Source organism: Nocardioides exalbidus, from assembly GCF_900105585.1.
GTDB classification, from domain to species: domain Bacteria; phylum Actinomycetota; class Actinomycetes; order Propionibacteriales; family Nocardioidaceae; genus Nocardioides; species Nocardioides exalbidus.
The window spans coordinates 3329577-3386810 of sequence record NZ_FNRT01000002.1 but is presented as its reverse complement, the minus strand read 5'-3'; the positions used below and the strand labels follow the sequence as shown (position 1 = coordinate 3386810).

General features: G+C 71.0%; 51 protein-coding genes, 1 pseudogene and 1 riboswitch (2 of these 53 running past the window's edge). Of the genes and pseudogenes, 34 read left to right on the top strand and 18 right to left on the bottom strand.

Going from position 1 to position 57234, the window contains the following annotated elements:
* The 4 genes in view from BLV76_RS16620 to gcvT are tightly spaced (at most 52 nt apart) and all read right to left on the bottom strand, a layout consistent with a single transcriptional unit that may run on beyond the window.
* Positions 1 to 567, bottom strand: the 5' portion of a protein-coding gene (locus BLV76_RS16620) for a thymidylate synthase (RefSeq protein ID WP_090970405.1). The gene continues 228 nt to the left of window position 1, outside the view; only the first 567 of its 795 coding nucleotides appear in the window; its start codon is at positions 565 to 567; its stop codon lies off the left edge, out of view.
* 22 nt (positions 568 to 589) lie between these two features.
* Positions 590 to 1477, bottom strand: coding sequence for a hypothetical protein (locus BLV76_RS16615; protein WP_090970403.1), 888 nt, complete (start codon positions 1475 to 1477; stop codon positions 590 to 592).
* Between the two features lie 52 nt (positions 1478 to 1529).
* The gene (locus BLV76_RS16610; RefSeq protein ID WP_090970401.1) at positions 1530 to 1778 is read right to left on the bottom strand and encodes a hypothetical protein; all 249 of its coding nucleotides are present in this window, start codon (positions 1776 to 1778) and stop codon (positions 1530 to 1532) included.
* 1 nt (position 1779) lies between these two features.
* Positions 1780 to 2889, bottom strand: a complete 1110-nt coding sequence (gcvT, locus tag BLV76_RS16605) for a glycine cleavage system aminomethyltransferase GcvT (protein ID WP_090970399.1) — start codon at positions 2887 to 2889, stop codon at positions 1780 to 1782.
* Between the two features lie 44 nt (positions 2890 to 2933).
* On the opposite strand from gcvT, the gene BLV76_RS16600 reads away from it, so the two are divergent.
* On the top strand, positions 2934 to 4442 hold the full coding sequence (locus BLV76_RS16600) for a leucyl aminopeptidase (protein ID WP_090970397.1): 1509 nt from the start codon (positions 2934 to 2936) through the stop codon (positions 4440 to 4442).
* Positions 4443 to 4445: 3 nt separating this feature from the next.
* Here the strand turns inward: BLV76_RS16600 and BLV76_RS16595 are convergent, their stop codons facing one another.
* Positions 4446 to 4805, bottom strand: a complete 360-nt coding sequence (locus BLV76_RS16595) for a hypothetical protein (RefSeq protein ID WP_245734711.1) — start codon at positions 4803 to 4805, stop codon at positions 4446 to 4448.
* 146 nt (positions 4806 to 4951) lie between these two features.
* On the opposite strand from BLV76_RS16595, the gene lpdA reads away from it, so the two are divergent.
* The 4 genes from lpdA (at position 4952) to BLV76_RS16575 (ending at position 12903) form a co-directional block, all read left to right on the top strand.
* Complete coding sequence (lpdA, locus tag BLV76_RS16590) at positions 4952 to 6328, top strand: dihydrolipoyl dehydrogenase (protein WP_090970393.1); 1377 nt, start codon at positions 4952 to 4954, stop codon at positions 6326 to 6328.
* Positions 6329 to 6387: 59 nt separating this feature from the next.
* A complete protein-coding gene (gene sucB / locus BLV76_RS16585) occupies positions 6388 to 8304 on the top strand; it encodes a 2-oxoglutarate dehydrogenase, E2 component, dihydrolipoamide succinyltransferase (protein ID WP_090970391.1) in 1917 nt (638 codons plus the stop codon).
* A gap of 150 nt (positions 8305 to 8454) precedes the next feature.
* Positions 8455 to 11964, top strand: a complete 3510-nt coding sequence (locus BLV76_RS16580; RefSeq protein WP_090970389.1) for an ATP-binding cassette domain-containing protein — start codon at positions 8455 to 8457, stop codon at positions 11962 to 11964.
* Positions 11965 to 12012: 48 nt separating this feature from the next.
* The gene (locus BLV76_RS16575) at positions 12013 to 12903 is read left to right on the top strand and encodes a TIGR01777 family oxidoreductase (protein WP_090970387.1); all 891 of its coding nucleotides are present in this window, start codon (positions 12013 to 12015) and stop codon (positions 12901 to 12903) included.
* Here BLV76_RS16575 and BLV76_RS16570 read toward each other — a convergent pair.
* A complete protein-coding gene (locus BLV76_RS16570; RefSeq protein ID WP_090970385.1) occupies positions 12849 to 13418 on the bottom strand; it encodes a hypothetical protein in 570 nt (189 codons plus the stop codon). The genes BLV76_RS16575 and BLV76_RS16570 overlap by 55 nt on opposite strands.
* 92 nt (positions 13419 to 13510) lie before the next feature.
* Between BLV76_RS16570 and lipB the strand changes: the two genes are divergently transcribed.
* The 6 genes from lipB (at position 13511) to BLV76_RS16540 (ending at position 19731) form a co-directional block, all read left to right on the top strand.
* Positions 13511 to 14281, top strand: coding sequence for a lipoyl(octanoyl) transferase LipB (lipB, locus tag BLV76_RS16565; RefSeq protein WP_090970383.1), 771 nt, complete (start codon positions 13511 to 13513; stop codon positions 14279 to 14281).
* 34 nt (positions 14282 to 14315) lie between these two features.
* Entirely contained in the window at positions 14316 to 14789 is a 474-nt protein-coding gene (locus tag BLV76_RS16560; RefSeq protein WP_090970381.1) for a (2Fe-2S)-binding protein, read from the top strand.
* A 1-nt stretch (position 14790) separates the two neighbouring features.
* Positions 14791 to 15798 carry an FAD binding domain-containing protein gene (locus BLV76_RS16555; RefSeq protein WP_090970379.1) on the top strand — a complete coding sequence of 336 codons (1008 nt, stop codon included), beginning with the start codon at positions 14791 to 14793 and terminating at the stop codon, positions 15796 to 15798.
* Complete coding sequence (locus tag BLV76_RS16550) at positions 15795 to 17957, top strand: xanthine dehydrogenase family protein molybdopterin-binding subunit (protein ID WP_090970376.1); 2163 nt, start codon at positions 15795 to 15797, stop codon at positions 17955 to 17957. The genes BLV76_RS16555 and BLV76_RS16550 overlap by 4 nt, the downstream gene beginning before the upstream one ends.
* 76 nt (positions 17958 to 18033) lie before the next feature.
* Positions 18034 to 18984: a lipoyl synthase gene (gene lipA / locus BLV76_RS16545; RefSeq protein ID WP_090970374.1), complete on the top strand. Its 951-nt coding sequence runs from the start codon at positions 18034 to 18036 to the stop codon at positions 18982 to 18984.
* Positions 18985 to 19020: 36 nt separating this feature from the next.
* The gene (locus BLV76_RS16540) at positions 19021 to 19731 is read left to right on the top strand and encodes a DUF4191 domain-containing protein (RefSeq protein ID WP_090970372.1); all 711 of its coding nucleotides are present in this window, start codon (positions 19021 to 19023) and stop codon (positions 19729 to 19731) included.
* A 26-nt stretch (positions 19732 to 19757) separates the two neighbouring features.
* On the opposite strand, the gene BLV76_RS16535 is transcribed toward BLV76_RS16540, so the two are convergent.
* Positions 19758 to 20141 (bottom strand): RDD family protein, encoded by a 384-nt coding sequence (locus BLV76_RS16535; RefSeq protein WP_090970370.1) that lies wholly within the window; start codon positions 20139 to 20141, stop codon positions 19758 to 19760.
* 179 nt (positions 20142 to 20320) lie between these two features.
* On the opposite strand from BLV76_RS16535, the gene glnA reads away from it, so the two are divergent.
* The 3 genes from glnA to BLV76_RS16520 all read left to right on the top strand — a co-directional run bounded on the left by glnA (position 20321) and on the right by BLV76_RS16520 (position 24100).
* Positions 20321 to 21742, top strand: a complete 1422-nt coding sequence (gene glnA, locus BLV76_RS16530) for a type I glutamate--ammonia ligase (protein WP_090970368.1) — start codon at positions 20321 to 20323, stop codon at positions 21740 to 21742.
* Positions 21743 to 22876: 1134 nt separating this feature from the next.
* Positions 22877 to 23473 (top strand): hypothetical protein, encoded by a 597-nt coding sequence (locus tag BLV76_RS22645; protein ID WP_175539710.1) that lies wholly within the window; start codon positions 22877 to 22879, stop codon positions 23471 to 23473.
* Positions 23474 to 23647: 174 nt separating this feature from the next.
* Positions 23648 to 24100 carry a hypothetical protein gene (locus tag BLV76_RS16520; RefSeq protein ID WP_090970364.1) on the top strand — a complete coding sequence of 151 codons (453 nt, stop codon included), beginning with the start codon at positions 23648 to 23650 and terminating at the stop codon, positions 24098 to 24100.
* A gap of 536 nt (positions 24101 to 24636) precedes the next feature.
* On the opposite strand, the gene BLV76_RS16515 is transcribed toward BLV76_RS16520, so the two are convergent.
* The 3 genes from BLV76_RS16515 to BLV76_RS16505 all read right to left on the bottom strand — a co-directional run bounded on the left by BLV76_RS16515 (position 24637) and on the right by BLV76_RS16505 (position 27175).
* On the bottom strand, positions 24637 to 25251 hold the full coding sequence (locus BLV76_RS16515) for a hypothetical protein (RefSeq protein ID WP_139306605.1): 615 nt from the start codon (positions 25249 to 25251) through the stop codon (positions 24637 to 24639).
* A gap of 230 nt (positions 25252 to 25481) precedes the next feature.
* Positions 25482 to 26192 carry an HNH endonuclease gene (locus BLV76_RS16510; protein ID WP_090970360.1) on the bottom strand — a complete coding sequence of 237 codons (711 nt, stop codon included), beginning with the start codon at positions 26190 to 26192 and terminating at the stop codon, positions 25482 to 25484.
* Between the two features lie 32 nt (positions 26193 to 26224).
* Entirely contained in the window at positions 26225 to 27175 is a 951-nt protein-coding gene (locus tag BLV76_RS16505) for a DNA adenine methylase (RefSeq protein ID WP_175539709.1), read from the bottom strand.
* 1028 nt (positions 27176 to 28203) lie between these two features.
* Between BLV76_RS16505 and BLV76_RS16500 the strand changes: the two genes are divergently transcribed.
* The 10 genes from BLV76_RS16500 to BLV76_RS16455 all read left to right on the top strand — a co-directional run bounded on the left by BLV76_RS16500 (position 28204) and on the right by BLV76_RS16455 (position 41534).
* Positions 28204 to 29310: a tyrosine-type recombinase/integrase gene (locus tag BLV76_RS16500; RefSeq protein ID WP_175539708.1), complete on the top strand. Its 1107-nt coding sequence runs from the start codon at positions 28204 to 28206 to the stop codon at positions 29308 to 29310.
* Positions 29311 to 29434: 124 nt separating this feature from the next.
* Complete coding sequence (locus BLV76_RS16495) at positions 29435 to 30475, top strand: tyrosine-type recombinase/integrase (RefSeq protein WP_090970354.1); 1041 nt, start codon at positions 29435 to 29437, stop codon at positions 30473 to 30475.
* A 181-nt stretch (positions 30476 to 30656) separates the two neighbouring features.
* Positions 30657 to 31061 (top strand): hypothetical protein, encoded by a 405-nt coding sequence (locus BLV76_RS16490; RefSeq protein WP_090970352.1) that lies wholly within the window; start codon positions 30657 to 30659, stop codon positions 31059 to 31061.
* 131 nt (positions 31062 to 31192) lie between these two features.
* On the top strand, positions 31193 to 32182 hold the full coding sequence (locus tag BLV76_RS16485) for a hypothetical protein (RefSeq protein ID WP_090970351.1): 990 nt from the start codon (positions 31193 to 31195) through the stop codon (positions 32180 to 32182).
* A gap of 310 nt (positions 32183 to 32492) precedes the next feature.
* Positions 32493 to 34271: an ATP-binding protein gene (locus BLV76_RS16480; RefSeq protein WP_090970349.1), complete on the top strand. Its 1779-nt coding sequence runs from the start codon at positions 32493 to 32495 to the stop codon at positions 34269 to 34271.
* 82 nt (positions 34272 to 34353) lie between these two features.
* Positions 34354 to 35523, top strand: coding sequence for an exonuclease SbcCD subunit D (locus BLV76_RS16475; protein ID WP_090970347.1), 1170 nt, complete (start codon positions 34354 to 34356; stop codon positions 35521 to 35523).
* 12 nt (positions 35524 to 35535) lie between these two features.
* Positions 35536 to 38970: an AAA family ATPase gene (locus BLV76_RS16470; protein ID WP_090970345.1), complete on the top strand. Its 3435-nt coding sequence runs from the start codon at positions 35536 to 35538 to the stop codon at positions 38968 to 38970.
* Between the two features lie 2 nt (positions 38971 to 38972).
* Positions 38973 to 39968, top strand: a complete 996-nt coding sequence (locus BLV76_RS16465; RefSeq protein WP_245734710.1) for a hypothetical protein — start codon at positions 38973 to 38975, stop codon at positions 39966 to 39968.
* 92 nt (positions 39969 to 40060) lie between these two features.
* Positions 40061 to 41059, top strand: coding sequence for a hypothetical protein (locus BLV76_RS16460; protein ID WP_090970341.1), 999 nt, complete (start codon positions 40061 to 40063; stop codon positions 41057 to 41059).
* Between the two features lie 139 nt (positions 41060 to 41198).
* A complete protein-coding gene (locus BLV76_RS16455; RefSeq protein ID WP_139306604.1) occupies positions 41199 to 41534 on the top strand; it encodes a hypothetical protein in 336 nt (111 codons plus the stop codon).
* A 351-nt stretch (positions 41535 to 41885) separates the two neighbouring features.
* Here the strand turns inward: BLV76_RS16455 and BLV76_RS16450 are convergent, their stop codons facing one another.
* From BLV76_RS16450 to BLV76_RS16440, 3 genes are read right to left on the bottom strand one after another with little or no spacing between them, the layout of a single operon-like run.
* Positions 41886 to 42986 carry an ABC transporter substrate-binding protein gene (locus BLV76_RS16450; RefSeq protein ID WP_090970337.1) on the bottom strand — a complete coding sequence of 367 codons (1101 nt, stop codon included), beginning with the start codon at positions 42984 to 42986 and terminating at the stop codon, positions 41886 to 41888.
* Complete coding sequence (locus tag BLV76_RS16445; protein ID WP_217630368.1) at positions 42983 to 43801, bottom strand: ABC transporter ATP-binding protein; 819 nt, start codon at positions 43799 to 43801, stop codon at positions 42983 to 42985. Before BLV76_RS16445 ends, BLV76_RS16450 begins: the two co-directional genes overlap by 4 nt.
* A 26-nt stretch (positions 43802 to 43827) precedes the next feature.
* The gene (locus tag BLV76_RS16440; protein WP_090972836.1) at positions 43828 to 44790 is read right to left on the bottom strand and encodes a FecCD family ABC transporter permease; all 963 of its coding nucleotides are present in this window, start codon (positions 44788 to 44790) and stop codon (positions 43828 to 43830) included.
* 198 nt (positions 44791 to 44988) lie between these two features.
* Positions 44989 to 45169, bottom strand: a riboswitch (cobalamin riboswitch).
* 150 nt (positions 45170 to 45319) lie between these two features.
* On the opposite strand from BLV76_RS16440, the pseudogene BLV76_RS16435 reads away from it, so the two are divergent.
* Positions 45320 to 46443 (top strand): annotated as a pseudogene (locus BLV76_RS16435) (MFS transporter).
* Positions 46444 to 46462: 19 nt separating this feature from the next.
* Here BLV76_RS16435 and BLV76_RS16430 read toward each other — a convergent pair.
* Positions 46463 to 47071 carry a DUF1684 domain-containing protein gene (locus tag BLV76_RS16430; RefSeq protein ID WP_090970333.1) on the bottom strand — a complete coding sequence of 203 codons (609 nt, stop codon included), beginning with the start codon at positions 47069 to 47071 and terminating at the stop codon, positions 46463 to 46465.
* A 145-nt stretch (positions 47072 to 47216) separates the two neighbouring features.
* On the opposite strand from BLV76_RS16430, the gene msrB reads away from it, so the two are divergent.
* The 9 genes from msrB to BLV76_RS16385 all read left to right on the top strand — a co-directional run bounded on the left by msrB (position 47217) and on the right by BLV76_RS16385 (position 54695).
* Positions 47217 to 47645: a peptide-methionine (R)-S-oxide reductase MsrB gene (gene msrB / locus BLV76_RS16425; protein WP_090970332.1), complete on the top strand. Its 429-nt coding sequence runs from the start codon at positions 47217 to 47219 to the stop codon at positions 47643 to 47645.
* Positions 47635 to 48315, top strand: coding sequence for a molybdopterin-dependent oxidoreductase (locus BLV76_RS16420; RefSeq protein ID WP_090970329.1), 681 nt, complete (start codon positions 47635 to 47637; stop codon positions 48313 to 48315). Before msrB ends, BLV76_RS16420 begins: the two co-directional genes overlap by 11 nt.
* A complete protein-coding gene (locus BLV76_RS16415; RefSeq protein WP_090970327.1) occupies positions 48308 to 48949 on the top strand; it encodes a formate dehydrogenase in 642 nt (213 codons plus the stop codon). Before BLV76_RS16420 ends, BLV76_RS16415 begins: the two co-directional genes overlap by 8 nt.
* Before the next feature lie 91 nt (positions 48950 to 49040).
* A complete protein-coding gene (locus BLV76_RS16410) occupies positions 49041 to 50084 on the top strand; it encodes a polyprenyl synthetase family protein (protein WP_090970325.1) in 1044 nt (347 codons plus the stop codon).
* A complete protein-coding gene (locus BLV76_RS16405; protein WP_090970323.1) occupies positions 50081 to 50875 on the top strand; it encodes a UbiA family prenyltransferase in 795 nt (264 codons plus the stop codon). The genes BLV76_RS16410 and BLV76_RS16405 overlap by 4 nt, the downstream gene beginning before the upstream one ends.
* Complete coding sequence (locus BLV76_RS16400) at positions 50872 to 52068, top strand: geranylgeranyl reductase family protein (protein WP_090970321.1); 1197 nt, start codon at positions 50872 to 50874, stop codon at positions 52066 to 52068. The genes BLV76_RS16405 and BLV76_RS16400 overlap by 4 nt, the downstream gene beginning before the upstream one ends.
* Positions 52065 to 53120 carry a type III polyketide synthase gene (locus BLV76_RS16395; protein WP_090970319.1) on the top strand — a complete coding sequence of 352 codons (1056 nt, stop codon included), beginning with the start codon at positions 52065 to 52067 and terminating at the stop codon, positions 53118 to 53120. The genes BLV76_RS16400 and BLV76_RS16395 overlap by 4 nt, the downstream gene beginning before the upstream one ends.
* Positions 53117 to 53659: an isoprenylcysteine carboxyl methyltransferase family protein gene (locus BLV76_RS16390; protein WP_090970316.1), complete on the top strand. Its 543-nt coding sequence runs from the start codon at positions 53117 to 53119 to the stop codon at positions 53657 to 53659. Before BLV76_RS16395 ends, BLV76_RS16390 begins: the two co-directional genes overlap by 4 nt.
* The gene (locus BLV76_RS16385; protein WP_090970315.1) at positions 53652 to 54695 is read left to right on the top strand and encodes an NAD(P)/FAD-dependent oxidoreductase; all 1044 of its coding nucleotides are present in this window, start codon (positions 53652 to 53654) and stop codon (positions 54693 to 54695) included. The genes BLV76_RS16390 and BLV76_RS16385 overlap by 8 nt, the downstream gene beginning before the upstream one ends.
* Positions 54696 to 54704: 9 nt before the next feature.
* On the opposite strand, the gene BLV76_RS16380 is transcribed toward BLV76_RS16385, so the two are convergent.
* The 4 genes from BLV76_RS16380 to BLV76_RS16365 all read right to left on the bottom strand — a co-directional run.
* Complete coding sequence (locus BLV76_RS16380) at positions 54705 to 55376, bottom strand: helix-turn-helix transcriptional regulator (RefSeq protein WP_090970313.1); 672 nt, start codon at positions 55374 to 55376, stop codon at positions 54705 to 54707.
* A 73-nt stretch (positions 55377 to 55449) separates the two neighbouring features.
* Positions 55450 to 56253 carry a carbohydrate ABC transporter permease gene (locus BLV76_RS16375; RefSeq protein WP_090970312.1) on the bottom strand — a complete coding sequence of 268 codons (804 nt, stop codon included), beginning with the start codon at positions 56251 to 56253 and terminating at the stop codon, positions 55450 to 55452.
* Positions 56253 to 57128: a carbohydrate ABC transporter permease gene (locus BLV76_RS16370; RefSeq protein WP_090970310.1), complete on the bottom strand. Its 876-nt coding sequence runs from the start codon at positions 57126 to 57128 to the stop codon at positions 56253 to 56255. The genes BLV76_RS16375 and BLV76_RS16370 overlap by 1 nt, the downstream gene beginning before the upstream one ends.
* Positions 57125 to 57234, bottom strand: partial view of an ABC transporter substrate-binding protein gene (locus tag BLV76_RS16365; protein WP_090970307.1) — the 3' portion only. 1183 nt of this gene lie beyond the right edge of the window; 110 of the gene's 1293 nt are visible here — the last part of the coding sequence; its start codon lies off the right edge, out of view — the gene reads right to left on this strand; its stop codon occupies positions 57125 to 57127. Before BLV76_RS16365 ends, BLV76_RS16370 begins: the two co-directional genes overlap by 4 nt.

Here is a 57234-nt window from a genome sequence, read left to right as displayed (position 1 = left end):
GGCGACCATGTGGGTGAGCAGGGCGTAGGACGCGATGTTGAAGGGCACACCGAGGAAGGTGTCGGCCGAGCGCTGGTAGAGCTGGCAGGAGAGCCTCCCGTCAGCGACGTAGAACTGGAAGAGCGTGTGGCACGGCGGCAGCGCCATGTCGTCGACGTCGGCGACGTTCCACGCCGAGACGATGTGGCGGCGCGAGTCGGGGTTGGTGCGGATGCCCTCGACGAGCCGGCTGATCTGGTCGACGTGGCGGCCGTCGGGGGTGGGCCACGAGCGCCACTGGTAGCCGTAGACCGGCCCGAGGTCCCCGTTGTCGTCGGCCCACTCGTCCCAGATCGTGATGCCGCGGTCCTGCAGCCACTTCACGTTGGTGTCGCCGCGCAGGAACCACAGCAGCTCGCCGAAGACCGACCGGGTGTGCACCTTCTTGGTGGTCACGAGGGGGAAGCCCTCGGACAGGTCGAAGCGCATCTGGTGGCCGAAGACGCTCAGCGTCCCGGTGCCGGTGCGGTCGGTCTTCTCGACGCCCTCGTCGAGGATCCGCTGGAGGAGGTCGAGGTAGGCGCGCACGACCCGACTCTACGACTCGGGGTCACCGCAGCCGGATCGCCCCGCCGGACTCGATGATCGTGCGCGGAGCCTCGCAGGACAGGTCCGCGTCGCAGAGCACGAGCGCACGGCGCCCCGACTCCGACTGGCGCAGGGCGTCCTGCTGGGCGGCCGCCTCGCGCCGTGACGAGTCGAGCAGGTAGGCCCAGCCGCCGCCGGGCAGCGGCGCGCTCTGCAGCACGACGTCGTACTGCGTGATGGCGATGAAGGTCGGCGCCTCCGGAGGGTCGTCCAGCGCGTCGGTCGGGCCACCCGACGAGACCTTCCCGTCGGCGGAGACCTGCACCACCCGGCCGGACTCCAGGCGCGCGACGACCGCGTCGCCGGACGGTGCGAACTCCGCGATCCCCGGCAGCGTGACGACCACGTCGGCGAGGTGGAGCTCGCTCGCGGAGTACCAGACGACCGGCAGCGCGTTGACCTCCTCGCGCACCTCGGCCGGAGGCGGACGCGACGCCCACCACTGCCAGCCGGCCGCGAGCACCGCGAGGGCCGCGACGGCGACCGCTCCCCGGCGCACACCACGTCGCCGGCGCACCGTCCGCAGTGCCCGGGCCCGGTCCAGCCAGTCCTCCGGCCCGTCGCCGGGATCGGGACTGCGTCCGCCGTGGGGCACGGGCTCGCCCGATCGCTGCGGGAGCCCGGCGCGCTCGCGCACGTCGGCCCAGACCGTCACGTCGACCTGCTCGTCGCGCACCCGTCGTGACCACCCGCGCCGGCTGGCGAGCAGGACCTCCGCCACGGCCAGCCGGGCCTCCCCGGGCGCGACGCCCTCGGCCTCGAGCCCGGCGACCAGGTCGTCCCAGCGCGCAGCGAGGTAGCGATCGAAGTCCGTGTCACCCGCCATGCCCACCTCGCCCGCCTCGCCCACGTCGCCCGCTCCTGGTGCGTCTTCGGAGCGGGCCGGGGTCCCGGATGGACTGCTAGGCGCTCAGCGACATCGGTCCGTAGACCTGCCGCTCGTGCTCGAAGAGGGTCACCGCGGCGACCCCGTGCTCGGCCAGGTCGGCCCAGATCTCGCCGACCCACGACTCGGCGTCGCCCTGGTTGCTGAACCGGTCGGAGAAGTCGGCGAGCTCGATGGCCTCACCGGAGGCGTCCTCCAGGCGCCACCACCACGGGCGCTCGGAGGCCGACGGCGGGCGGAAGGTCGGGGGCTGTCCGGGAAGCACGTCAGGACTCCTTCACCGAGGGGTCGACGAAGGGCGGCTTGACCAGCTGGAAGATCTCGCGACGTCCGCGCACGTCGACGCCGACCTCGGCGTCCTCGTTGACCATCACCGGGATCAGCGCGAGCCCGATCCCCTTCCTCAGCGTGGGCGAGAAGGTGCCGGAGGTGATGTCGGCGAGGGGGATGTCCTGGGTGAGCGTGATGCCCATGCCGGGGCGCGGGATGCCGCGCCCGACCGCGACCAGCCCGCGGAGGCGTCGCTTCGGGCCCTCCTCCTTCACCCTCGTCACCGCGTCGCGGCCGAAGAAGGCGTCCTTCTTCCAGCCGACCGCCCACGAGAGACCGGCCTCGACCGGGTTGGTGTCGAGGCTGATGTCCTGGCCGTGCAGCGGGTAGCCCATCTCGGTGCGGAGCGTGTCGCGGGCACCGAGCCCGCACGCGGTGATGCCCCACTCCTCGCCGGCGGCCATGAGGGCGTCCCAGACCTCGCCGGCCGCACTGTTGGCGACGACGAGCTCGTAGCCCCGCTCGCCGGTGTAGCCGGTGCGGCAGACGACGACACCGAGGTCGCTGTCGCCCCAGGGCGCCTCGACGAAGGACATGTAGCCGTGTCCCGTCGGCAGGCCGACCTTGTCGAGCACCTCGTCGGAGCGGGTGCCCTGCACGGCGAGGACGGCGTAGTCGTCGTGGTGGTCGACCACCTTCACGCCCGCGGGCGTGACGGCCTGGAGGCGTCGTACGACCTCCGCGGTGTTGGCCGCGTTGGGGACGAGCAGCACGTGCTCGTCGTCGTGCCAGTAGGCGATCAGGTCGTCGACGATGCCGCCGGTGTCGTCGAGGCAGAGGGTGTACTGCGCCTTGCCGGGCTCGATCTTGGCGAGGTCGTTGGACAGCGTCGCATTCACGAACTCGGCGGCCCCCGGGCCCGACACCATCGCCTTGCCGAGGTGGCTCACGTCGAAGATCCCGACGGACTCGCGCACGGCCGTGTGCTCCTTGACGACGCCGGTCGGGTACTCCAGCGGCATCGACCAACCGCCGAACTCGGAGAACTTCGCGCCGAGGGCCTCGTGACGGCCGTGGAGGGGCGACTGCTTGAGCGATCCGTCCATGCCGCGAAACCTACCTTCCCGGGCTCTCGCCTAACATCGCCCGGGTGACGACGTACTCCCTCCGCAGCGCCAGCCCCGCCAAGACCCGAGCCGATGCTGTCGTGGTGGGAGTGGTGTCCGGCCCGAAGGGGCCCCGGCTCTGCGAGGCCGCGGAGGACGTGAGCGCCGCCTACGGCCGCAGGCTGCGACCGTTCCTCTCCACCATGGGGATCACGGGCAAGGCGGGCGAGGCGGTCAAGGCGCCGACGCGCGACGAGGTCAACGCCCCGCTGCTGGTCTTCGTCGGCCTGGGCGACGACCCGACCGACACGATCGCCGTACGACGCGCCGCCGGCGTCGCCGCCCGCAGCGTGGCCAACGCGGCGTCGGTCGCCCTCGCCCTGCCGAGCGACACCCCCGAGCTGGTCGCCGCGGTCGTCGAGGGCCACCGGCTCGGCGGCTACACCTTCACGGCCTACAAGTCGAAGAAGGCCGAGACCACCGAGCCGAACGACGTCGTGGTGCTGAGCCCGATCGCGCGCCGGGCCGAGGCCGTCGCCGCGCTGGAGCGGGCCGAGGTGCTCGCGGAGGCGGTCGCCCGCACCCGCGACTGGGTGAACACGCCGCCGAAGGACTGCACTCCCCCGCTGCTCGCCGAGCTCGTGACGGCAGCGCACAAGGAGGTCACCAAGGGCCGCGGTGCCCCGAAGGTGGCGATCGAGGTCTTCGACCACGAGCAGCTCGAGGAGATGGGCTGCGGCGGCATCCTCAGCGTCGGCAACTCCTCGGCCGCCCCGTCGCGGCTGGTGAAGCTCACCTGGGCGCCCCGGGACGCGGTCACCCACCTCGCGCTCGTCGGCAAGGGCGTCACCTTCGACTCCGGCGGCCTCACCATCAAGCCGTCGTCGAGCATGCTCCACATGAAGGGCGACATGGCCGGCGCGGCCACGGTCGTCAACGTCACCCTCGCCATCGCCCGGCTCGGCCTGCCGATCAAGGTCACCGCCTTCGCCCCGATGGCGGAGAACATGGTGTCCGCCACCTCGACCCGCCCCGGTGACGTGATCACCATGCACAGCGGCACGACCGTCGAGATCGCCAACACCGACGCCGAGGGTCGGATGCTGCTCGGCGACGCGATGTCGCTCGCGGTCGCGGAGGGGCCCGACGTCCTCGTCGACATCGCCACGCTCACCGGGCACATGCAGCTCGCCCTCGGCGACAAGGTGGGTGCCGTGATGGGCACCGACGACCAGGTCCCCGCGGTCCTCGCCGCGGGCGCGGCGGCGGGTGAGCAGCACTGGCGGATGCCGATCCCCGAGGAGATGAAGGAGCGGATCACCAGCTCCCGCGTCGCCGACCTGCTCCAGCACGACTGGGTGCGCTGGGGCGGCGGGCTCTACGCCTCGGCGTTCCTGCGCGAGTTCTCCGGCGGCCTGCCGTGGGCGCACCTCGACATCGCCGGCAAGGAGATGAACACCGGCGCTCCCTACGGCCACGTCCCCTCGGGCGCGACCGGCTTCGGAGTCACGACGCTCGTCGAGCTCGCGCGCTCGCTCTCCTCGGCCGGCTGAGGGTCAGATCCCTCCGGCCTTCTTGCGCCGGTTGTAGTCGCGCATCCGCTGCGGCACGCCGACCACCGCGGCGTCGTAGGACGGCACGCGGTGGTGGTTGGCGAACTCGTGGGCCCACTTCACGCTGGGCACCCGGCGCCGCGTCCACTCGCCGTCGTGGGCGACCAGGAGCAGCGTCACGTCGCTGACCGCGGTGCGCGGCTCGACGAACCCCTCGACCCCCTGCTTGGTGCGCACGAACGTCTCCAGGTGGCGTACGTCCTCACCGTCCGCGGAGCGCACGCGCGTCGAACCGGTGCGCTCCGCGTTGCGTGCCGGACGGCTGGTGCGCCCACTGCGCCGGAATCGATCGAACAAGCCCATGACGCCCATTCTGCCGGGACCTGCCTCACGACGCCCGCACTCCACGAATCTGGTGTGGCCCGACCCGGTGTGGACAGGCTCGTGAAGAGTGCAAAGATGGATCCGCCTGAAGAGACGATCGAGTTGCGACATGGTGGAGGGAATCTGTGGCGGACGGTGAGTACGACGTACTCGTCCTCGGGGCTGGATCGGGCGGCTACGCCTGCGCCCTGCGAGCGGCCCAGCTCGGACTGAAGGTCGGACTGGTCGAGAAGGGCAACCTCGGCGGCACCTGCCTCCACGTCGGGTGCATCCCGACCAAGGCCCTCCTGCACGCCGCGGAGGTCGCCGACTCAGCGCGCGAGGCCTCGCAGTTCGGGGTCAGCGCCACGCTCGACGGCATCGACATGGCCGGCGTGAACGCCTACAAGGACAAGGTCGTCGACCGGCTGTTCAAGGGCCTCACCGGGCTCATCAAGTCGCGCGGCATCGACGTCATCCAGGGGTCGGGCACGCTGACCGGTCCACGTGAGGTGACCGTCGACGGCACCGCCTACACCGGCAAGGCCGTCGTCCTGGCCTCCGGCTCCTACAGCAGGAGCCTGCCCGGCCTCGAGGTCGACGGCGAGCGCGTCCTCACCTCCGAGCACGCCCTGCGCCTCGACCGCGTGCCGGCGTCGGCCATCGTGCTCGGCGGTGGCGTCATCGGCTGCGAGTTCGCCAGCGTGTGGAAGTCGTTCGGCTCCGACGTCACGATCATCGAGGCGCTGCCGCGCCTGGTCGCCGTCGAGGACGAGGCGTCGTCGAAGGCCCTCGAGCGCGCCTTCCGCAAGCGGAAGATCTCCTTCCTCACCGGCACCCCCTTCCAGAGCGTCAAGCACACCGACACCGGGGTCGCCGTCACGGTCGAGGGGGGTGACGTCATCGAGGCCGAGGTGCTCCTCGTCGCCGTCGGCCGCGGCCCGTCCACCGACGGCCTGGGCTACGCCGAGCAGGGCATCGCGATGGACCGCGGCTTCGTGCTCGCCGACGAGCGCTGCCGCACCAACGTCGAGGGCGTCTACGCGGTCGGCGACATCGTCCCCGGCCTGCAGCTGGCCCACCGCGGCTTCCAGCAGGGCATCTTCGTGGCCGAGGAGATCGCCGGCCTCGACCCGCGCCCGGTCGACGAGGCCGGCATCCCGCGGGTGACGTACTCCCACCCCGAGATCGCCTCCGTCGGCCTCGACGAGGCGAAGGCGCGCGAGCTGCACGGCGACGCCGTCACCACGGTGACCTACAACCTCGGCGGCAACGGCAAGAGCCAGATCCTCCAGACCCAGGGCTTCGTCAAGCTCGTCGGCCTGGTCGACGGCCCGGTCCTCGGCGTCCACATGGTGGGCGATCGGGTGGGTGAGCTCATCGGCGAGGCCCAGCTGATCTACAACTGGGAGGCACACGCCGACGACGTCGCGCCGCTCGTGCACGCTCACCCCACCCAGAACGAAGCGCTCGGCGAGGCCCACCTGGCCCTGGCCGGCAAGCCGCTGCACGCCCACTCCTGATCCACACCGCCCTGAACCACCAGAACCACACACACCCCACCGCGAGCGAAGGAACCACATTGGCCTCCGAAGTCACCCTCCCCGCACTCGGCGAGTCCGTCACCGAGGGCACCGTCACCCGCTGGCTCAAGCAGGTCGGTGACACGGTCGCCGTCGACGAGCCGCTGCTGGAGGTCTCCACCGACAAGGTCGACACCGAGATCCCGTCCCCCGTCGCCGGCACCCTGCTGGAGATCAAGGCCAACGAGGACGACACCGTCGAGGTCGGCGCGGTCCTGGCCGTCGTCGGCGACGAGGGCGAGTCGACCGGCGACGCGTCCGGCTCCGCCGAGCCCGAGGCGCAGCCCGCCGACGAGCAGGAGTCGGAGAAGAAGGCCGAGCAGGAGGAGCAGATCGCCGAGGAGACGGGCGAGCTCCCGGCCGGCGACGAGACCCCCGAGTCCGAGAAGGACGACGCACCGGCCCAGTCGGAGCCCGCTGCCGAGCAGGCCTCGTCCGGTTCGTCCGGTGGCGGCGGCGGTGGCGGCGCCGGTACGCCGGTCACGCTGCCCGCGCTCGGCGAGTCCGTCACCGAGGGCACCGTCACCCGCTGGCTCAAGCAGGTCGGCGACGAGGTCGCCGTCGACGAGCCGCTGCTCGAGGTCTCGACCGACAAGGTCGACACCGAGATCCCCTCGCCCGTCGCCGGCACCCTGCTGGAGATCAAGGCCGAGGAGGACGAGACCGTCGAGGTCGGCGCCGAGCTCGCGATCATCGGCTCCGGTGACGCCGGCGGCGAGCCGCAGTCGGCCGAGGCCCAGCCCAAGGACGACGCCAACGCGGAGAAGAAGGCCGAGCAGGAGGAGCAGATCGTCGAGGAGACGGGTGAGCTCCCCGCCGGCGACGAGACCCCCGAGTCCGAGAAGCAGCCCGAGCCCGCGGCCCAGCCGGCGGCCCAGGAGGCCCCGCAGCAGGAGGCTCCGAAGCAGGAGGCCCCGAAGCAGGAGGCCCCGGCGGCTCCCGCAGCACCCAGCGAGGGCGGTCGCGACCAGACGACGTACGTCACTCCGCTGGTGCGCAAGATGGCCGACCAGAACAACGTCGACCTCTCGCAGGTCCAGGGCACCGGCGTCGGTGGCCGCATCCGCAAGCAGGACGTCCTCGACGCCGCCGCTGCCGCGCAGAAGGCCGCCGCCCCGGCTGCTGCCCCTGCCGCCGCCCCGGCTGCACCCGCCGCCGCGGCTCCGGCCGCCGCTCCGGCTGCCGCGTCCCCGTCCCCGTCGCCGCTGCGCGGCACGGTCGAGCCGCTCTCGCGCCTGCGCAAGGTCATCGCCTCGCGCATGACCGAGTCGCTCCACGAGGCCGCGCAGCTGACGCAGGTCATGGAGGTCGACGTCACCTCGATCGCCCGCCTCCGCGAGGCGGCCAAGGCCGACTTCCTGGCGCGCGAGGGCGTGAAGCTGACCTACCTGCCGTTCTTCGCGAAGGCTGCGATCGACGCGCTGAAGGTCCACCCGAAGCTCAACGCCACGATCGACGCCGAGAAGGGCGAGGTGACCTACTTCGACCGCGAGAACATCGCGTTCGCCGTGGACACCGAGAAGGGCCTGCTGACGCCCGTCGTCAAGGAGGCCGGTGACCTCTCGATCGCCGGGCTCGCCAAGAAGATCGCCGACATCGCCGAGCGCACCCGCACCAACAAGGTGACGCCCGACGAGCTCTCCGGCGGCACCTTCACGATCACCAACCTCGGCAGCTTCGGGGCGCTCTTCGACACCCCGATCATCAACAAGCCGCAGGTCGCGATCCTCGGCCCCGGTGCCGTGGTGAAGCGTCCCGTCGTGATCGACGACGCCAACCTCGGCGAGACGATCGCCGTGCGCCACATGGTCTACCTGTCGCTGACCTACGACCACCGCCTGGTCGACGGCGCCGACGCCGGTCGCTTCCTCCAGGAGGTCAAGAAGCGCCTCGAGGCCGGTCAGTTCGAGGTCTGAGCCCGGTCGCCCCGCGAGCGAAGCGAGCAGGGGCGGCGCACCATCCGTCATACGACCCCGCACCCATCGGTGCGGGGTCGTATGACGTTCGGCTCACCCCCGGAAAATCGGGGGGCGATCGTCGGTGCCACGGCCTAACCTGAGGGCACCGTGACGATCACCGAGACCTCCCGCTCCACGGACGCCACCACCCCGGTGTCGGAGCCCACCACAGACCGCCAGCCCGTTGACTGGCGGCGAGTGCGCCGTCCCCTCTCCGTCGTCTGCCTCTCGCTGGCCTTCGTGGGGGCGGTCGCCTCCTCGCTGGGCAGCGTCGTCGCCGGCCGGCTGGCCGACTCCCCCACCTCGATGCTCGTCGGGGTCCTCGCGCTGTGCGTGGTCGGCGGGGCGTTCGTCGACACCGCCGCGCGCACGATCTGGGGCGTCGTGGTCGACCGGGCCGAGGGTCGGCTGCGCGCCGACCTCATCGACGCCGCGATGGCCCAGCCGCTGTCCGAGCTGTCGGAGCAGGCGGTCGGCGAGGTGCTCGACCGGATCGACGACGACACCTGGGAGGTCGGCCAGCTCATGCGCTGGGGGGTGTGGATGGCCATCCGCACCGTCCTGTCCGCCGGGCCGCTCTGGATCGTCGCCGCGATCACCTGGTGGCCGGCGGCCTTCCTCTTCCCACTGTGCGGCGTGGCGGTCTGGTTCGCGATCCGTCGCCTGCTCCCGCTCATCGCCGAGCGCAAGGTGCTCGAGGAGGCCGCGTGGACCGACCACGCCGCCTCGACCGAGGAGGGCATCGCCGCGCGCGACGACGTCCGCACCTCGCTGGGCCAGCCCCACGTGCTCCGGCGCAACGCCGAGCTCGCCGCCGAGATCCACCGCAGGCTGCGCGGCGTGCTGGCCGTCGAGGTCAGCGTGACGAGGCGCAGCGGCGGCCTGCTGCACGGCGTCCTGGCCGCCACGGGCCTCCTCGGCGTCGCCCTCGTGCTGCACGGCGACCTGTCGACGGCCCGGCTGGTGACGCTGTTCCTGGTGACGACGATGTTCGTCGGCCAGGTCGACATGCTCGCCCGGCACCTCCCCGACCTGCAGGAGGGCATGGGCGCGGTGCTCCGCCTGCGCGGGATGATGTCGGTCCCCGCCGAGCCGGTCGGCGGGCTCTCGCTCCCCCACGGCCCGCTCGACGTCGAGCTCCGTGGCCTGGCCTTCTCCTACGGCACCGGCAGCTTCGCCCTGCGCGACATCGACCTGAGCGTCCCCGCCGGGCACACCTGCGCACTCGTGGGCCGCACCGGGTCGGGCAAGTCGACGCTCGCATCGTTCCTCTCCCGTGCGGTCGAGCCGCCGCCCGGCACCGTCTTCCTCGGCGGCACCGACGTCCTCGAGCTCGACCTCCAGCAGCTCCGGTCGGCCGTGGGCGTCGTCACCCAGCGCACCGAGATCCTCGCCGGCACGCTGGTCGACAACATCACCCTCTTCGGCGAGGCACCCCGCGAGTCGGTCGTCGCGGCCGTCGAGGAGCTCGGCCTCACCGAGTGGGTCGCCGGTCTCCCCGAAGGCCTCGACACGCTGCTCGGCCCCGGCGGCACCAGCCTGTCCGCCGGCGAGGAGCAGCTCGTCGCCTTCGCCCGGCTGCTGGTCCGCGACGTCAGCGTCGTGGTGCTCGACGAGGCCACCGCCCGGATGGACCCGGTCACCGAGGCGCGCGTCGTGCGCGCCGCCGACCGCCTGATCTCCGGCCGCACCGGCATCCTCGTCGCCCACCGCCTGTCCACCACCGAGCGCGCGGAGCAGGTCGCCGTGCTCGAGGCCGGCCGCGTGGTGCAGCAGGGTCCACGCGACCGGCTGGCGGTCACCAACGGGCCGTTCCGCGACCTCCTCGACGCCGCCGCCCACGAGGTGGTCATCGAGGAGCACCACCACGACGACTCCTCCATCGGCTCCGTGCGCCGCAGCACCACGCCGCCCGAACCGCCCCACGTCGACCCGCCGCTCGGCCTGATGCGCCAGGTCTGGCACGTCATCCGCCTCAAGCCCGAGTGGGGCCTCCTCGGCGCGCTGCTCTTCCTCGTGGCCTCGATCACGGGCGCCTACGGTGCGATCACCGGCTTCGTCTGGGGCCACGTCGTCACCACGCTCCAGGACGGCGACAACCCCGGTCTCCTGCTGCTCGCGCTCGTCGCCTCGCTGATGATCGGCCCGCTGCTGCTGTCGCAGGCGTTCTGGACCTATCCGCACTGGTGGGTCGAGGTCCGCATGCGGGTGCGCGCCGCCGTCCTCGCCGGCCAGACCGACCAGCGCCGCCTCGTCCGTACGCCGCCGGGCGAGGTCGTCGCCCGCGCCATGGACGCCGACCGCATCGCGCGCTACACCGACCGCTGGGTCGACTTCGTCAACGGCCTGCTCGTCGCCGTCCTGACCGCCCTCATCGCCGGCACCTGGCTCGCCGGGGCGATCCTGCTCGCGGTCATGGTCGCCTCCGCCCTCGCCTCCTCGCTCGGACGCCCGGTCGCCGGCCGGTCGGCGGCCGCAGCCTCCGCGGCCCGCGCCGGGTTCGGCCAGGCGCTCGTGTCGACGCTCGAGTCGATCCGCACGGTCAAGCTCGCCGCGGCCACCCCGCACCTCCACCGCCACCTGCGCGAGGTCGACGGCGGACGTGTCGACGCCGCGGTCCGCGAGCACCGCGTCCAGTCGCTCCTCGACGGTGTCCCCGTCGTCATGGTGCAGTGCGGCGTGGTCGCCGCCTGGGCGGGCCTGCTGTCCGGTCACTGGGAGCTCGCGACCGCCCTGCTGGTCGCCAACGCGGTCAGCGGGTTCGACTGGTTCGGCCGGGTCGCCGGTGCGGTCGTCACCGAGGCTCCCGGGACACGCGCCTGGATGCATGCCACCAGCGCCCTCGCCGGAGGCGGCGACCTGATGGTGCTGCCCGGCGGCATGGACCTGTCCGCCGGCACCGCCGCCGCACCCGCCGCGGCCGTGCGCGAGCCGCTGCGCACCCTGACCCTGCGCGACCTCTCGGCCGTCCACGACGACGGCACCCTCGGCGTCCAGGACGTCGACCTCGAGGTCCGCGCCGGTGAGCTCGTGCTGCTGCTCGGCCAGGTCGGCTCCGGCAAGTCCAGCCTGCTCGGCGCGCTCGCCGGCCTCGTGAGCAGCACCGGCGAGATCGTCTGGAACGGCCAGGTCGTCGACGACCCGCAGACCACGCTCCGCCCGGCACGGGTGGCCCACGTCGCCCAGGTGCCGCGCGTCCTGTCGGGCACCTTCAACGGCAACGTCGGTCTCGACCACGCCGGGCGCACGGTCATGCCCGCCATCGAGGCGGCCCGGATGGGCCGCGACGTGTCGGAGGCCGGAGGCCCGGAGTCGCTCGTCGGCCACCGCGGGGTCCGCCTCTCTGGAGGCCAGGTGCAGCGGCTCGCCCTCGCACGTGCGCTCGCCACCGAGGCCGACGTGCTGCTCGCCGACGACGTCTCGTCCGCGCTCGACGCCGCCACGGAGATCGAGCTGTGGCGCGCGCTGCGCGAGCGGGGCGCGACGGTCATCGGCGCGACCAGCAAGGTCGCCGCCCTCGCGCAGGCCGACCGCGTCCTGGTGCTCGACTCCGGTCGCGTGGTCGACGACGGCCCGTGGACCGAGCTCTCCGCTCGCTGGGCGCACCTGGCGGGCTGACCCGACGCATCGGCGCAGGCGCTTTGGCGCGCATGGTTGGGTGGAGGCATGCGCGTCGTCATCGCCGGAGCGTCCGGGTTCCTCGGCACCCACCTCTCCGACCACCTGCGGGTCCAGGGGCACGAGGTGACCGCACTGGTCCGGCGGACGCCGACCACCGAGCACGAGTCGCAGTGGGACCCGGCCGCCAGGGAGGTCGACGCCGCTGTCATCGGCCGCGCCGACGCGGTGGTCAACCTCGCGGGCAAGAGCATCGCGAGCAACCCGCACTCGAAGGCGTACGCCCGCGAGGTGATGGACTCGCGCGTCTCCACCACCCGGCTCCTCGCCGAGACGATCGCGGCCGCCGAGCGACCGCCGGCGTTCCTGGCTGGCAACGGCATCAGCGTGTACGGCGACCACGGGGACGCGGTCGTGACCGAGGAGACCGACAGCGCCGGGGACGCCCTGCTCACCCGCGTCGCGCGGGAGTGGCAGGCCGCGACCGAGCCGGCGAAGGCCGCGGGGTCGCGGGTCTGCGTGCTCCGCACCTCTCCCGTCATGGACCGCACCTCGCCGCCGCTCAAGCAGCTCGCCCTGCTCTTCAAGCTCGGCGGTGGCGCGAAGCTCGGCTCTGGCGAGCAGTACATGCCGATGATCTCGCTGCGCGACTGGGTCGGCGCGGTGACCTTCCTCATCGGCTCGCGCGACGTCTCGGGCGCCTTCAACCTGTGCTGCCCACGCACGCCGACCAACGCCGAGTTCACCCACGAGCTCGCCTCGGCGGTGCACCGCAAGGCGTTCCTCGCCGTCCCGGCGCCGCTGATGAAGGCTGCCGCCGGCGACATGGCGCCCGAGCTGCTCGGCTCGGTCAACGCCCGCCCGGCCGCGCTCGAGCGGGCCGGCTACGACTTCGAGGACGAGGACGTCCGCGAAGTCCTCTCCGCCGCCCTGTCCTGACCGGGGTCGGCCCGTCGGACCTCCGACACGAGCCACTCCTCCCCCACCCGCACCAGCTCGACCGTCCGGGTCGAGGCCCGGTCGACCGGCAGGGCGACCGGTGCCGCGCCGCCGACCGCTTGACCGCCGACCACCCGGTCGGTGACCGCGAGCACCAGCCGGTGCGGCGTACGCTCCGCGACCTCGAGCGCGAGCACCTGGGTCTCGAGCCCCTGGACCGTCAGGCCGCGCCGCGTCCAGGCGCGCAGGTGGCGCACGTCGGCCGCGCCGGCGCGCGAGTCGTCGGTGTAGAGAGCGCGGAGGACCCCGGCGTCGCCCGCCGCCCACGCGGACGAGCGACGCCGGTCCCACCCGGCGAGGATCTCCGCCACCGCTCCACTCCCGCTCGCGGCCGGGCGTGGGGTGCCGTCGCCGCCCCGGGCGCGGTCCGGTCCCCCGATCCGGACCACCAGGGTGGCGACCACGCACGCGCAGGCCACGGCCGTCAGGACGGGGAGCAGTCGGCGGGGATCCACGCGTCCAGCCTCGCCGATCCCACGCCGCGGCGTCGGCGCTCATCCACAGGGCCGCGCCGATCGGGCGGCGTGCGCGGGCGTAGGCTCGCGGCATGTCGTTGGACCAGCAGACCGACACGGGCCTGACCTACGAGATCGCCGGTCTCGGCGACGACGCGGTCGACTACCTCGCCGCGTGGGACCTCCAGCGCGGCGTCCACGTGGACGTCGTCGCCGGCACGCGTCCCGGCACCGTCCTGCTGCTCGAGCACCCGGCCGTCTTCACCGCCGGCAAGCGCACCGACGACCACGAGCGCCCGCTCGACCCCGGCGCTCCCGTGATCGACGTCGACCGCGGCGGCAAGATCACCTTCCACGGCCCCGGCCAGCTCGTCGGCTACCCGATCGTCGCGCTCCCCGAGCACGTCAAGGTCGTCGACTACGTCCGTCGCGTCGAGGAGGCGCTGATCGCGGTGTGCACCGACTTCGGCGTCACCACCGCCCGCATCCCGGGTCGCAGCGGCGTGTGGCTGCGCGCCGACGACCGCGGCCCGGAGCGCAAGATCGCCGCCATCGGGATCCGGATGGCGCGCGGCGTGACGATGCACGGCTTCTCGCTCAACTGCGACGTCGACCTCGGCTGGTACGACCGGTTCGTCGCCTGCGGCATCGACGACGCGGGGGTCACCTCGCTCAGCTCGGAGCTGGGTCGCGACGTCACCGTGCACGACGTGCTGCCGAGCGTGCGCCGCCACCTGTCGACGTACCTCGCGTGGCAGCCCTACGTCGCGACGCCCGACTACGACGCACGGCCCGAGCCCGCGCACGGACCGCGGATCCAGCTGGTCACGCCCGGAGGCGGAACGGCCCGCGCGACGGGGTGAGGCGACGCCCGCGTCGCTCTGGTTGGGTCGCTGGATGAGCCGGCACACAGTCCAGACGACCATCAACGGCGATCCTCACTCGGTCGAGGTCGACACGCGTCGCTCGCTGCTCGACCTGCTGCGCGACGACCTCGGCCTCACCGGCACCCAGAAGGGCTGTGACCAGGGGGCCTGCGGCGCGTGCACGGTGCACGTCGACGGGCGGCGTGTGCTCTCCTGCCTCACCCTGGCCGCGCAGGTCGAGGGCCGCGAGGTGACCACGATCGAGGGCGTCGGCTCGACCGACGAGCTCCACCCCGTGCAGCAGGCCTTCCTCGACTGCGACGCGTTCCAGTGCGGTGCGTGCACGGCCGGACAGGTCATGTCGGCCGTCGCCCTCCTCGACGACGACGGGTGGTCCACTCGCGACGACGTGCGCGAGCTGATGAGCGGCAACCTGTGCCGGTGCGGGGCCTATCCACGCATCGTGGACGCCGTCATGTCGGTCCGCTCGGCGCAGGGGGCGTGACGTGCACCCCTTCACCTACACCCGCGTCGACGACGTGGAGGCGGCCAGCGCGGCGGTCACGACCGATGCCGTCTCCCGCGCCGTCCAGCAGCCCGACGACACCGTCTTCATCGCCGGCGGCACCACGCAGCTCGACCTGATGCGCGACGGGGTGTGGTCACCCGGCACGGTCGTCGACATCAGTCGACTGCCTCTGGCCGAGGTCACCGTCGAGGACGGCACCCTGGTGGTCGGCGCCGCCGTCACGATGGCCGACCTCGCCCGGCACAGGACGGTGGTCGACCTTCCCGTCCTGCGCGACTCGCTGCTGCTCGCGGCCTCGCCCCAGCTGCGCGCGATGGCGACCATCGGCGGCAACGTCCTGCAGCGCACCCGGTGCCGCTACTTCCGCGATCCCGAGGTGACCCAGTGCAACAAGCGTCGCCCCGGCAGCGGATGCGCGGCGATCGAGGGGACGGCACGCACCCACGCGGTGCTCGGCGTCGACGCCGGCTGCATCGCCGTCCACGCCTCCGACCTGGCCGTGGCCCTCGTCGCGCTCGACGCCCGGGTGCGCCTCCACGGTGCCGACGGCGAGCGGACGATCCCGGTCGCCGAGCTGCACGTGCGGGCCGACGACGATCCCGGCCGCGACAACGTGCTGGCGCCCGGTGAGCTCGTCACACACCTGGAGGTCCCCCTGCCCGACGCCCGCTCCGGCTACCTCAAGGTGCGCGACCGCGCGTCCTACGAGTTCGCCCTGACCTCCGCCGCGGTGGTCGCCCGCCTCGAGGAGGGCGTGCTGGCCCACGTGGCCATCGGCCTCGGCGGCGTCGGGTCGGTGCCGTGGCGCGCGCACCGCGCCGAGGAGGTCCTGCGCGGGCGTCCGGCCTCGCTCGCGCTCTTCGAGGAGGCCGCGGCCGCCGAGCTGGCCGACGCCTTCACCGTTCCCGGCACCGCCTTCAAGCCCGAGCTGGCCCGACGCACCCTCGTGCGCCAGCTCCGCGACGTCACGGAGGTGACCGCATGAGCACCGCGACCGACACCACCGCAGTCCCGAGCACGGGCACACCCGTCGTCGGCGCGGGTGTCAGGCGCGTCGACGGCCCGTTGAAGGTCACCGGCGCGGTGCCCTACGCCGACGACCTCGCGCCCCGCGACGCCCTGGTCGGGGTGCTGGTGGGCGCGACGATCGCGGCGGGCGAGATCTCGCTGGTCGACACCAGCGACGCGCTCGCGGCTCCCGGAGTGGTGGCCGTCATCTCGCACCACGACGCGCCCCGGGTCGTACGCCCCGACGAGGCTTCCGCGGACGATCGGGCACCGCGTCCGCCGTTCCAGGACGCCACCGTCCGCTTCCACGGCGACCACGTCGCGCTGGTGGTCGCGCAGACCCGCGAGGAGGCCGTGCACGCCGCCAGCCTGCTGCACGTGACCTACGACGTCACCGAGCCGGTCGTGGACCTCAACGACCCGCGGGCCACGCGCGAGACCGACGACCCGGCGGGCGCGGACAGCGTCCGCGGCGACCTCGAGCGAGGTCTGGCCGAGGCCGACGTGGTGGTCGAGGCCGACTACGTCACCGGCGACAACACCAACAACCCGATCGGCCTGTTCTCGGCGTGCGCACAGTGGGACGGCGACGCCCTGCACATGTGGGCCACCACCCAGTGGCCCTTCAACACCGCCGACTGCCTGGCCGAGGCGTGGGGCATGGCGCGCGAGGACGTCCGGGTCGAGTGTCCCTACCTCGGCGGCGGCTTCGGATCGGGTCTGCGTCCATGGCCCTACATCCACGCCGCGGCGATGGCCGCGAAGGTCGTGGGGCAGCCGGTGCGGGTGGTGCTCAGCCGGCCGCAGATGTTCACCGCCGTCGGGCACCGGCCGGAGACGGTGCAGCACGTGCGTCTCGGCGCTCGCCGCGACGGCACCCTGACGGCGGTCGAGCACACCGCGACGATCCCCGTCGCGGTCGACGACGACAACCCGGAGAACGTCGTCTCCGGCACCCGTCAGGGCTACGCCGTGGAGCACCTGCGCGCCGACGTCGACCAGGTGCGACTGCACATCTCGCCCCCCGGATCGATGCGAGCCCCCGGTGAGGCCCAGGGCAACTTCGCCCTCGAGACCGCACTCGACGAGCTGGCCGTGGAGCTGGGCATCGACCCGGTCGAGCTGCGCCTGCGCAACGACACGGCCACCAACCCCGACCAGGACGACCTGCCGTGGTCGAGCAAGGCGCTGGACCAGTGCCTGCGCAGGGGCGCGGAGATCATCGGGTGGGACGACCGCGACCCGGCGCCCCGCTCGATGCGCGATGGCGACCAGCTCGTGGGCTACGGCGTGGCGGCCGTGTCGTTCTTCTACTTCCAGCAGCCCTGCACCGTCCGCGTCGTCGTCCACCGTGACGGCACCGCGGCCGTGCACTCCTCCGCCATGGACATCGGCACGGGCACCTACACGGTGGTCACCCAGGTGGCCGCCGACCGGCTCGGGCTCGAGCTCGACGACGTCGAGGTGGTGCTGGGCGACAGCTCGCTGCCCGCATCTCCCCCGGCCGGCGGATCGGGTCTGGCGACGGCGATCTCCAACGCGGTCGCACTGGCCGTGGCCGAGGTGCTGGACGACCTCGACCTGTCCGGCACGCCCGGTCGCGAGGCGCTGGCGCGCGCGGTGGGCGACCGTGACGAGGTCGCGGCCGAGGCCACGGCCGCGCCGCCGGACCCTGCCGAGATGGGCATGTCGCCCTCGGGCGCGTTCGGCGCGAAGTTCGCCAAGGTGCGCGTGGACGCCGACCTGGGACTGGTCCGCGTCGAGCGGCTGGTGTCGGTCATCGACTGCGGCCAGGTGCTCAACGAGCGCACCGCCCGCAGCCAGGTCGTCGGCGGAGCGGTTGGCGGCATCGGCCACGCGTTGCTCGAGCACACCGTCACCGACCTGCACGCCGGCCCGCAGACGGGGCGCATCACCAACGCGCACATGGCCGACTACCTGATCGCCGTGAACGCCGACGTGCCCGACCTCGAGGTCGAGTTCGTGGGTGGTCCGGACCGGCTCAACCCCGTAGGGGTCAAGGGGGTCGGTGAGGTCGGGCTCTGCGGTGTCGCGGCCGCGATCGGCAACGCGGTCTTCCACGCGACGGGGCGACGCATCCGCCGACTGCCGATCACGCCGGACCTCCTGCTCTGAGCTGTCGGCGTGAGCGACCGTCCCGGCTCCCGACCGTGAATTGGGGCGGTCGACACGCCGTCGTAGAGTTGCGGGTGTGACGACGGCTCCAGCACCCGAAGGACGCAAGCTTCTCCGCCTCGAGATCCGCAACGCGGAGACTCCCATCGAGAAGAAGCCGGAGTGGATCAAGACCCGCGCGCGGATGGGCCCGGAATACACGGCCCTCCAGGAGCTGGTGAAGGGCGAGGGCCTCCACACGGTCTGCCAGGAAGCCGGCTGCCCCAACATCTACGAGTGCTGGGAGGACCGCGAGGCGACGTTCCTCATCGGCGGCGACCAGTGCACCCGGCGCTGCGACTTCTGCCAGATCGACACCGGCAAGCCGCAGCCGCTCGACCGTGACGAGCCGCGCCGCGTGGCCGAGTCGGTGCAGAAGATGCAGCTGAAGTACGCCACCATCACCGGCGTCGCGCGCGACGACCTGCCCGACGGTGGTGCGTGGCTCTACGCCGAGACGGTCCGCGCGATCCACGAGCTCAACCCGGGCACCGGCGTGGAGAACCTGATCCCCGACTTCAACGGCAAGCCCGACCTCCTCACCGAGGTCTTCGAGAGCAGTCCCGAGGTGCTGGCCCACAACGTCGAGACCGTGCCGCGGATCTTCAAGCGGATCCGCCCGGCCTTCCGCTACGACCGCTCGCTCGACGTGATCACCCAGGCCCGCGACTTCGGCCTGGTCACCAAGTCCAACCTGATCCTCGGCATGGGCGAGACCCGCGGGGAGATCAGCCAGGCGTTGCGCGACCTCCACGACGCCGGCTGCGAGCTGATCACCATCACCCAGTACCTCCGCCCCTCCCCGCGCCACCACCCCGTCGAGCGCTGGGTCAAGCCCGAGGAGTTCGTCGAGCTCAAGGCCGAGGCCGACGAGATCGGCTTCGCCGGCGCGCTGTCGGGCCCGCTCGTCCGCTCGTCCTACCGCGCCGGACGGCTGTACGGTCAGGCCATGGACGCGCGTGCCGCCGCCACCCCGGCGACCGCCTGATCACACCCTTCACCGTCTAGCTGGACAGGTTTCACCATGTCGACCCCCGCACCCTCCGCGCCGAGCTCCCGTCGTGCGCAGATCATGCAGACCTACACGATGGCCAAGCGCACGGACCCGCGCCTGGGCCTGATCATCGCGGGTGTCTTCGTGCTCGGCGCGGCTGTCGGCTTCGGCCTGCTGTCGCTGCTCCCCGGCACGGGTGTCATCAGCATCATCATCACGATCGTCGGTGCGCTGATGATCGGCCTGCTGTGCGCGCTGCTCGTCTTCGGCCGCCGCGCGCAGAAGGCGGCGTACACGCAGATGGAGGGCCAGCCGGCAGCCGCGGCGGGCGCGCTCCAGATGCTGCGCCGGGGCTGGAAGGTCGAGCCGGTCGTGGGCTTCACCAAGCAGCAGGACGTCGTGCACCGCGTGGTCGGACCGCCCGGCATCGTCCTGGTCGGCGAGGGCTCGAGCCCGACCCGCGTGCGGTCGCTGCTCGCCACCGAGCGCAAGAAGCACGAGCGCGTCGCCTACGAGGTGCCGATCCACGAGGTCGTCGCCGGTCGCGGCGACGGCGAGGTCCCGCTGCCCAAGCTGGTGCGCCACGTCCAGAAGCTCGGCCGCTCGGTCAAGCCGGCCGAGATGACCGACATCCTGCAGCGCCTCAAGGCGCTCGACGCCCAGCGCGGCAAGGTGCCGCTGCCCAAGGGCCCGGTCCCCACCTCGATGAAGGGCATGCGCTCGCAGCAGCGCGGCCGCTGATCCGGCCCTGAGCTGACGGTCCCGGGCTAGAGCGCCACGGTCCGCGTCCCCGCGGCGAGGTCGTGGAGCCCGCGCTCGTCGAACGTCAGCAGCGGCGGTACGACGAGCGCGACCAGGACGCTGCGCACCACCGCCGCCAGCAGCGAGACCGGCCTCGACGGGTCCTTCTGGCGCACCACCCGGAGACGCGTGGCGAGCTTGCCGAACGAGCCGCCCACCGTCGCGGTGAACAGCGCCGACTCCACGACGAAGAGCGCCAGCGTGCCGAGGCCATTCGGGTTGGCGGCGATGACTCCGGTCGCGACGAGCCCCTCCACGACGGCCAGGCACGCGACCCAGTCGATGCACAGGGCCAGGATCCGGCGTCCCCACGTGGCCGACCGGAGGTCGCTTGTTACAGCACTCGTCACCCCGCCAGCCTAGGTGCGGGGCCGACACGCTCCATCCATCGGGCGCTTGTAACACGCCCGAAACAAACGGGATACGGTCTAGAAACTGCTCCCCCCTAGCGTGGCGGCACGGTGCAACGACGCTCCGTTCCCGAACGCTGCAACTCGACGCGCGCCCGTCGCCGTCAAGGAGGAACCGAATGTTCAACAACTCCGATGAGCTCTTGAAGTTCATCAAGGACGAGGGCGTCGAGATGGTCGACGTTCGCTTCTGCGACCTGCCCGGCGTGATGCAGCACTTCACGGTGCCGGTGTCGTCGTTCGACCAGAGCGTCTTCGACGACGGCCTCGGGTTCGACGGCTCCTCGATCCGCGGCTTCCAGGCCATCAACGAGTCCGACATGTCGCTCTTCCCCGACCCGACGACGGCCTACGTCGACCCCTTCCGCAAGTCGAAGACGCTCAACGTCAACTTCTTCATCCACGACCCGATCACGGGTGAGGCCTACAGCCGCGACCCGCGCAACATCGCACGCAAGGCGCTGGCGTACCTCGACTCGACCGGCATCGCGGACACCGCGTACTTCGCCCCCGAGGCCGAGTTCTACATCTTCGACAACGTCCGCTACAGCACGGGCGTCAACGAGGGCTACTACCACATCGACTCCGTCGAGGGCTGGTGGAACTCCGGCAAGGAGGGCGAGGAGAACAAGGGCTACAAGACCCGTCTCAAGGGTGGCTACTTCCCCGTCGAGCCCTACGACCACTACAGCGACCTGCGCGCCGACATGGTGAAGAACCTCGAGGCGTGCGGCCTGCTCGTCGAGCGCGCCCACCACGAGGTCGGCACCGCCGGCCAGGCGGAGATCAACTACCGCTTCGACACGCTGCTCAAGGCCGCGGACGACGTGATGAAGTTCAAGTACCTCATCAAGAACACCGCGTGGGAGCAGGGCAAGTCGGTCACCTTCATGCCGAAGCCCATCTTCGGTGACAACGGCTCGGGCATGCACGTCCACCAGTCGCTGTGGAAGGACGGCGAGCCGCTGTTCTTCGACGAGACCGGATACGCCGGCCTGTCCGACACCGCGCGCTGGTACATCGGCGGCATCCTGAAGCACGCCCCGTCGCTGCTGGCCTTCACCAACCCCACGGTGAACTCCTACCACCGCCTGGTCCCGGGCTTCGAGGCCCCGATCTCGCTGGTCTACTCCTCGCGCAACCGCTCCGCGTCGGTCCGCATCCCGATCACGGGCGCGAACCCGAAGGCCAAGCGCGTCGAGACCCGCTTCCCCGACCCGTCGGCGAACCCCTACCTCGCCTTCGCCGCGCTCATGCTGGCCGGCCTCGACGGTGTCCAGAACAAGACCGAGCCCGCCGACCCGATCGACAAGGACATCTACGAGCTGCCGCCGGACGAGATGGCCGACATCGCCCAGGTGCCGACGTCGCTCGATGCCGTCCTCGACGCCCTCGAGGACGACCACGACTACCTCACCCGCGGTGGTGTGTTCACGGACGACCTGATCGAGACCTGGGTCGACTTCAAGCGGACCCAGGAGATCGCTCCGGTCCAGCTGCGGCCGCACCCGCACGAGTTCGAGCTCTACTACGACATCTGAGAAGACGCCTTTGTAGGCGTCTGACCTGCGGGTTCTCCAGCCCCCGGTCCCCGTTTCCCCGCGTTCTCCCCGGGGTGACGGCGGCCGGGGGCTGCGCCGTCTCCGGCGCTCATCCCCCGCCCTCGGCGGGACCCGGGCGATCCTGGGTGGCCTGCCGTGACCGCCCCGCCCGGTCGCCGTCACAGCGGCCCACCTCGGCCCCTCCGGACCGTGCGCCACGAGGCCGCACATCCGGCAACGTGCGTCGATTGCACAGCCCCTCTCGGCGCGGACGTTCCGCGCCATGACCAGTTCACGGGCCCGGCCCGAGCGCCCGGCACACACCCAGTCCCTGCAGTCCCAGTCCGAGTCCCAGTCCGAGTTGACCTCCGAGTCCACCCCCGCCAGCGAGCCGACCTACGTCGGCGGCGTCACCGTCAGCGGCCCCAACACCAAGGGCTACTACCGGCTCAAGTGGACAGAGCCGGACGGCACCCCCGGCGACACCACCGGCGGCCGCGACTACGACTACGCGGTGGCGAAGGCCCACGAGATCAACGACCGCCTCGCCCAGGCGGCCGGCCCGAAGGCCACCCACACCCTCCAGCACGTCGTCGACGCCTTCCTCGCCGACGGCCACAGCCCGTACAAGAAGAAGCTGCCCTACAAGCAGACGCACCTCGACGGCCTCCGCACCGACCTCACCCGCGCACTCCACGGGCAGGAGTACACCCGCGCCATGGACGTCGACCGCAAGGTGTGCGACACCATGCGCCAGCAGGCCGGCACCCACAACGGGGTCACCGCCACGACGAGCGCCGTGCGCGCGATGCTCCGCTGGGGCTACCAGCACCAGTACTTCACCGCCGAGCAGGCCGAGCTCCTCCCCCGCGGCGGCGCCGTCCCCGAGCCGATCCGACCGAGCACCCGCACCCGCGTAGACGGCGACGACGACGCTCCCACCCCCGGGCGAGCCCGCACCAACGGCTCGGACGAGGAGTACATCGACGACGAGGACTGCCCCAACGCCGAGCAGATCGAGAACCTCCGCGACCAGCTCCAGATGCGCTTCCCGCTCTGGGGGCCCTCGCCTGCGAGCTCGCCGCCAACAGCGGTCCCCGCTGGGGCGAGCAGTTCCAGCTCAAGGTCAGCGACGTGCACCTCGACGGATGCCAGCGCTACCCCCGCCCCCACATCCACGTCGACTGGCAGATCGCCCCCACGGGCAAGGCCGGCAAGAACCGCAAGGGCAACCGACGTGACCGCCCCAAGGGCAACAAGACCCGGGTCGTCCCCGTCGCCAAGCGCTCCATCACCGGATACCCGCTCCGCGACGCACTCCGCGAGCGCGTCGCGGCCGCCCGCGCCGAGAAGGCCGCCGGCACCAACCCCGAGGGCCTCCTGTTCCCCGCCGAGCGCGGCGGGCTGCTGTGGCACACCTCGTTCTACGGCGACCACCTGCTGCCCGCCATGATCGACGCCGGCCTGCCGGTCGAGACTTGGGACATCACCGAGCACGTCTGGGATGAGGAGCGCGGCGCCTACGTCCTCCGTACCCGCACCGAGCGCCACGCCGTTTTCACGTGGCACAGTCTCCGCCACAGGTTCGCCCGCGTGTGCGTGGACATCCACAACATGACTGAGGGCAAGCTCATGGCCATCGGCGGCTGGGAGAACATCAACACCGTCCAGACCCGCTACTACCGCAGCGGCGACGACAACATGAACGGTGGCCTCGCCGCCTTCGACTGACTCGCCGGACGAGCTACCTCCGGACCGAAGTCCCCGTCCAGGCCCTGCCTGGACGGGGACTTCGCATGTCCTCAGAGGCAGGCGTCGCGACGCCGATCGGGTGTGAGGCGGCACACAGGCGCTGACCACGTGCGCTGATTGCCGAGGATCCGCTTGAGCGGGACCAGTAGCAACATGACCACGAAACTGAAGCTCACGGGCACCCCCACGCGACGCCCGAACCTGCACCTCTCCGACCCCATCTGGACCGTCAAGCACGTCGCTAAGGCCTTCAACATCACCGAGGACCGCGCCCGCCGGCACACCTACCGCCCTGGCTTCCCGCGCCCCAAGCAGGGCTTCGACACGAACCTGTACTGCCGTGACGAGGTGCTCGCGTGGTTCCGCGATCTCGACGGGATTCCCGCCACGGCGGCCATGGAGCGTCGCGCTCGCGAGGTTGCCACGGCAGCACAGGCACCCACGCGGACGCCATCGGCCAGAAGGGCGTCGCCCGGTCCCGCGTCCACCACGTCCACCGCGTCCACCGCGTCCACCGCGTCCACCGCGTCCACCGCGTCCACTGCGTCCACGACGGCCCGACGGACGACCTCCGGCCCGACGTACCGGCCACGCAGGGGACGCTGAGGCCGCGCGCGGCGCATCACGGGCCACCGCACGGCACACACCGCAACCGCACGGACACGCTGGACGAGCGACTTCCGGTTCTTCAGCCCTCCAACCACCCGGTCGAACGCAACACGGATGGGGCGTGCGCGCACAGGGTGCGGGCGGAGCTGAGGGTGGCGGGTCGACGTCGGTTCTCCCGCTGACGTCGCCCAGCCGGCCAACGCCGGCATAAAGGTCTGGCCACTTCCCGGCCCACCTGCACGTCCAGCGCCCGTGACTGCTAGCGCCCGGTGGGCCCATCCCCGCGTAGACATCGCCGAGGCGTACGCAGTTGCAGATCGGAGACGTCGCACCGGGTCCCGCTTCGTCGTAGGGCCGGCTCAGCCCGAGTCACGGCCCCGGCTAAGGGGGCTCGCCGGCCGGCACGCGGCTTCGGCAAGTCTGTCGAGCAGGTCGTTGAAGGACTTCCCATCGCCACGATCGCGCGCGGTTCGCATCCACTCGGCTGGCCCCGTCCACGAGCAAACAACCGCTTGACTGAAACGAAACGGAACTCAGGTCTGGCGGCGCTGCCCCAGTGCCGCCTGCATCCGGTCGAGGTCGGCCGGGCGCAAACCGACGCCGGGTTCCGGCGCCAGCAGCGTCGCGGCCACTCCCAGCTGTGTCAGCCGCGGAGCGATGAGCGCCGCTGCCGTCGTTAGGAACGGCGCATCATCTGGCTCCAACGCTGCCATTAGGGGCCGTCTCCGCGGACCCCCACCCGGATCCACGGCACCCTCCGCCGTGTCGTCCCAAAGCAGTTGTCCCAAGTGGTCGTCACACCACACCAGTGACCGGACCTCCCGGTGGGCTTGAAGCCACGCACGCAGAGCGTCCCACTTCCACCAGCCAATCCGGTCCTCATCAAGCCCTTGGTCTGCGAAGTCCTCCGCCTCAACGAGCGCAGCCCATTCCCGGCCAGGAAACGGGTTCATCCGGGAACGGCTGGATGCGGGCCAGCTCGTCAACCACATCGGCACCACTCCCGGCAGCGCCCCGAGCGCGTCCAATCGTCGGCATAACGTCGGAGAGACCCGCACCGGCCCGAACAGATGTCCAGCCGTGACCTCATCACCCCACACCTCCGAGACCGGATGCACAGCCGATACGACACCGTCGACGTCAACCACCAGTGCGACGCTTCCGCGCTGCGAGGACGGTGGCTGGGTGGCTGGCACGTAACACTGGTACCGCACGCCACCGACAGCGGACTCTTACCGGCCTCCCGGTGGCGTCGGTGATAACGGCTGGCGTCGGCTCATGGGCGCCGCACTCTCCGTCCCCGTCTTCGACCTCGAACGGGACTTCTGCACGGATAGGTGCCTTCTCAACCTGTTACCCGATCGTGCAGCAGCCCCTTCTACCTCGGCTGCGTCAGCCCGTCGATGACCTCAAGTAGGTATTCGCCGAACGTCAGTCCCTGTTGAGCAGCCTCTTCCGCCAGTTGATCGAAGTTAGCGACGTCCATTCCGCGTGCCGTGATCGCCAGGCGGCGTTCGTCAACGGTGGCCACGTGCGAGTAGTGCGCGGGGTCGTGCCAGTAACAGGTCTTGCAGGTATCGACGTCCCGCACTGACCAGTTGGGACAATTCTCGCAGGACATCGACTTGGCCCGATTGTCGGAGCCGCACAACGGCATGTAGTGCTGGAGCTCGGGTGCTGGATCTCCACCGATGGCGAACGGCACTCGGTGGTCCGCTTGGAGCATCCGCGTGATGAACTTCTCGCCACAGACCGCGCAGCGGTGGTCATGTTGGTCGAACAGCGCGTTACGAAACGCGTTCGAAATCGGCCTACGCTGCACAAAGCCTTCGCTCATCGTGTCCAGGAGCGTGTACCTACTCATGCGCGTACCGCCGACGTTGACGAGCTTGCTCTCAACCATCAGCCCCGCGTCTTTGACGTCGCGGACCGCGCGCGGTGGGTGGTCGTACCCGGCAGCCTTCAGGTCGCCCGTCGTGACACTCCCGTGCTCCAACATGAACTCCAGTGCCTTGCGGGCGCGGGCGGACATGGGCTGCGAGCGGGCCCAGTCGATGAACTCGGCACTGTAGGTCGACGCGTAAGACACGCGCCCCACAGTAGAGAGGTGCCTTCGGCCTGTCAGGCGATCAGGTGATCTATCCCGCCCAGCCGGTCGACCAGCGCGGGTGAGAGGTACAGCGACTCCACGGTTACGTCGCTGCCGCCCGAGAGCGTGGATTGCGCCGACCGGCCAGCGATGACATGAAGATGTGTCAGCCCAAGCTCGCTATCGATCGGCTCGCCGTACTTGTTGTCCTCGCGGACGACGTCGTACGAGATCACGTAGGAGACGTTGTTGTCGTTGGCCTTGTGTAGCGCCTGCTCAAAATCCTCGCGAGCCAGTCCGGACATGTATCGGTGGTCCCGGACATTAGTCACGCCCTGGTACGGTGGGTCCATGTAGACGACATCGGAAGCTCCGGCGTCGATCAAGAGCGGCGCATAGGAACCTGAGTGGACGTCGGTTCCCTGCATCACCTTCGACGTTCGGACGAGGCGCTCGCGAACTGTGGCGGGCTTGGCGCCTAGGCGCCTGTTGTCGGCCGACTGGTTGAACAGCCCGGTCTTGCCGTAACGGACAGCGCCCTTGACTATCCGGTTCAACAGGTACAGCAGCAGCGCCGGATCGTTCGTTTCGTTGAACTCGCTGCGCTTGGCGAGGAAGAACGCCTTGGGGTCTTCCAGTGAGTCTTGCCACATCGCTTCGTACTGGTCCGCTAGCTCGACTGGCTGATCGATGATCGCCCGCCACATCGCCATGAGCGGCGCGTTGACGTCGTTGATGACGGCTCGATCGGCAACGTTGGCGTAGCGAGCAGCGATGCTGATGGCCGCAGATCCTGCGAAGGGCTCGACCAAGGTCGCGGTGTCGTCCGGCAGGTACCGGAGGATCGCGTGAGCGAGGGCGCGCTTGCTCCCTTGGTAGGGGAACGGGTGAGGCACGTCAACGAGGCAGTCGAGCTTGGCCGGGAGCACGGTGAGGATTCCGTCCGCGCCGACGGAAGGGGCAAGTTCGAGGAGGTCGATCACCTCACAAACGTTATCCGTGGGGTACGACAGTCCGCGCGCGCCGCGCTGACACCTCGTGAGGCACCGCCAGCGGCGGCCACCACCCTGGTCCATGTCCGCGTGTACCCGACCGGCTCTGGACAGCGGACTTCACGTATGTTTCGACAGGGTCGGGCTGGTGCTACCGCGTTCGTGACGACGCCATGCGCGCGGCGGACCCTGGGCTGGGCGGTCGAGACCACCATGAGCAATCAGTTCACCGTCAACGGCGTCGAGCAGGCCATCTGGACCCGAGGTCGCGATGGCTGTGAACTGGCGCTCCTCGATGCGCACCACGACCACCGATTCCAGGTAGCTCTGCGTGGCCTACTCCGAGCACCTCGCGGCCGCCCGGCTCGGTGGCGTCGGCTAATCGCACGGCAACGCCTGGCCGAGTCCGTGATCGGGCTCTATGAGGTCGGAACCGCCGGGGCGGTTCATTCCTGCCCTCGGGGACATCGCGTGCCCTAAGAGCGCGTGCCGAGGGTGCGCTGCTCCGGGCGGTGCCCGACAACCGAGGTGGCGGATGCTCGGCTCGTCGTGGCAGTGACGGTAGGCCCTGCAGCAGCTAGTCAGACCTCGTGAGGACCTGGCTTCACGGAGTCAAGCCAAGCACCCCGCTCTACCGCCGCGCAATCTGGGGCGTTTGGGGGATGGCTCACTCCCGCAAACGCCCCATTCCAGCCGTGCAAGTTTCGAGGACTGTTGAAGCAAGCGCAGACAGGGCTAGCACGGCTAGGCCTCCGCGCCGGGGCCAGTCGGAGTGCTACTTGCCGACAAGTTCAGGGTCCGGACATTCCACCAGCACGCTCAGATCGGGCGGCGAAGAGCAAGGGATGAGCTAATCCTTTGCCCTTCGAAGTCGGCGGGGTCAACCCGCCAGAAGGGCTCCTACAGTGAGCACCATGGTCAACGCGGGACCCCCCGCACCCCCCGGCCACCAGACGCCGAGGCTCCGTCCCCTGCCCGGCGGCCAGCCGACCGGACACCACTCCCCCACCCCCTCACCCTTGGACGTCCCCGACGGCACCACGCCGCCCAGGGGCGACGCCAAGTCATCGCCGTTCGACCGGCTGACCGCAGCCGCCTCCTTCCGAGTCCCGACACCCGAGGACGGCCCCGACAGGGACGGCAACCGCAGCTGGCACGACCCCGACCCGGGCGCCGGTTCCCACCTCGGGGAGGGGCGCACCCCCTACGACCGTGCCCTCAACCGGTGGGCCGACGGCGTGAGCCGCTCCCGCGCCCGCACCAGGTTCCGAATGGCCAAGCGGCTGCTCGTCGCGGACATGGACACCCCTGTCGAGGCACAGGACCTCCGCGCCTTCCCGTGGCACCAGCTCAGCGTCGAAGATGCTCAGGACTTCCACCGGGCCGTCTACCGCCGCTACGACAAGCAGTCGTCGCGCAACGACATCGTCTGCCCGCTCCGCGCGATCGTCGTCCAGTGCTACGCCACCGGTCTGATCAGCGCGCTTCGACGAGAGGAACTCCTCGAAGCCCTGAACACGCTCGCCCCCGGGCGCTCGACCCGCCGCCACCGCATCACCGACGACGAGTTCGACGCACTCATGGAGGTCTGCCTGACCACCGGCACCGCATTCGCCCGTGCCCGCAACAGCGCCATCATCGCCTTGTTCCGTACCACTGGCCTGCGGGTTAGCGAGCTCACCCGGATCGACCTGTGCGACTGGGACCGACGTGAGGACACCATCCACCTGCGCATGACGAAGAACGCAGACCCGCACACCTTGTTCCTGCACCCCGGGACCAAGGCTCTGCTCGTGGACTGGCTCGCCGTGCGCGGCACGAAGCCCGGCAAGTTGTTCTGCAGCATGCACGGCCCCATCGACCGCGCCATGACGCCGTCCTCGGTCCGGTACATGCTGGCGAACCGCTGCGACGTCGCCGGCATCCCGCACTTCGGTACCCACGACTTTCGCAGGACCTTCGCCACCGAGATGCTGCGGCAGTACGACGCTGCGCTGGTCAGCAAGCTGCTCAACCACCGCAAGCTCTCCAGCACCCTCATCTACGACATGTCCACCGACGACGAGATGCGCCACGCGGTCGCGTCTATCGCGCTGGGCCCCTTTCACGAGGGCGGGGCGGCATGAACGACGCCACCCTGACGGGGCATCTTCGAGACCGACGGCCACCCGCCACCTCCCTCTACCTGAGTGTCCCGGATGAGAACCACGCAGCCGTCGTCCAGCTCAGCACGGGCCGGGGCGGTGACGCATGACCCTGCACACCTCGTCCCCAGCGGCACGTACGGGCCGCCTCCACGTCGTCGAGGCACGCGAGGCAGCGGTCCTAGCGCTGCGCGCCGAGGCGTTCGACCGCTTCCAGCGTCGCTACCGCCACAACCCAGGCAGCCAGCAGACCATGGTGCGGGCCCTCGAAGCCTGTGCCCGACTCAGCAGCAACGGCGACTGCCAAGCGGTGAACTACCCCTGGGAGCTGCTCACCGACGAGCTCATCGTCGAGGAGCTCTGGCGCGACGTCATCGGCCCGCGGTCCCGGAACACGGCACTGAAGTGGGCCACCGCCATTCGAGTCATGCTCAGCTGCTGCCGGCGTGTCGGCCTGCTGACTCACGAGGAGCTGCTCCGCGCCTCGGCGTTCGAGACCACTGACGGCGGCAAAGTGCTCAAGCCCGCCGGGCGATACCTGTCCGAGGAGTCGGTCAACGCCCTCCTCAACGCCTGCCGCCACGGGCGAACGGGCGGTGCGGCCGTCCACATTCGCGACCACGCCCTCCTCGCCGTGCTCGCCTCCTCCGCCGTCCGGTCGGTCGAAATCACCGGCCTCGAGGTCGACAACTTCGCTCTCGACGAGCACCGACTGGACCTGACCATCACCAAAGGCAGCCGGCCCCGAGAGGCGTGGCTGCACCCGGTCGCAATCGAGGCCCTCGAGGCGTGGTTGGCGATCCGCGGGCGTGCGCCGGGCCCGTTGTTCGTGCCCCTCTCGCGCACCGGACGTCCGATGGTCGATAGGGGGGCACTCAGCTACCACCAGGTCTGGAAGATCGTGCGGCGGCGAGCAGCCGAGGCCGGGCTGGGGGTCGTCACCCCGCACGACCTCCGCAGGTTCGTCATCACCACGCTGCTCGCCAACGGCCACGACCTGCTCCTCGTGTGCCGCATCGCCGGTCATGTCCGCCCCGAGACCACCGCCGCGTACGATCGCCGCCCCGCCGAGGCACAGCGCGCGGCTATCGAGTCCCTCTCCCTGCGCGCGTTTCAGACGAGTCGGCGACGCGATCTCCAGGACTGACGAACGCTGACGACGGTGGGCGTCAACCGAACCTCGCTCAGGCGAAGGCCCCGGTCCATCCAGGCCGGGGCCGTCGTCGTGACGGGCGGCGCCGACGACGTGCGGTCTGTGAAACAAGACGCCATCTCGCGATGTCTTCGATTCTCCGATGGCATCGACTACCGGCGCATAGGTTGACCGCATGACTGACGAGAACGCCTACGACACCGTTCTTGACGCGGTGCGCGCCGCGCGCCGCATTCAAGAACGGGAGCACGAGGGGTACGGGGTGGGAGTGTCGTTTGACTTCAACGACACCGAATGGGCCTGGGTCCAGTGGTGTCTCACTAGTGACGGCGACACTGAGTGGAACGCCGACGTGCTGGAAATGTGCTTCCCTGCGTCGCGTGACGCTGTCGCCACCGATCTTCGCTCGCGCGGCTATGAGCCCGACGAAACACTGAGTGGCGAGCACAACGCCCACATCTGGCGTCTCAGCGACGAACAGAAGTCCTGGAAGACCGAGGACGAGATGGTCGCCTACATCGTCGATCAGGTACGTGCGATCGGCGGCGCGGACGGCATGACCTTCACCGCGTACCCGTAGGCAGCTCCTCGCGGCACATTGGGCGCCGGCGGCGGCAACTCGCCACCTTCGTCCTACACCTGTCAACCTGCTCGGACAGCGGCCGGCGCTGTGCCGCACCCCTAGTCGTTGCCCTCTAACTCGGAGGCCTTGTGCTCACCCGCTACTCCCTCACCCCCGACCAGGCGCTCCACGTCACGACCGCAGACGGGACCCGGACGATCGCCGACCTGCGCTTCGCACCTCAGCCCGACATTTTCGTACAGCGTGACGTCGCACCAGGGCTCAAGGATCCAAGCTTGGCGGCCTCGTGGCTGGTCGACGATCTCAACACCCTCGCGTTCCACCTACCCGTGTGGGCCAGCCGCCACGAAACCCTCCCCTCGGTGGTCGTCGGACTCGGCGCTGGTGACGAGGAGACCGACCGGTCGTTCGGCGAGCTCGTGTGCGAGGTCCGAGAACGCGACGGAGTCGCGGACTTCGTCCTCCACCTGTCCCGGATCGCCGACCAAGAGGCTCCGTCCCCAGTCGCGTACCTGCACGACGAGGACGGTGGCGAGCACGTCCCGTTCCGCCGCGTCCTGCGACGGATCCTGGCCCTACTCCCCCATCTCGACGACCCGCACCCGGTCCGCGCAGAGTTCCGTGCCCTTCTCGCGGAGTACGACGGTCCGCTCGCAGACGCGGTCATCCACCCGTACGTCGACCAGGTCACCCTGCAACGCAAGCTCGCCGAGCTTGCACCACTCATGAAGTCCGACTTCGACGCCTACATCGAGGCGACCGAGGGCCTGACCGCGCCCGCGTCGGTCCACCTGGCTTCCTGGATCAGGGAGGCCGATGCCCACGACCTGGCCCACCTGGCATTCGAGTACCCGAACGCTGATGACACCGAATTGCGCATCGCCGAGTTCTTCACCGAACGCGGCCGCGTCTTCGAAGACCGCGACGACATGAAGGCGCCCGGAGTACAGGTCGATCTGGCGAACGAGTCGCTCATTCTGGCGGTCCACCAGTCCCGTCCCGAAGCATTGCTGGACTACGTCGCGGACGTCGACGAGGACTCCCTGATGCTGGACTCCGGCACGCACGCCATGCTGGCGGACCTCGGCTACATCGCCACGGAGAAGCCGCCTCGCTGACCTAGCTCAAGCGGCTCCGATTCGACGCCTCTGACGAGGTCCGCCCCCAGCGGACGGGGCCACTTGGCGTTTCGACGGCAGTTGTCGGTAGTCAGGCATAGCCTGACGGGCAGGACGATCGTCAACTTCTGACACGACAACCGAAGGGCATCCCAGCGTGAGCACAGTGAGCACCACCGCCGGTCCCAGCTCCGGTCCGGACGCTGGTGTCGACGCCACCGCCGACGACGTTCCGACCCCGGCCTCGGACACCTCGGCAGAGCCCACAACCGACGGAGCTCTGGCAGCTGTGTCGCCACCAGGGACGCTGATGGAAGTCGGCAAGGTGGCCGGCACCGCGGACTCCACGCCGTTGAAGTTCCACGTCGCGGTAGCTGACGGCGCCTACCTCCAGCTCGACGACGTCGTGACGTGCTCTCGCGACGTCCCCGGTGTCGGGAAGGTCGTCACATCCGGCCTCGTCACCGACGTCATCTCCCGCCACGAAGGCGCATCGTTCGGTTCGGACGTCTTTTTGATCGCCGACGGCGTCATGCCCGCCCAGGTGCAGGAGATCGCGGAGGTCACCACCACCCGCGTCGACCCGGAGCTGTACGTGCCTCCGCGCCCTGGGTCGGCGGCCCACCGGGCGTCGGGTGAGGTTCGCGACCAGGCCTTGTACTTCGACCAGATGGACGCCAAGGTGCCCGTCGGCCTCGGCCGCGACGGCCAGCCGGTGTTCCTCAATCTCGAGTTCCTCGACGGCACCCGCGGCGCGCACGTGTCCATCTCCGGCATCTCCGGCGTCGCGACCAAGACCAGCTTCGCGTTGTTCCTCCTGCACTCGGTGTTCACCTCCGGCGCCCTCGGTGGTCGGCAGACGAACGCGAAGGCGCTCATCTTCTCCGTCAAGGGCGAGGACCTGCTGTTCCTCGACCAGCCGAACTCGAAGCTCACCGACACCCGTGCGGGCGTCTACTCGCGTCTGGGCCTCGCCGCGGCCCCGTTCGGCTCCACCGGCTTCTTCTCCCCACCCGCGCCAGGTGACCAGACTGGGCGGCCGAACGTGAAGGGCCGCACGTCCGGCGTCAACGCGTTCTGGTGGACCCTCCATGAGTTCTGCCAGCGCGAGCTGATGCGCTACGTGTTCACCGACGTCGAGGACGAGAAGAACCAGTACACGATGGTCGTCCACCAGGTCGCTGCACGGCTCAAGGCGGACGCGGTCTCCGCCGGCAACGACGGAGCCGTGGGCATCGACGGGCAGCACGCGCGAACGTGGCCCGAGCTCATCGACATCGTGTGCGACAAGCTCACCGACGACACCAACGAGGTGGAGCGGCGCCGGTGGGCAGGCCCGGTGACGGGCATCGGCACGATCAACGCGTTCATCCGCCGGCTTCGGTCCAGTGAACGGCACCTGACCCCGATCCTGCGTGGCGACCTGCCCGCTTCCGGCAGCCGGCAGATCTCCACGTCCAACCAGCAGGTCACGGTCGTGGACCTGCACGCTCTGCACGACCGGGCACAGCGGTTCGTCGTTGGTGTCGTCCTAGCCTCGGAGACCGAACGCAAGGAAGCGGCCGGCTCCGGCGGCCTGCTGTTCACGATGCTCGATGAGCTGAACAAGTACGCGCCGCGCGACGGGTCCTCACCCATCAAGGAGGTGCTGCTCGACATTGCCGAACGCGGTCGTAGCCTCGGCATCATCCTGATCGGTGCGCAGCAGACCGCCTCCGAGGTCGAGCGGCGCATCGTGTCGAACTCCTCCATCAAGGTCGTCGGGCGTCTCGACCCGGCCGAGGCCGGGCGCCCGGAGTACGGGTTTCTTCCCGCCTCCCAGCGCGGTCGCGCGACGCTGGCCAAGCCCGGCACGATGTTCGTCTCCCAGCCCGAGATTCCGGTACCTCTCGCTGTCGAGTTCCCGTTCCCTGCCTGGGCCACGCGACTGTCCGAGGTCGTCGACCCGACGTTCTCCAGCAGCGCGTCCGCAGGTGGCGGCGACGCGGCCGCTCAGCCAGCGGCAGCTGACCCGTTCTCGCTGCTGCCCGACCTCGACGGCGACGACGGCGCGATTCCTGAGCCGGGACCCAACGAACCGCCGTTCTGAGCCACAGCCCGCTACGAACCCGACCGACCACGATCCGCAGCCGACCACCGACAACCGACCTGACGAGAAGGCAGCCCTGCCGATGAAGTTCATTCACACGTCCGACTGGCATGTCGGCAAGACCCTCAAGGGCCGCAACCGGCTCGACGAACACAAGGCCGTCCTCGCCGAGATCGTCGCCCTGACCCGCGCCCACGACGTTGACGCGATCGTCATCTCTGGAGACATCTACGACTCCTCCGCCGCGACCGCTGACGCCCAGCGTCTCGTCGTGAACACGCTGATGACGATGGCCAGCGACGGCGTCGAGGTCATCGCGATCGCCGGGAACCACGACCACGGCGGCACGTTCGAGGCCTACCGGCCGCTCATGGGTCGCGCCGGCATCCAGCTGTTCGGACAAGCACGAGCCCGAGACAAGGGCGGCGTGTACACGTTCGCCGCGCGCAGCGACGACTCCCCCGTCAACGTCGCCGCCATCCCCTTCCTGTCCCAGCGCTACGCCATCAGGGCCGCCCAGCTCATCGCGCCGGGCGACAACGTCCCTGCCCGCAACGTCGGCTCCTACGACCAGTGGGTCCGCAACATCGTCACCCATCTCGGCGAGGGCTACGACCCGGCTGGCGTCAACATCCTCACCGCACACCTGACGTGCACCGGGGGGACGTTCGGTGGCGGTGAGCGCGTGGCCCAGTCGATCTTCGAGTACCACGTCCCGGCCGCCATCTTCCCGATCGAGACCCACTACGTCGCCCTCGGGCACCTACACCGGCGCCAGGAGCTCCCCGCCGCGGCCCCGGTCCACTACTCCGGTGCGCCGCTGCCCGTCGACTTCGGCGAGGAGGACAACACGCCCGTCGTCGTCCTCGTCGAGACCGAGCCGGGCAAGCCCGCGAAGGTCACCGACCTGCCCATCACCGCCGGGCGTCGGTTGCGGACCCTGGAGGGGTCCGTGGAGGAGCTGCGGGCCCAGGTGGATGCGGCCGGTGACGACTGGCTGCGCGTGCGGGTCAAGCAGTCCACGTACGCCGGCCTTCGCGACGACATCCTCGAGGTGCTCCCGAACGCGCTCGAGATCCACATCCACCCCGACTTCACCGCCACCAGCTCAGGGAAGGTCAGCAGCGCGCAGGTCGCCTCCAAGACCCCCGCCGAGCTGTTCGCCGACTTCTGCGCCCACGTCGGGTCCGACGACAAGCGCGTGAAGGCGCTGTTCGACACCCTGCACGACGAGCTCACCAGCACCCGCTGAGAAGGACCCACCATGCGCCCAGTTCGTCTCGACATCGACGGGTTCGCCTCGTTCCGCGAACCCACCACCGTCGACTTCACCGACGTCGACTACTTCGCGCTCGTCGGACCCACCGGATCCGGCAAGTCGACGATCATCGACGCGATCACGTTCGCGTTGTACGGCACCGCTCACCGGTGGGAACGCGCGAATGCAGTCGCCTACGCGCTCGCGCCCACGACGAACCGGTGCACCGTCTCCCTCATCTTCGACGTCGGCGGGCAGCGGTATCAGGCGGCACGCGAAGTGCGACGCGTCGGCACGAACACCATCCAGCAGAAGAACGCCCGCCTGGAACGATTCGCCGACCCCACCGCGGCCCCGGCTCCGGGTGAGGAGACACCCAGCGAGGTCCTCGCCAGCGAAGTCCGCGACATGACGCCGGCCGTCTCCGAGCTCCTCGGCCTCGACTTCGACGACTTCTGCCAGTGCGTCGTCCTGCCCCAGGGGGAGTTCGCGCGGTTCCTCAAGGCCAAGTCCTCAGACCGCCAAGACATCCTGCTCAAGCTGCTCGGCGCCGGGCACTACGAGGAGATTGCCAAGCGGGCCGGCCGCCGGGCAGCGGACGCGCAGAAGGAGGCCGAGGTCTACGCCGAACAGCTCGGCACGCTGGCGCACGCTTCCGTCGAGGCGCTCGCCGCCGCCGAAGCGGACGCCACACGCCTCGACGACATCTCCTCCAAGATCGCCGACCAGGTCAGCCTGACGACTTCCGCACGTGAGCGGCAGCGCGAGCACCAGGACGCACAAGCGGCCGCGGAGAAGAAGCTCACCGCACTCGCCGATCTGAGCGCCCCCGCAGGCGTGGAGGAACGGCACGAGCGCCTCACCGCCGCACGGGCGGCAGCCTCGACAGCCGATGATTCGGCCACGAACGCCGCCGACGCGATGCGCCGTGCCGTGGAAGCAGCTGCGAGCGGTCCGCAGCGTGTGACCATCGAGGGCTTCGAACGGCTCTACGGCGAGGCGGACAACGTGGGCTCCCTGCTCGTCGCGGCCCGCAAGGACGAGCAGGCCCAGACGACCGCGGCCGAAGACGCGGCCGAAGACGCTCGCGAAGCGAGCGAAGCCCTCGCGACGGCGCGCACGGCAACCACCGACGCACAACGCGCCACTGCGGCCGCCAAGCAGGAGCTGGACACGCTCGACGCGCGCGCCGCCCGACTTCGCAGTGTCACGGTCCCCACCAATCTCGACACCGTCCTCGAGCGTGCGCAACGCGCAGGCGACGCCCGTGCCGAAGCCGAACGCCTGGTCGTCTCGGCGCGAGAGAACCTGACGCGGCTCGACGAAGCCTCGCGGGAACTGCCCGACCCGCGGCGTCTCACTGCGCTGACCACGCAGATTGACCAACTGCGCGTCGAGTCGCAGGAGCACAGTGATGTCGAGGCGGCGTTGGCGACGGCGCGCGAGCTGGCCGAACACGTCCAAGGCGAAGTCGCCTCCCTCGAGGCTCTGCATGCCCGGGCACAGGACGAGCTCGACCGTGCCCGGCTGGCTGCCGGTGCCGCAGCTCTGCGACCTGCGCTCGAAGTCGGGCACGCCTGCCCGGTGTGCACGCAGACCGTCCAGGAGGTACCGCCGACAGAAGACGCGCCCGACCTGCACGCTGCACAGGACAAGGTGTCCGAGGCACAGACGCGACTCCAGGAGGCCCGTCGGGGCGCGCAGGAGTCGCAGGAGCAGGCGGCGTCCCTCTTCGCCCGTGCCGAGCAGACGGCCGCGCACGCGAGTCGGACCGCGCACGCGGTCGCCCAGGAGCTGGCCGGCGCCGCGACCCGCGTCGGCGTACCCGTAGGAGCCTGGGCCGACGAGTCCTGGGCCCCGACTCCGGTCGAGGTTGAGCAGAACGTCGCGCTGATGCTGGCGGCGGCGGAGCAGACGATGACCGAGACGACCCGGCGGCTCACCGACCGCGACCAGGCGCGCACCACTGTCGTCCAGGCAGAGGCGACCCTGGCCGTCGCGCAGAGCGACCGGGATGCGGTCGCTGGCGAGCTGGACGAGGTTCGCCTGACGCTCGCACGCACCCACGCGGGTCTCGTCGACGCCGGAGCCCCAACGGTGGACACCACCACCGTGGAAGGAACCGCAGCCGGCTGGCGGGCCCTCGCGTCCTGGGCTCATGTAGAGCTGGACACCGTGGACAGTGCGCGCCTGCCGGCAGCCCGCTCCGCCCACGAGGAGGCGGCGCACCAGCTCGCCGACAGCGAGACCTTCCTCGCGCAGACCGAGACCCGCGCAACGCAGCTTACGGCGCTCTCGCGTGAAGCCGCGGGCGCTGCCGCTGCGGCGCAGACGCGAGCAGCCGGTCTTGCCGCGCGCCAGGGCGAGATCGACTCACAGCTCGCCACGGCGCCAGCCCGCACAGACCTGCCGGGCCTGCTCGAGCACGCCCGCGAGCTCGAGGAGGCTCGTGCAATCGCATCGACACTGGTGGAGCAGACACGGCTAGTTGCCCAGCAGGCCGCGGACGAGGTGCGCGGTGCGGTCGCTGCGGTGGCCCAGGACCGCGACGCCCTGGGCCGTGCCCGGGACGTGGCCGGGGCGTGGGCGCCGCCAGCGTTCGAAGCTCAGCGCCTCGAGAACGACCTCCCCGGCTGCTGGAACGAACTGGTGGCATGGGCTGCCGGACAGGTCGAGCAGACGCGGAACGATCGGGACGTGGCACTGCACGCCGGCACGGAGACTGCCGAGCTCGCGGCCGGGCACCTGACCGCCCTGGTGGAGACGCTGACCGAGCACGGCCTGGATGCCAGCACTGTGGCGGACGACCCCCGCGCGGCGGAACGGATCGTGGCCGTGGCCCACTCCGAGGCGTCGTCGCAGGCGAAGGCGCTACGTGACGCGCGTGAGCGTGCAGGAGCGCTGGCAGAGAAGGAGCACGCCGCCAGGGAGACCGCGACGGTGGCTGGCGAGCTGCGGTCGCTGCTGCGGGCCGACAAGTTCGGGAACTGGTTAGCGACCGCAGCGTTGGACACCCTGGTTGCGGGCGCCTCAGACTCCCTCATGCAGCTCTCGGACGGACAGTTCACGCTCACGCACATCAAGGGCGACTTCCACGTCATCGACCACTTCGACGCCGACTCCGAACGGTCGGTGAAGACCCTCTCCGGCGGTGAGACGTTCCAGGCCTCCCTCGCGCTCGCACTGGCATTGTCGGAGCAGCTGGCTACGTTGGCCGCCGGAGGAAACGCGAAGCTCGACTCGATCTTCCTCGACGAGGGGTTTGGCACCTTGGACCCCGAGTCGTTGGAGACAGTGGCCGCCACGCTGGAGACGCTCGCGCAAGGCGAACGCATGGTCGGAGTGGTCACGCACGTGGCCGCGTTGGCCGAACGCACCCCGACCCGGTTCGCGGTTCACCACGACGGGCGCACGTCCAGCGTCGAACGGGAGACGACATGAGCGTGAGCCAGCAGCCCCGAACCCGGTTCCACATTGACGGGTGGGACCCGTCGTACGGGTCAGCGATGGAGGATTCCGGGGAGACGTCCGCAGTTGAACAGTCGTCGGCACGCGTCGACGTCGGCGTAGAGGTTTCCGGCGACTCGTGGGCACCGATCGCTCCGCGAACAGGTCTGGCAGAACCAGACGCCCTGGTGTTCATCGACGGGGTACGACGCATCGAGGCGCGGGTGTGGATCCCGGATGCTGACGACGCCTCGGCTGCGCTGGGCGTCGCCGCGTCGTACGCCGCCGGCGCCTTGTGCTGCTGCCAGGAGTCGGGCGCGCACCTGCTGACCGCGGACCATCGGCGCGGCATGTTCACGACCGACCCCGCCGCGGGAGACCTGAGCACACGAGCAGGTAACTTCGTGACCCACCACGTCGCGGCAGACGAAGTCGAGTCGCCGAGCGTGATCTTGTCCGCAGCGCTGCAGCGCGAGCTCGCGACACTCGAGCTGATCACCGCCGTCAACGCCAGAGCGCAGGTCGCCGCGCACGGGGCAAAGGACGACCTGCTTGTCATTGACGGCCCGCTCCGCGGACGCGACCACCTGCCCCGCGCGCTGGGGTTCATCAAGACGCACCGGGCCATCTACCTCAAGCCGGAGCTCAACGCAGTCGTGGCGAGCCTGCGTGCTGGGGAGCGGACGCCGGTGTTCTTGATGGGCACGTCGTGGGACCGACATGCGTGGTACCTGCGGTTGCCGTGCCAGCCCGGGTCCCCGTGGGCGGGTGTGGTGCGCGTCGAGTGTGCAGCGAACATGCCTGCCAGTGAGGCGGCTGAGCTTGCGAACCTGTCCCAGGCGCTGCTGCCGCGCTACGCGTCAGTGGAGTACAAGGACCAACGCGCTCCGCAGAACCTCGTCCCGATCGCCGGGCTCGAGAAGCAGCTGCGACGCCGCCTCGGCGACCAGCGCTACATCTACCGTGCGCTCCAGCAGGCCGCTCACTCCTAGCGATCGGTCGGACCTGCTTCTCGCAGCCCGCTGGAGAACGCGCTACGACATAGCAGTCATGAACGGTCGGTCGTCATGTCAGAGTGGCAACCATGGGGATCTTCAGCAAACTGTCTCGCACAAAGGCCACTGTGCAGAGCCAGGTCGTCACCGTCGCGTTCCGGGATCTGAACAGCAGGGACCCTCTTGCCAACTTCTCCCCTGAGCGCGGGTACGCCTATCTCTGGCCCTTCCCGGAGAAGCCCGAGGTCGGTGACTGGGCGATCGCACCGGGAGTAGACGGTCCTGCCACGGTCGTTGTTGGCCACCTCGGGCTTCCCGCGTCGGCCCGGGGCATGGCACTCAAGGCCCTACTGGAACGGATCCCGCTGGAGAGCGTGGCGCGTGCCCGCGCTAGGGACGAAGCAGCCGCGTGTCATTGGCTGGATTACGCGCGGCAGGCTTCTGGACTGGACCATCAGGACGGTCGCCGTCCTCCGCCGGGTTTTGACGTCTTGTCTCCGGCTCAAGGCCCAGCGGAGCCCGACAAGGCCGACGAGTATGGACGGGCGTGGTGGCGTGCCTACAACCTGGCGCAAGCGATGGGCCGACCCTCCGACGAGGTGGCAGCGTTCAAGGCGATCGGCCAAGACTGGTTTCGGCTCCGAGACCGTGCGCGAAGGCAGGACCGCGACGCGCGCATCTCCGAGGCCGCAGCGGCCACTGACCTTGACGCCGCCATTCGCAATGTCCATGACCGGCCCCGCGCCGAGGTAGAGAAGATGCTCTTCGCCGGCCAATCGCTGTGGGATTGGCTCGCCTACGTGCAGGATCTCGAGCGGCAGGGGAACCTCGAAGAAGCCCTCCGTTTGCTCTCTGCGTTGATCGTCGCAGCCGAGCAAGAAGCTGAGGTTTCAGGTCGCGAACCGGCTCCCGCGTACACCGAACGAGCAGCAATCATCCATCGGAAGCGGCGCGACTATGCCGCGGAAGTCGCCGTGATCGAGCGCTGGGAACGCGCCTGTCCGCCGGAGAAGCGAGGACCGGGCGCCACTCAGGCAAAGCTTCTTTCCAGGCTTGAACGTGCTCGCGCGCTTGCGCAAAAGAGCTGATCAGACGTCGCGACCAGTCCGACTGCATCGCCGGCAACGCCTACGAACCGATCACGACTCGCCGCGAGTGCCCCACTGGCGCTTCGCGGCTAATGACGTTGCAGCATCGGACGGCAGCGGCTTCTGTAGCCTGCCGGGTATGAGCTATCACGGCCCATCCGCCGAGGATGTTGCGAGGCTGCGGGAACTAGCAAAGGCCTTGGCCGATCTCAATCCCAGCATTCATGTCGACGAGGAAGATGCGATCCTGAACGTTCCGTTCGATGCCTCATGCACGGTTGACGCGAACGCGTACGCCGGGAACTTCAACCTCGGTACGTCGTTCGAATTCGAGGACGGAGGGGGAACCAACGACATCTTCGAGTCCATCCCCACGTCCGAGGTCGCCAAGACGGCCGAATGGATCCGCGCCACCCTTCTCGAGATGCCCCAGTTGAAGATCGAGGCGGCCGAGGACTACGCAGAACTGGCTTAGAGACGGTGCGGTCAGGGTGAGCGCAGCGTGCTCCGCACCGCACTCGGTTGCCGGCGTGCTCACCGATCTCGCGACCTTTGGTAGAGCCCAACTAGCGACCTGATGGGCGTCGCCCCGGTGGTGAGTTCCCCGAAACTTCCCCGGACCAGGCACCTATCAAGCACCTACTGGACGCCTACCTCGCAGGAGCGTAGCGTCGACACACCCCTTCTGACCTGAGCAAACGAAGCCCGCGGACAGGTGACCGACCATGACTCTAGCTCTACTACGACATCTGAGTGTCACGAGGTCTCTGACCTGTTGAAACGCCGCCGGGCGACCCATCGGTCGTCCGGCGGCGTTTCTGTGGCGTCAGCCGATCCAGTCGTTGCCCGGCAGCTCGGCGAGCTGGGTGATGTCGAGCGTGGGCTCGATGCCGGACTCCGGCGCCAGGCCGAAGTGCTCCACTGCGCGGCGGACCCACTCGGCGGCGTCGATGTTGAGCGGGCCGGAGACCCACATGGCGTACGGCAGGTTCACGAACCTCTTCTCCTTCACCGCAGCGAGGTCGCGCGAGGCCGGGTTGGCCTCCAGGACTGCGACCTTCTCCTCGTAGGACTGCCCCGGGTAGTCGACGAAGAAGATGATGTCGGGGTCGGAGGCGGCCAGCCGCTCCCAGCCGACCTCAGTCCAGGTGTCCTCGACGTCTGCCGTGGCGCTCGTGACCTGTGCCGAGTCGAAGATGGCCTGCGGTCCGCCGAAAGAGCCAGAGGTGAAGATGGTGTCGGTGCCGGAGTCGAAGAGGAACACGGTGGTCTCGTCGTCGCCCTTCGGCGCCTCCTCCAGGGCGGCTCGGCGCTGGCCGATGTCGTCGATGACGGCCTGTGCGGTGTTGGGGTGACCGGTGAGCTCGCCGATGTTGGCGAGGTCGGTGGTGAGGGCCGTCCAGGCGTCCATGGTCCCGCGGGCACCGTCGTCCTGCAGGCAGGTCTCGCTCAGGAGGTAGGGAGTGATGTCGCGCTCGGCGACCATCTCCGGCATCAGGTTGCGGGCCTCGCTGAACCCGTAGTTGTAGCCGGCGAAGAACACCTGCGGGTCGACCGCGAGCACGTTCTCGAGGGTGGGGAACTCGTCGCCGACGACGGTGAGCTCGTCCACCCGATCGTCGGGGTAGGCCAGCTCGAGGAGCGCCTGGTCGCGGGCCATGCCGGTCACGGCGACCAGCTCGTCGCGGGCTCCAGCGGCGAGCGCGATGGAGATGATGCCGCCGTCGTAGGCGTACATCTCGGTGACCGGCCCGTCGACCGTGAGGTCCTCGCCGCAGTTCTGCACCGTGATGGGACCGCCGTCCGCGTTGGCTCCACCCGTGGTGTTGCTGTCGGAGCCGCACGCGCTGAGCAGAGTGGCTGCGAGGGTGATGACCGCAGCGGTCGCGAGGCGCGTACTCCGGTGGGTGCGGAGGGTCGGGTTCATGGGGTGTCCTCTCGGAGGTGGGGTTCGGGCAGGTGGTGGATGAGCAGGTGCGACTGTTCGAGGTGGGGGTGGGCGACCTGGACCGAGCCGACGGCGAACTGCTCCTCGATGCGCGCCGCGCCCAGCACGTCGCTCGGACGGCCGACGGCGACGAGGGTCGCCGGGGACGTCGCACGGTCGCGGCCCTCCGGCCAGCCGACGACGGCCACCTGGTCGAATGAGCGCAGCGCGAGATCGAGGTCGTGGATGGTGACGACCAGGGTCTGTGCCTCGCGGGCGACGGTGTGCAGCAGGCGCTGCTGCCAGGCCACGTCGAGGTGGTTGGTCGGTTCGTCCAGCAGCATCAGCGGGCACTGCTGGGCGAGACCACGGGCCAGCACGGCGCGGCGCTTCTCACCGCCCGAGAGCTGGTCGCACGGGTCGTCGATCCGGTCGGCGAGGCCGACTGCCTCGAGCGAAGCCACCACGATGGCCCGTTCGTCGCTGCCACCGCGCGACCACGGGCGGGTGCGGGGGACGCGGCCGAGCGCAACCATCTCCCCGACGAGGAGCTCGGCGGAGACGAGCTCTTCCTGGGGGACGAAGGCGAGCCGTCGGGCGCGGTCGCGGGCGCTGGTGCGGTGCAGGTCGCGGAGCTCGCCCGACTCGTCGGCGAGGTAGGCCGTGCCCTCGCTCGGGCACAGTGCTCCGGCCAGCACCCGCAGCAGGGTCGACTTGCCGGCACCGTTGACACCCACCACCCCGAGCCGTGCCCCGACAGGCACCTCGAGGTCGACGTCACGCAGGACCTCGCGGTCGCCGAGCCGGGCCGACACGCCGCTCAGCCTGAGCGCGAGGCGACTCACCTCTCACCGCCGTACGTGTAGGTGCCGCGCCCCATCAGGAGCAGGAAGAGCGGGGCGCCGACGACGCCGGTCACGACCCCGAGGGGGATCTCCTGCGGGCGGACAGCGAGCCGCGCCAGCACGTCGACCCACAGCAGGAACACTCCCCCGCCCAGTGCTGCGACCGGGATGACGACCCTGTGCCGCGCGCCCACGACCAGGCGGGCGGCGTGCGGGACGATCAGGCCGACGAAGCCGATGCCGCCGCTGACCGCGACCAGCACGCCGACGAGCACGGCGAGCCCGACGAACAGCGTCGTGCGCAGGGCGGCGACGTTCACCCCGAGTGCGGCAGCGGTCTCCGGGCCCGCCGCCAGTGCGTCGAGCCATCGGTGCATCGACATCATCGCCGCGGACAGGAGCAGCACGAGGACGGCCGGGACCCACAGCTTCTCCCAGGTCGCGCCTCCGACGCTGCCGAGCATCCAGAACAGCACCGAGTTCGCGGCGCGTGCGTCGTCGGCCATGAAGACCAGGAACGAGGCGATCGCCGACAGGCCCGAGGACAGCACGACACCGGTGAGCACCAGTCGCAACGGCGTGAGGCCGCCCTGGGCGGTCGCGACGAGGTAGACCAGCAGGGCCGAGCCGACCGCACCGAGCAGCGCGCCGGTCGAGACCGCGTAGATCCCGAAGCCACCGAGGACACCCGTCGTGATCGCGGCCGTCGCACCGACCGAGGCGCCGGAGCTGATGCCGAGCAGGTAGGGGTCCGCCAGCGGGTTGCGGACCAGCGTCTGCATGCCTGCGCCCGCGACCGCGAGCCCGGCGCCGACGACCAGCGCCATCAGGGCGCGCGGCACGCGCAGCTCCCAGACGATGATGTCCCAGCGGCCGGGCTGCTCGCCGGTGAAGCGGTCGTTGACCGTCGAGACGACCTCGGCGACCGGGATCCGCTCGGACCCGAAGGCCAACGACATCACGGCACTCGCGGCCCACGCGAGGGCAAGGACCACGACCAGCGGCCAGAACGGCAGGCGCCTCCTGGACCTCGACGATCTGCCGGGTCGGTGCGTCACGGTCGCACCCGCGTCCGGGGCAGGGGGTGCGCGGGCAGGAGGGATGACGGGTCCACTGCGGGCCTCTCGGGTCTCGAACCCCGATCGCGAGGGCCCAGGTGACGGACACGTGAGCCGACAGGTTTTCGGACTCGGGAATCAACCAGTGACGCTGCCTTCCCAGGATCTCTCCCAGTGGCGTGTAGCGCCGCTGTCTCCCTCACCGCTGCGCGCCAGTCCCGGATTCACACCGGAGTTCCCTGGCATCCCAGAGGATGCGTTCGACTCGGCCCGAACGCTAGCACTGCCGGTCGTCACGATCAGCCGGGAGCACCACCTTGTTGCGAATTGTTTGCAACAACCCGAGGATGCGCGCGTGACACCTCGCCTCGACCCGGCCTTCGTACGGCTCTGGGTCGCCACCACCGCCTCCGGCGTCGCCACCTGGTCGATGCCGTTCGTCCTCGGCCTGGCGCTGGTCGACACCACTCTGACGGCGAGTCAGCTCGGCGGGCTCCTGGCGGTTCGCACGGTCGGGTTCCTCGTGGTCATGCCAGTCGCGGGAGTGCTGGCCGACCGCTACCCGCGCCGCTCGGTCGTCGGAGTCGCAGCAGCGGGTGCGGCGCTGTCCTCAGCCCTCCTCGCCCTCGCCGTGCACTCCTCGCTCACCGTGCTCGGCCTCGCAGCAGCGGCAGCCGTGGGCGTCGGGCAGGGCGCGTGCCGACCGGCCTTCCAGGCACTGGTGCCCTCGTCCCACCCGAACGACGGCAGGGCGCCAACGCAGCGATCAGCATCGCCGTGCGGGTCAGCGTGCTTGCTGGACCGGCGATCACCGGACTCGCCTCCACAGTCCTCGATCCCCCTGCGCTGCTGCTGGGGACAGCAGGGATCTGGCTGCTGGCAGCCGGCGTCACACCCTCCGGCTCCCCGTCGACCCGTCGCGCCAGCAGGCCCCCTGGGTCGGAGCGCAGCAGCTTTGCGGCGGACTTCGCCGAAGGCCTGGAGGAAGCCCATCGTCACCCGTGGTTCCTGGGTGGCCTCGGAGCCCTCGCCACCGTGATCCTGACCGGCTACTCCGTCACCGCGGTCGCCGTCCCCCTGGTGGCTCGCGACAGTGGGGACGGGACGGCCCTGGTTGCTGCGGTCGCCACGGCGTACGCCCTCGGCGCCCTGGGCGGCGCATTCGTGGTCGCGTGGTGGCGCCCGACCAACCAGGGGTGGGTGGCCCTCTCGGGCCTGGCGGCATACGCGCTCGCGCCGCTGGCGCTCGCCCTCGACCTCGGGGCGGCATGGGTCGTGGCCGCCTACGTCGTGTGCGGCGTCGGGATCGAGGTCTTCAACGTGCCGTGGTTCACGGCGACCCAGCGCGAGGTCGACCCGGCGAGGCTCTCCCGCGTGTCGTCCCTCGACTTCCTCGTCTCCTACGGGCTCGCGCCGTTGGGGCTCGCGCTGATGGCGCCCGCGATCGAGGCGTTCGGGGTCCGCCCCGTGCTGCTCGTGGCGGCTGCGGCGTGCTTGCTCGCGCCGGTGGCGGCCGGTCTCGTCCCGACGAGTCGACGATTCGCCCGCGCCTGAGGCCACGGCCGGCCGGGACCTACAGGCGCTCGCCTGCCTCGACCCGGGCCTCGATCGTGTTGCCGGCCGGGGCGAGGGGGCAGCGCCACCGGTCGTCGTAGCGGCAGGACGGGTGGTAGGCGAAGTTGAGGTCGACGACCAGGTGCTCGTCGTCCCCGCCGAGCCAGGCTCCCTTGGCGGTGTCGAGCAGGTAGCGCCCGGCGCCGTAGCTGCCGTCGCCGGCGGTGCCGTCGCGCAACGGCACGAAGATCCCGCCGCCGTACTGGTGCAGCCACCACACGTCGAGGCTGCCGCCCACCGGCTCGGGCAGCCGGACGAGGCCGATCCGACGCAGCGTCACCGAGCCGTCGTCGCCGCCGTCGACGTCACGGTCATCGGCCTCGGCCGGCTCGATCCCGAGGGTGAAGCGCAGCGCCGGGTCGTACGGCCAGTAGTCCACGCCGCGCTCCCGGAGCTCGGGGACGCCTGCGCTCGGGCTCTGCGGATGCGTGGCGAACAGGTCGGCCCGTCCCTCCCGCCAGAGGCGGTGACCCTCGGCGGGGTCGTCGAGGGACCGGACCGCCTCGTAGAGCGTGGAGACGCGGGCGCGCCAGTCGGCGAGGGCGAGAGCAGACGAGATGTCAGGCACCCCACCACTGTCGCACCTGCGCCCGTCCCGCCCTCATAGTCCCGGTCGGACAATCCGGCCCCCCGGGATGCCCGACCGGGCCTACCAGTGCATTCGGCGCGGCAGGACCTACGGATTGCTTGCTGCCCGTCCCTAGGCTCGACCCATGTTCACGCGACGCGCCCGACCCGCCCCGGCTGTGGTGCGCACCGACGCGGAGTGGCGGGCGCGCCTGGGACCCGAGGCCTACCGGGTGCTCCGGCAGTCGGGCACTGAGGCTCCCGGCAGCAGCCCCTACGCGCACCCGTCCGCGAGCAGGGACGGGGACTACCACTGCGCGGGGTGCGGTGCCGAGCTCTTCCGTGCCGAGGACCAGTTCGACTCCGGGACCGGATGGCCGAGCTTCTCGGACCCGGCGTCCCGCGACGCCGTCACGGTCCGCACCGACTTCAAGCTCCTGGTGCCCCGGCGCGAGGCCAGGTGCGCCGCGTGCGACGGCCACCTGGGCCACGTCTTCGGCGACGGGCCCACGCGCTCCGGTCAGCGGTGGTGCATCAACGGCGCCGCGCTCACCCTCGACCAGCATGGACGCTGAAGGCGCGCCCGTCGGCCGTCGCGTCGTCCTCGGGCTCCTCGGCCTGGGGGCCGTCGGCGTGGTCGCCGGCAACCGGGTCCAGGAGGGGCTGAGTCGCGTGCTCGCGCCGATCCAGCCTCGCGACCCGACCGGCCTGACCTCGCTGGTCCCGCTGGGCAGCACGTGGCGCTACTACTCCGTCACCGGGGCCGTGGAGCCCCGCGACGACGAGGACTACCGGCTGGACGTCACCGGGCTGGTCGGGACCGAGTCGACGTACTCCTACGCGGACCTCGAGGCACTTCCCCAGACGCGGTTCACCGACACCTTCCACTGCGTCACGGGCTGGTACGTCCTCGACGTGCCGTGGGCGGGTGTCCGGGTCGCCGACCTCCTCGACCGCGCCGCGCCCACCGACGACGCGGTGGGCGTCCGCTTCCACTCGTTCGACGGGACGTACTCGGTCAACATGACGCTCGCGCAGGCGCGGGCCCACGACGTCATCGTGGCGCTGCGGATGTACGACGAGCCGGTGACTCATGCGCACGGCGGCCCGGTGCGGGTCTACTCCGGCTCGATGTACGGCTACAAGAGCACGAAGTGGCTCTCGGGCATCGAGGTCACCGCGGACAACCGGCCGGGCTACTGGGAGGACCGCGGCTACCCGCTGGACGGGACCATCGATGCGTGAGGCGCCGGACGGAGCGCGCGACCTCGACCGGTTCTCTCGCGCCGAGCGGTGGGTCCACCGCTCGTTCGCCCTTCTCATGGGCGCGTGCCTCGTCACCGCCGCGATCCTCTACAACGGGTCGATCATGATGGCGGTCGGCCACCGCCACCTGGTCGAGACGATCCACGTCTGGTGCGGCATCGCGCTTCCGTTGCCGATGGTGCTCGGCGCCGTCTCGAAGGCCTACCGGGCAGACCTGGGGCGGCTCGACCGCTTCACCCCGGCCGACTGGCGGTGGCTGCGCAGCCGGTCCCGACGCGACGGCAGCATCGTGGTCGGCAAGTTCAACGCCGGCCAGAAGGTGAACTCGTGGCTCGTGGCCGCGTCGACGTGGGTGCTCCTCGGCACCGGCGCTCTCATGTACTGGACCGGCCTGGCCGCGCTCTCGTGGCGCTCCGGCGCGACGTTCGTCCACGACTGGGTCGCCCTCGGGCTGGGGCTCCTCGTGTTCGGCCACCTCGCCCACGCGTTCGGCGACCCCGAGGCCCGTCGCGGCATGCGCACCGGTCGCGTCTCCCGCCGGTGGGCACGCGCCCAGCACCCGGGTTGGCTGGACGAGGTCGAGGAGGCCGAGGCGTCCGGACCCCGTGGCTGACGGGCCGGACCACCCCTTTGCATCGTGCACAGACGGCCGGGAGGGCGTTCCATGGGGGGACGAGCTCCACGAGTGGATCGAGGCGGGACCGATGATCGCGACCGACACCGACGTCGCGCTGCAACGCCTGCTCGAGCAGGGTCGGGCACGAGCGGCCCTGATCGACCCCCACCACGTCCTGCTGTGGGAGGCGCTCGAGGCAGCCACGCAGGGCGGCAAGCGGTTCCGGCCGATGCTGGTCGTCGCGACGCACGACGCGCTCGGCGGGTCGCTCCCCGAGGCGGCAGCGGAGGTCGGCGCGGCGATCGAGCTGCTCCACACGGCACTCGTGATCCACGACGACGTCATCGACGACGACCACGTCCGCCGTGGTGCGCCGAACGTGAGCGGCACGTTCCGCTCCTACGCCCGCGCGGCCGCCGCCGGTCCTGACGACGTCGCCGGCTACGGGCTCACCGCCGCGGTGCTGGCCGGCGACCTCGCCCTCGCGGCCGCCGTCCGCGCGACCGCGACGTGCGGCGCTCCCCCGCCCGTGGTCCACCGCCTCCTGGACCTGCTCGACTCCGCACTGCACACCACCGCCGCCGGCGAGCTCGCGGACGTACGCCTGTCGATGGGCACCGACGTGGTCACCCTCGCCGAGAGCCTGGCCATGGAGGAGTGCAAGACCAGCGCGTACTCGTTCGACCTTCCCCTCCAGGCCGGGGCCGTCCTGGCCGGCGCCCCGTCGAGCACCGCCGAGCGCCTGGGCTCCGCCGGGCGGATGACGGGCATCGCGTTCCAGCTCGTGGACGACCTCATCGGCGTCTTCGGCGATCCCGTGCGATCGGGCAAGAGCACCACCAGCGACCTGCGCACGGGCAAGCAGACCCCGCTCCTCGTGCACGCGCGCTCCACCCCGGAGTGGCCGCGCATCCGCGACTACGTCGGCCGCGACCTGTCGGCGGACGAGCTGACCGACGTGCGCGCCCTCCTCGTGGCAGCCGGGTCGCGCCGCTTCGTGGAGGACCTGGCCGACCAGCACCTGGCCGGGGCCCGGTCGACGCTCGCCGACCTCGGGGTGCCCGCCACGCTGCTCGACGGCATCACGACCCGCTCCCCCGAGCTGGTCGACGGCAGCGGGGAAGCGGCATGACCACGACGCTCCGCGGGCTCGCCCTCGCCACGCACCCCGGACCGGCGCTGGCGGTCACGGCGCTGGCGGGCCTGCTCGCGACGGCACAGGGACTCGGCACCGTCCGCGTGCTGCTCGTGCTCGCGGCCGTCCTGGCCGGCCAGCTCAGCATCGGCTGGAGCAACGACCTCGTCGACGTCTCCCGTGACCGCCGGGCCGGTCGCGGCGACAAGCCGTTGGCGACGGGCGCGGTCCCGCTCGACGTCGTCCGGCGCGCGTGCGCGGTCGCCGTCGCCCTCTGCCTCGTGCTGTCCCTGGCCCTCGGCCTCGCGCCCGGGCTGGTCCACCTCGTCTGCGTCGCCTCCGCGTGGACCTACAACCTCGGCCTCAAGTCGACCGCCTGGTCGTGGCTGCCCTACGCCGTCTCGTTCGGCGGGCTGCCGGCGGTGGTCTCCCTGGTCGACGGGCAGCTCCCGCCGTGGTGGTGGCCGGTCGGGGCTGCCCTGCTCGGCGTCGCAGCCCACCTGCTCAACGTCCTGCCCGACCTCGACGACGACGCCGCCACCGGCGTGCGCGGCCTCCCCCACCGCCTGGGGCGGGCCCACCTCGCCCCGGTCGCCGCCGGCGTCCTCGTGGTGGCCTCGGCGGTCGTCCTCGTCGGCGCCGGAGCCCCGGTCCTCGTCTCGGCCGCGATCGGTGCCGTGGTCCTCGCGCTGGCCGTCGTGGTGGTCGCCGGGTCCGGTCGCATCCCCTTCGTGTCGGCGGTCGCGATCGCCCTCGGCGACGCCATGCTGCTGGTGGTGGCCCGGTGACGGCCCGGTCGGACGCGGACTGGGACGTCGTCATCGTCGGCGCCGGTCCCGCGGGCACCTCCGCAGCGCTCGGGGCGCTGGCCGAGGACCCGTCACTGCGCGTGCTGCTCCTCGACCGCAGCGACTTCCCGCGCGACAAGTCCTGCGGTGACGGCATCGCGCCGCACGCGGTCGACGTGCTCTCGGAGGTGGGCGCCGGCGACGTGGTCGCGGGCTGGACGCCCCTGCGCGAGCTCGAGCTGGCACGCGGCGACCTGCGGGTCTCGCGGTCGATGCGCCGCGAGGCCTACGTCGTCCCCCGAGCGGTGCTCGACGCCCGGCTGGTGGACCGGGCCGTGGAGAGGGGCGCGGTCCTCGAGCGGCACCGCGCGACGTCGCTCACCACTGCGGGTGGGCGCGCCCCCGTCGTGTCGGGCCGCCTCAGCGGCCGCGTGGTGGTCGGCGCGGACGGTGCCCACTCGCTCGTCCGGCGAGCGGTGCTCGGCGACCGGCCCCAGCAGCGGGCCATCGCGATCCGCGGCTACGCGCCGACGACGGACGCCGGCCGCGGGCGGCAGGTCATCCGCTACGGCGTCGGGCGGCACCCGTCGTACGCCTGGGCCTTCGACCGCGGCGACGGCTGGGCCAACGTCGGCTACGGCGAGCTCCTGCCTGCCGAGCGCGGGCAGGGGTCCGCACCGAGCAAACGGCTGCTGCTCGACCAGCTCGAGGAGCTCATTCCGGGTGCCGCCAGCACCGGCGCCGAGTGGCGGGGCCACCACCTCCCGCTGAGCAGCTGGCGGTGGGACCAGCCCGACGGACCGGTGCTGCTCGCCGGTGACGCCGCCGGTCTGATCAACCCGATGACGGGCGAGGGGATCTACTACGCCGTCGCCTCGGGCGTCTCCGCAGGACGCGCAGCCGCCCGTGCCGTCGCCGCCGGGCAGCCCGACGGCGCCGGCGCGCGGCACCGCGCGGAGGTGCGCGGCCTCCTCGGCCGGCACCTGCGCCACACCTGGACCGCCTCGCGGCTCTCGCAGTCGCCCCGGGTCGTCGACGCCGGCATCCGCGCGGCCGCCGCCGATCAGCGCACGTTCGACAGCCTCGTGGAGATCGGCCTCGGCGGTGGGCGGATCGACGCCCGGCTCGCCGGTGGCCTCGTCCACAGCCTCATCCGTCCCGCACGACCGACAGGAACCCGAGAGCCGACATGAGAATCCTCTCCGCCCGGAGTGCCCTGCCGGCGCACTCCTACCCGCAGTCCGAGATCACCGAGGCCTTCGCCCACGTGATCTCCGAGCGCAGCCTCGACCACGCCCTGCTCCGGCGCTTCCACGCCAACGCCGGCGTCGAGCGGCGCCACACCGTGCTCCCGCTGGAGCAGTACGCCGACCTCCGCGACTTCGGCCACTCCAACGACCTCTTCATCGAGCACGCGGTCGAGCTGGGCGCGCGCGCCCTCGTCGACGCGCTGAAGGCCGCCGACCTGACGCCGTCGGACGTGGACCTCGTGGTCACCGCCACCGTCACCGGGCTGGCGGTGCCGTCGCTCGACGCCCGGATCGCCGCACTGGTGGGACTGCGCGAGGACGTCCGCCGGATGCCCCTCGTCGGCCTCGGGTGCGTCGCCGGTGCCGCGGGGATCGCGCGCCTGCACGACCACCTCGTCGGGCACCCCGACCACACGGCCGTGCTCGTCGCGGTGGAGCTGTGCTCCCTGACCCTGCAGCGCGACGACGTCTCCGTACCGAACCTCGTCGCGAGCGGTCTCTTCGGCGACGGTGCCGCCGCCGTCGTGGCGACCGGGGCGAACGGCCCGGACGGCCCGGTCGAGGTGCTCGACTCCCGCAGCCGGCTCTACCCGGACAGCGAGCGGACGATGGGGTTCGACGTCGCGGCCAGCGGGCTGCGCATCGTCCTCGACGCCGCGGTGCCGGACCTGGTCGAGCGCTACCTGCGCGGCGACGTCGACTCCTTCCTCGCCGACCACGGGCTGACCCGCGAGGACATCGGGTGGTGGGTGTGCCACCCCGGTGGGCCCAAGGTGATCGAGGCGCTCGAGGCGGCGCTGGAGGTGCCGCGTGAGGCGATCCGCCTCACGTGGGAGTCGCTCGCCCGCGTCGGCAACCTGTCCTCGGTGTCGGTCCTGCACGTGCTGGAGGACACGCTGCGCGAGCGGCCACCGGCACCCGGCAGCCACGGAGTCCTGCTCGCGATGGGGCCGGGCTTCTGCTCCGAGCTCGTGCTACTGCGGGCGGTCGCATGACCACCCTGCTGGCCTTCAGCGTGCTCGTGGCGCTGGTCGGCCTCGAGCGGGTCGCCGAGCTCGTGGTCTCGGTGCGCAACGCCGCCTGGAGCAAGGAGCGCGGCGGCGTCGAGAGCGGGCAGGGCCACTTCCCCTTCATGGTGGTGCTGCACACGGGCCTGCTCGTCGGTGCACTGGTGGAGGCGTGGGTACGCCGCCCCGACGTGCCGTCCGCGCTCGCCTGGTCGATGCTCGGGCTGGTCCTGGCCTCGCAGGCCCTGAGGTGGTGGTGCATCGCGTCCCTCGGCCGGCGCTGGAACACCCGCGTCATCGTCGTGCCCGGCCTGCCGCCCGAGACCTCGGGTCCCTACCGCTTCCTGCGCCACCCCAACTACGTCGCCGTCGTGGTGGAGGGCGTGGCGCTGCCGCTGGTCCACGCCGCCTGGCTGACGGCGGTGGTCTTCACCGTCGTCAACGCGGGCCTGCTCGTCGTCCGCATCCGGGCGGAGGAGGCAGCGCTCGCCACGCTGCCGCCGACCGCGGGAGCCGCGCGTGCATGACCTCGTGGTCGCCGGCGGCGGTCCGGTCGGGATGGCCGCGGCCCTGCACGCCCACCGGCTCGGGCTCGACGTCGTCGTGCACGAACCCCGCACCGGCCCGATCGACAAGGCGTGCGGTGAGGGGCTGATGCCGGGCGCCCTCCTCGAGCTGGGCGGCCTCGGCGTCGACCCGCCCGGGCAGTCGCTCGACGGCATCCACTACGTCGATGCCGCCACCGGTGCGCACGCGACGGCAGCCTTCCGGTCGGGTCCGGGCCGGGGCGTGCGGAGGACGACGCTCCACGAGGTCCTCGCCGCGCGCGTCGCCGACGCCGGCATCGAGGTCGACCGGCAGCCGGTCCACGACGTGCAGGACGAGGGCAGCCACCTGCTGGTCGCCGGACGCCCCACCCGCTACCTCGTCGCGGCCGACGGCCTGCACTCCCCCGTGCGCCGGCTCCTCGGGCTCGACGCGCCGAGCCGGGGACGTCGCCGCTACGGGCTGCGCGCACACGTCGCGCAGGCACCGTGGACGTCCTACGTCGAGGTGCACTGGTCGCACCGCGCCGAGGTCTACGTGACGCCGGTCGCCGACGACCTCGTCGGCGTCGCCGTGCTGGCCGGTCCGGGCGCCCACTTCGACGAGCTGCTGGCCGACTTCCCGGCGCTGCGCGAGCGGCTCACCGGCGAGCGCACCAAGGTGATGGGCGCCGGTCCGCTGCGCCAGCGGGTGCGCTCGCGCTCGGCCGGCCGGGTGCTCCTCGTCGGCGACGCCGGCGGTTACGTCGACGCCCTGACCGGCGAGGGCATCGCCCTCGGCCTCGCCCAGGCGCGGGTCGCCGTGGAATGCATCGCCTTCGGCCGACCGGAGCGCTACCACCTCGTCGCCCGGCGGCTGGGTGCCCGGCACGAGCTCCTCACCAGCGCGCTGCTGCACGCGACGGCGCGGCCGGTCGTACGACGCCGCCTGGTGCCCGCGGCGCAGCGCCTCCCCTTCGTGTTCGGCGCGGCGGTCAACCAGCTCGCGCGACCGGCGGGCAGGAGCGCCCGCCCGTAGCCGTCCAGGTCAGGTGTCGTCCCGCGCGCGCGAGCCCTCCGGCGGGAGCTGCTCGCGAGAGGCGGTGCGGGAAGCGGCGGCTGCGGAGGTCGTGAGGCCCTGCGTGATGGTCCACAGCACCGCCTGGGTGCGGCTGGCGACGCCGATGGCGTTGTAGGCGCTGCGGACGTAGGACTTGACCGAGTTGATGCTCAGGTGGAGCTCGGTGGCGATGTCGCGGTTGCTGAGCCCGGAGGCGATGAGGACGAGGACGTCGGTCTCGCGCCGGGTGAGCCCGTGGCCACGCCCCGGGGACCCCTCACCCTCGGCGCTCGCGTCCCGGGGCGCGAGGACGCGGCGGCCGTCGTTGATGGCGCGGAGCGCGTCGACGAGCTCGTGGCTGGGCAGGCGTGTGGAGAGGTAGCCGGCGTACCCGCGGGCGAAGCAGGCGGCGGCCCGCCCCGGCTCGAAGAGGCCGGTGAGCACGGCCACCCGGCGGGCGCCCTGGTCCGCGAGCAGCTCGACGAGCGGGTCCGGGCCGCCCGTGCCCGCGGTGAGCGCGGGCTCGACGAGCACCAGGTCCGTCCGGTGCGTCGAGCGGGTGCGGTGGTCGACCACCTCGATGTCGGGGGCGTGGCGAGCGAGCATCGTGGTGAGTCCCAGGACGACGAGGTCGTCGTGGTTGTGGAGGGCTAGGCGCATGGTTCCGGTCGTCCTTCGTCGGAGCGTCGGGGACCGGCGCTCGGGGTCGGTCCCGAGAAGGCAGGGCGGGCGCTCAACGCAGCCCGCTGGAGGTGAAGCCCTGGACGAACGACCGCTGGAAGACCACGAACAGCGCGAGCATCGGGGCGACGTTCAGCAGGGCGTAGGCCATGGTGGCCGTGTAGTCGGGGCCGTACTGGCCCTGCAGGTAGAGCAGTCCGATCGGCAGGGTGAAGAGCTCGTTGTCCTTCAACGCGATCAACGGCCAGGCGAAGTCGTTCCACGACGACAGCAGGCTCATGAAGAACAGCACCGCGACCAGCGGCCGGGCGTTGGGCAGCACGATGCGGCTGAAGGTACGCCACTCACCCGCCCCGTCGAGCCGGGCTGCGTCGAGCAGGTCGCGCGGGATCCCGATGAACCACTGGCGGGCCAGGAACATCCCCAGCGCGGACGCCGACGTCGGGAGGATGACGGCCCAGTAGGTGCCGTAGAGCTGCATCTCGGTGACGAGCCGGAACAGCGCCACCATGATCACCTGGACCGGCAGCACCAGCGTGGCCAGCGCCAGCACGAAGAGCGGGCTCGCGCCCCGGAAGCGCAGGTGGGCGAACGCGTAGCCGGCCAGCAGGTTGGTGACCACCGTCAGCACGGCGACCGACAGGGACACGGCCACGGAGTTCACGAACCAGGTCGACACCGGGAAGGCGTCGAGCACCCGCCGGAAGTTCTCCGTCGTCAGGTCGCCCGGCACCAGGCCGACCCGACCGCCGAGCAGGTCGCGCCGGCTCGAGAGCGCGACCACGACCATCCAGTAGAGGGGGAACACGAGCACGAACGCGACGGCGACGGCGGCCCCTGTGCGGACGAGCTTCATCAGTCGCCGTCCCTTCCGTGGTTGAGGCGCCACTGGATCGCGGTGAAGGCGAGGGTGGCGACCAGCAGCACCATGCCCACGGCAGCGGCGTAGCCCTGGTCCCGCTGGGTGAACCCCTGCTCGTAGGCGTAGGTCACGAGCACGGACGTGGCGTCCTGGGGTCCGCCCCCGGTGAGGACGAAGACCAGGTCGAAGACCTGGAAGGAGTAGATGACGTTGATGATGACGAGGAAGAAGGTCGCCGGCCGCAGCTGCGGGACGGTGACGTGGCGCAGCCGCTGGCCCCAGGAGGCACCGTCGAGCATGGCCGACTCGTGCAGCTGGGGATCGGTGCCCTGCAGTGCGGTGAGGTAGATCAGCATGTTGAAGCCGACCCGCCACCACAGGGTCACGAGCACCACGGACCCGAAGGCCCACGGTCCGTCCGACTGCCAGGCCGGCTCGGACAGCCCTAGGGAGGCGAGGACGCTGTTGAGGACGCCGGTGTTCTCGTCGAAGAACAGCAGCCCGATCAGCGCCGTGGCCACCCCGGAGACCGCCATGGGCAGGATGAGCACGGTGCGGAACAACGGGCGCGCGGGCAGGGCCGAGTTGAGCAGCAGCGCCGCCGCGAGCCCGAACGCGATCGACAGCGGCGTGACCACCACCGTGAACACCAGGGTGTTGGCGGTCGCGCGCCAGAACCTGCCGTCGCCGAGCAGCCGCGCGTAGTTGTCGAGGCCGATCCATGCCCCCTGGCCGAAGCCGTCGGTGCGCTGGAGGCTGATCACCACCGCCCAGGCGAGCGGGAGGAAGACGAACAGTCCCAGCAGGAGTGCCGTCGGCGCGACGAAGGCGTACGCCGCGCGCGCCTCGACGCGAGCCGCGTTCCTCATCCGGCCGTGGCCTCCCCGATGCCGGTGCTGAGCCCGCGGATCGTCGCCTCCACGCTCTGGTCACCCACGAAGGCGGCCTCGAGCTGGTCCTGCAGGACGGTGATGA

What these genes read in the sequence shown, in the direction of transcription:
- gcvT (WP_090970399.1), bottom strand. Translation starts at nt 2,889, where the DNA reads ATGGACGGATCGCTCAAGCAGTCGCCCCTCCACGGCCGTCACGAGGCC.
- BLV76_RS16595 (WP_245734711.1), bottom strand. Translation starts at nt 4,805, where the DNA reads ATGGGCTTGTTCGATCGATTCCGGCGCAGTGGGCGCACCAGCCGTCCG.
- BLV76_RS16575 (WP_090970387.1), top strand. Translation starts at nt 12,013, where the DNA reads ATGCGCGTCGTCATCGCCGGAGCGTCCGGGTTCCTCGGCACCCACCTC.
- lipB (WP_090970383.1), top strand. Translation starts at nt 13,511, where the DNA reads ATGTCGTTGGACCAGCAGACCGACACGGGCCTGACCTACGAGATCGCC.
- BLV76_RS16560 (WP_090970381.1), top strand. Translation starts at nt 14,316, where the DNA reads ATGAGCCGGCACACAGTCCAGACGACCATCAACGGCGATCCTCACTCG.
- BLV76_RS16550 (WP_090970376.1), top strand. Translation starts at nt 15,795, where the DNA reads ATGAGCACCGCGACCGACACCACCGCAGTCCCGAGCACGGGCACACCC.
- BLV76_RS16540 (WP_090970372.1), top strand. Translation starts at nt 19,021, where the DNA reads ATGTCGACCCCCGCACCCTCCGCGCCGAGCTCCCGTCGTGCGCAGATC.
- glnA (WP_090970368.1), top strand. Translation starts at nt 20,321, where the DNA reads ATGTTCAACAACTCCGATGAGCTCTTGAAGTTCATCAAGGACGAGGGC.
- BLV76_RS16520 (WP_090970364.1), top strand. Translation starts at nt 23,648, where the DNA reads ATGACCACGAAACTGAAGCTCACGGGCACCCCCACGCGACGCCCGAAC.
- BLV76_RS16495 (WP_090970354.1), top strand. Translation starts at nt 29,435, where the DNA reads ATGACCCTGCACACCTCGTCCCCAGCGGCACGTACGGGCCGCCTCCAC.
- BLV76_RS16490 (WP_090970352.1), top strand. Translation starts at nt 30,657, where the DNA reads ATGACTGACGAGAACGCCTACGACACCGTTCTTGACGCGGTGCGCGCC.
- BLV76_RS16480 (WP_090970349.1), top strand. Translation starts at nt 32,493, where the DNA reads ATGGAAGTCGGCAAGGTGGCCGGCACCGCGGACTCCACGCCGTTGAAG.
- BLV76_RS16475 (WP_090970347.1), top strand. Translation starts at nt 34,354, where the DNA reads ATGAAGTTCATTCACACGTCCGACTGGCATGTCGGCAAGACCCTCAAG.
- BLV76_RS16470 (WP_090970345.1), top strand. Translation starts at nt 35,536, where the DNA reads ATGCGCCCAGTTCGTCTCGACATCGACGGGTTCGCCTCGTTCCGCGAA.
- BLV76_RS16460 (WP_090970341.1), top strand. Translation starts at nt 40,061, where the DNA reads ATGGGGATCTTCAGCAAACTGTCTCGCACAAAGGCCACTGTGCAGAGC.
- BLV76_RS16455 (WP_139306604.1), top strand. Translation starts at nt 41,199, where the DNA reads ATGAGCTATCACGGCCCATCCGCCGAGGATGTTGCGAGGCTGCGGGAA.
- BLV76_RS16450 (WP_090970337.1), bottom strand. Translation starts at nt 42,986, where the DNA reads ATGAACCCGACCCTCCGCACCCACCGGAGTACGCGCCTCGCGACCGCT.
- BLV76_RS16440 (WP_090972836.1), bottom strand. Translation starts at nt 44,790, where the DNA reads ATGTCGTTGGCCTTCGGGTCCGAGCGGATCCCGGTCGCCGAGGTCGTC.
- msrB (WP_090970332.1), top strand. Translation starts at nt 47,217, where the DNA reads ATGTTCACGCGACGCGCCCGACCCGCCCCGGCTGTGGTGCGCACCGAC.
- BLV76_RS16420 (WP_090970329.1), top strand. Translation starts at nt 47,635, where the DNA reads ATGGACGCTGAAGGCGCGCCCGTCGGCCGTCGCGTCGTCCTCGGGCTC.
- BLV76_RS16415 (WP_090970327.1), top strand. Translation starts at nt 48,308, where the DNA reads ATGCGTGAGGCGCCGGACGGAGCGCGCGACCTCGACCGGTTCTCTCGC.
- BLV76_RS16410 (WP_090970325.1), top strand. Translation starts at nt 49,041, where the DNA reads ATGATCGCGACCGACACCGACGTCGCGCTGCAACGCCTGCTCGAGCAG.
- BLV76_RS16405 (WP_090970323.1), top strand. Translation starts at nt 50,081, where the DNA reads ATGACCACGACGCTCCGCGGGCTCGCCCTCGCCACGCACCCCGGACCG.
- BLV76_RS16395 (WP_090970319.1), top strand. Translation starts at nt 52,065, where the DNA reads ATGAGAATCCTCTCCGCCCGGAGTGCCCTGCCGGCGCACTCCTACCCG.
- BLV76_RS16390 (WP_090970316.1), top strand. Translation starts at nt 53,117, where the DNA reads ATGACCACCCTGCTGGCCTTCAGCGTGCTCGTGGCGCTGGTCGGCCTC.
- BLV76_RS16380 (WP_090970313.1), bottom strand. Translation starts at nt 55,376, where the DNA reads ATGCGCCTAGCCCTCCACAACCACGACGACCTCGTCGTCCTGGGACTC.
- BLV76_RS16375 (WP_090970312.1), bottom strand. Translation starts at nt 56,253, where the DNA reads ATGAAGCTCGTCCGCACAGGGGCCGCCGTCGCCGTCGCGTTCGTGCTC.
- BLV76_RS16370 (WP_090970310.1), bottom strand. Translation starts at nt 57,128, where the DNA reads ATGAGGAACGCGGCTCGCGTCGAGGCGCGCGCGGCGTACGCCTTCGTC.